The 57,671-nt window shown below is 40.7% G+C and carries 52 protein-coding genes, 3 pseudogenes and 1 riboswitch (2 of these 56 cut by a window edge); of the genes and pseudogenes, 14 read left to right on the top strand and 41 right to left on the bottom strand.

Annotation, left to right across the window (positions count from 1 at the left end):
- Window positions 1-1,968, top strand: the 3' portion of a protein-coding gene (gene pulA, locus KP78_RS04410) for a type I pullulanase (protein ID WP_052474667.1). Its footprint begins 927 nt before the window's first position; 1,968 of the gene's 2,895 nt are visible here — the last part of the coding sequence; its start codon lies beyond the left edge, outside the window; the stop codon is at window positions 1,966-1,968.
- Between the two features lie 126 nt (window positions 1,969-2,094).
- On the opposite strand, the gene KP78_RS04405 is transcribed toward pulA, so the two are convergent.
- Both KP78_RS04405 and KP78_RS04400 read right to left on the bottom strand, forming a co-directional pair.
- Window positions 2,095-3,813, bottom strand: coding sequence for an ABC transporter ATP-binding protein (locus KP78_RS04405; protein ID WP_041086637.1), 1,719 nt, complete (start codon window positions 3,811-3,813; stop codon window positions 2,095-2,097).
- Window positions 3,814-3,904: 91 nt separating this feature from the next.
- Entirely contained in the window at window positions 3,905-4,873 is a 969-nt protein-coding gene (locus KP78_RS04400) for an arsenic resistance protein (RefSeq protein ID WP_052474561.1), read from the bottom strand.
- A gap of 380 nt (window positions 4,874-5,253) precedes the next feature.
- Here KP78_RS04400 and KP78_RS04395 point away from each other — a divergent pair, with 380 nt between their 5' ends.
- A complete protein-coding gene (locus tag KP78_RS04395; protein WP_041086635.1) occupies window positions 5,254-6,714 on the top strand; it encodes an alpha-amylase in 1,461 nt (486 codons plus the stop codon).
- Between the two features lie 483 nt (window positions 6,715-7,197).
- On the opposite strand, the gene KP78_RS04390 is transcribed toward KP78_RS04395, so the two are convergent.
- From KP78_RS04390 to KP78_RS04365, 9 genes and pseudogenes are all read right to left on the bottom strand, one after another.
- On the bottom strand, window positions 7,198-8,511 hold the full coding sequence (locus KP78_RS04390) for an MFS transporter (RefSeq protein WP_052474559.1): 1,314 nt from the start codon (window positions 8,509-8,511) through the stop codon (window positions 7,198-7,200).
- A gap of 351 nt (window positions 8,512-8,862) precedes the next feature.
- Window positions 8,863-9,077 (bottom strand): annotated as a pseudogene (locus KP78_RS21160) (MFS transporter); the annotation flags it as partial.
- A 218-nt stretch (window positions 9,078-9,295) separates the two neighbouring features.
- Window positions 9,296-9,453: pseudogene (locus KP78_RS18965) on the bottom strand (ArsA-related P-loop ATPase); the annotation flags it as partial.
- Window positions 9,454-9,479: 26 nt separating this feature from the next.
- Window positions 9,480-9,758 (bottom strand): annotated as a pseudogene (gene arsD / locus KP78_RS04385) (arsenite efflux transporter metallochaperone ArsD); the annotation flags it as partial.
- A 92-nt stretch (window positions 9,759-9,850) separates the two neighbouring features.
- A complete protein-coding gene (gene arsC / locus KP78_RS04380) occupies window positions 9,851-10,270 on the bottom strand; it encodes an arsenate reductase (thioredoxin) (protein WP_041086632.1) in 420 nt (139 codons plus the stop codon).
- Between the two features lie 36 nt (window positions 10,271-10,306).
- A complete protein-coding gene (locus tag KP78_RS04375) occupies window positions 10,307-11,602 on the bottom strand; it encodes an arsenic transporter (protein WP_041086630.1) in 1,296 nt (431 codons plus the stop codon).
- A gap of 12 nt (window positions 11,603-11,614) precedes the next feature.
- Complete coding sequence (locus KP78_RS04370; protein ID WP_041086629.1) at window positions 11,615-11,965, bottom strand: ArsR/SmtB family transcription factor; 351 nt, start codon at window positions 11,963-11,965, stop codon at window positions 11,615-11,617.
- Window positions 11,966-12,100: 135 nt separating this feature from the next.
- A complete protein-coding gene (locus KP78_RS19915) occupies window positions 12,101-12,238 on the bottom strand; it encodes a hypothetical protein (RefSeq protein WP_162835571.1) in 138 nt (45 codons plus the stop codon).
- A gap of 125 nt (window positions 12,239-12,363) precedes the next feature.
- Window positions 12,364-13,716, bottom strand: coding sequence for an aspartate kinase (locus tag KP78_RS04365; RefSeq protein ID WP_041086627.1), 1,353 nt, complete (start codon window positions 13,714-13,716; stop codon window positions 12,364-12,366).
- Between the two features lie 257 nt (window positions 13,717-13,973).
- Here KP78_RS04365 and KP78_RS04360 point away from each other — a divergent pair, with 257 nt between their 5' ends.
- Window positions 13,974-14,762: an NAD-dependent epimerase/dehydratase family protein gene (locus tag KP78_RS04360; RefSeq protein WP_052474557.1), complete on the top strand. Its 789-nt coding sequence runs from the start codon at window positions 13,974-13,976 to the stop codon at window positions 14,760-14,762.
- Here the strand turns inward: KP78_RS04360 and KP78_RS04355 are convergent.
- The 4 genes from KP78_RS04355 to KP78_RS04340 all read right to left on the bottom strand — a co-directional run bounded on the left by KP78_RS04355 (window position 14,759) and on the right by KP78_RS04340 (window position 18,469).
- Window positions 14,759-15,619 (bottom strand): VOC family protein, encoded by an 861-nt coding sequence (locus tag KP78_RS04355; protein ID WP_041086625.1) that lies wholly within the window; start codon window positions 15,617-15,619, stop codon window positions 14,759-14,761. The two genes, KP78_RS04360 and KP78_RS04355, sit on opposite strands and share 4 nt — an antisense overlap.
- A gap of 239 nt (window positions 15,620-15,858) precedes the next feature.
- Window positions 15,859-17,070: a hypothetical protein gene (locus KP78_RS04350; protein ID WP_041086623.1), complete on the bottom strand. Its 1,212-nt coding sequence runs from the start codon at window positions 17,068-17,070 to the stop codon at window positions 15,859-15,861.
- Window positions 17,071-17,126: 56 nt separating this feature from the next.
- Window positions 17,127-17,357 (bottom strand): excisionase family DNA-binding protein, encoded by a 231-nt coding sequence (locus tag KP78_RS04345; protein ID WP_041086621.1) that lies wholly within the window; start codon window positions 17,355-17,357, stop codon window positions 17,127-17,129.
- Window positions 17,358-17,545: 188 nt separating this feature from the next.
- On the bottom strand, window positions 17,546-18,469 hold the full coding sequence (locus tag KP78_RS04340) for an MBL fold metallo-hydrolase (RefSeq protein ID WP_041086619.1): 924 nt from the start codon (window positions 18,467-18,469) through the stop codon (window positions 17,546-17,548).
- A gap of 596 nt (window positions 18,470-19,065) precedes the next feature.
- Here KP78_RS04340 and KP78_RS04335 point away from each other — a divergent pair.
- A complete protein-coding gene (locus KP78_RS04335; protein WP_041086617.1) occupies window positions 19,066-19,527 on the top strand; it encodes a DinB family protein in 462 nt (153 codons plus the stop codon).
- Window positions 19,528-19,570: 43 nt separating this feature from the next.
- Here KP78_RS04335 and KP78_RS04330 read toward each other — a convergent pair whose 3' ends face one another.
- From KP78_RS04330 to KP78_RS04290, 9 genes are all read right to left on the bottom strand, one after another.
- On the bottom strand, window positions 19,571-20,902 hold the full coding sequence (locus KP78_RS04330; RefSeq protein WP_041086615.1) for a (Fe-S)-binding protein: 1,332 nt from the start codon (window positions 20,900-20,902) through the stop codon (window positions 19,571-19,573).
- Between the two features lie 2 nt (window positions 20,903-20,904).
- Entirely contained in the window at window positions 20,905-22,311 is a 1,407-nt protein-coding gene (gene glcD, locus KP78_RS04325; RefSeq protein ID WP_041086613.1) for a glycolate oxidase subunit GlcD, read from the bottom strand.
- 109 nt (window positions 22,312-22,420) lie between these two features.
- A complete protein-coding gene (locus KP78_RS04320; RefSeq protein WP_041086611.1) occupies window positions 22,421-23,545 on the bottom strand; it encodes a CdaR family transcriptional regulator in 1,125 nt (374 codons plus the stop codon).
- Between the two features lie 90 nt (window positions 23,546-23,635).
- Window positions 23,636-24,208, bottom strand: coding sequence for a DJ-1/PfpI family protein (locus tag KP78_RS04315; protein ID WP_041086609.1), 573 nt, complete (start codon window positions 24,206-24,208; stop codon window positions 23,636-23,638).
- A 61-nt stretch (window positions 24,209-24,269) separates the two neighbouring features.
- Window positions 24,270-24,992 carry a metal-sulfur cluster assembly factor gene (locus KP78_RS04310; protein ID WP_235420832.1) on the bottom strand — a complete coding sequence of 241 codons (723 nt, stop codon included), beginning with the start codon at window positions 24,990-24,992 and terminating at the stop codon, window positions 24,270-24,272.
- A gap of 51 nt (window positions 24,993-25,043) precedes the next feature.
- On the bottom strand, window positions 25,044-26,075 hold the full coding sequence (locus KP78_RS04305) for an amidohydrolase family protein (RefSeq protein WP_041086608.1): 1,032 nt from the start codon (window positions 26,073-26,075) through the stop codon (window positions 25,044-25,046).
- A 431-nt stretch (window positions 26,076-26,506) separates the two neighbouring features.
- Complete coding sequence (locus KP78_RS04300; protein WP_157841440.1) at window positions 26,507-27,400, bottom strand: F510_1955 family glycosylhydrolase; 894 nt, start codon at window positions 27,398-27,400, stop codon at window positions 26,507-26,509.
- A gap of 25 nt (window positions 27,401-27,425) precedes the next feature.
- On the bottom strand, window positions 27,426-28,097 hold the full coding sequence (locus KP78_RS04295; RefSeq protein ID WP_041086606.1) for a response regulator transcription factor: 672 nt from the start codon (window positions 28,095-28,097) through the stop codon (window positions 27,426-27,428).
- On the bottom strand, window positions 28,097-29,467 hold the full coding sequence (locus KP78_RS04290) for a sensor histidine kinase (RefSeq protein ID WP_041086604.1): 1,371 nt from the start codon (window positions 29,465-29,467) through the stop codon (window positions 28,097-28,099). The genes KP78_RS04295 and KP78_RS04290 overlap by 1 nt, the downstream gene beginning before the upstream one ends.
- 149 nt (window positions 29,468-29,616) lie before the next feature.
- On the opposite strand from KP78_RS04290, the gene KP78_RS04285 reads away from it, so the two are divergent.
- Window positions 29,617-29,958 carry a four-helix bundle copper-binding protein gene (locus tag KP78_RS04285; RefSeq protein ID WP_041086602.1) on the top strand — a complete coding sequence of 114 codons (342 nt, stop codon included), beginning with the start codon at window positions 29,617-29,619 and terminating at the stop codon, window positions 29,956-29,958.
- Between the two features lie 154 nt (window positions 29,959-30,112).
- On the opposite strand, the gene thiW is transcribed toward KP78_RS04285, so the two are convergent.
- Window positions 30,113-30,622 (bottom strand): energy coupling factor transporter S component ThiW, encoded by a 510-nt coding sequence (gene thiW / locus KP78_RS04280; RefSeq protein ID WP_041086600.1) that lies wholly within the window; start codon window positions 30,620-30,622, stop codon window positions 30,113-30,115.
- Window positions 30,623-30,741: 119 nt separating this feature from the next.
- Here thiW and KP78_RS04275 point away from each other — a divergent pair, with 119 nt between their 5' ends.
- Window positions 30,742-31,401 (top strand): HAD family hydrolase, encoded by a 660-nt coding sequence (locus KP78_RS04275; protein WP_041086598.1) that lies wholly within the window; start codon window positions 30,742-30,744, stop codon window positions 31,399-31,401.
- A 130-nt stretch (window positions 31,402-31,531) separates the two neighbouring features.
- On the opposite strand, the gene KP78_RS04270 is transcribed toward KP78_RS04275, so the two are convergent.
- The gene (locus KP78_RS04270) at window positions 31,532-32,737 is read right to left on the bottom strand and encodes an NAD(P)/FAD-dependent oxidoreductase (protein ID WP_041086596.1); all 1,206 of its coding nucleotides are present in this window, start codon (window positions 32,735-32,737) and stop codon (window positions 31,532-31,534) included.
- A 233-nt stretch (window positions 32,738-32,970) separates the two neighbouring features.
- On the opposite strand from KP78_RS04270, the gene KP78_RS04265 reads away from it, so the two are divergent.
- The gene (locus KP78_RS04265) at window positions 32,971-34,611 is read left to right on the top strand and encodes a sensor domain-containing diguanylate cyclase (protein WP_041086595.1); all 1,641 of its coding nucleotides are present in this window, start codon (window positions 32,971-32,973) and stop codon (window positions 34,609-34,611) included.
- Window positions 34,612-34,698: 87 nt separating this feature from the next.
- On the opposite strand, the gene KP78_RS04260 is transcribed toward KP78_RS04265, so the two are convergent.
- The 11 genes from KP78_RS04260 to KP78_RS04210 all read right to left on the bottom strand — a co-directional run bounded on the left by KP78_RS04260 (window position 34,699) and on the right by KP78_RS04210 (window position 46,034).
- Window positions 34,699-35,649 (bottom strand): hypothetical protein, encoded by a 951-nt coding sequence (locus KP78_RS04260; protein ID WP_041086593.1) that lies wholly within the window; start codon window positions 35,647-35,649, stop codon window positions 34,699-34,701.
- Window positions 35,650-35,844: 195 nt separating this feature from the next.
- Window positions 35,845-36,321, bottom strand: a complete 477-nt coding sequence (locus KP78_RS04255; RefSeq protein ID WP_041086591.1) for an acyl-CoA thioesterase — start codon at window positions 36,319-36,321, stop codon at window positions 35,845-35,847.
- Window positions 36,322-36,453: 132 nt separating this feature from the next.
- A riboswitch (cobalamin riboswitch) is annotated at window positions 36,454-36,637 on the bottom strand.
- 167 nt (window positions 36,638-36,804) lie between these two features.
- Complete coding sequence (locus KP78_RS04250; RefSeq protein WP_041086589.1) at window positions 36,805-37,776, bottom strand: sugar phosphate isomerase/epimerase family protein; 972 nt, start codon at window positions 37,774-37,776, stop codon at window positions 36,805-36,807.
- A 57-nt stretch (window positions 37,777-37,833) separates the two neighbouring features.
- Window positions 37,834-38,988: a Gfo/Idh/MocA family protein gene (locus KP78_RS04245; RefSeq protein ID WP_041086587.1), complete on the bottom strand. Its 1,155-nt coding sequence runs from the start codon at window positions 38,986-38,988 to the stop codon at window positions 37,834-37,836.
- Between the two features lie 18 nt (window positions 38,989-39,006).
- Window positions 39,007-39,837, bottom strand: coding sequence for a sugar phosphate isomerase/epimerase family protein (locus KP78_RS04240; protein ID WP_041086585.1), 831 nt, complete (start codon window positions 39,835-39,837; stop codon window positions 39,007-39,009).
- A gap of 42 nt (window positions 39,838-39,879) precedes the next feature.
- The gene (locus KP78_RS04235) at window positions 39,880-40,704 is read right to left on the bottom strand and encodes a carbohydrate ABC transporter permease (RefSeq protein WP_235420863.1); all 825 of its coding nucleotides are present in this window, start codon (window positions 40,702-40,704) and stop codon (window positions 39,880-39,882) included.
- Window positions 40,705-40,710: 6 nt separating this feature from the next.
- On the bottom strand, window positions 40,711-41,583 hold the full coding sequence (locus tag KP78_RS04230; RefSeq protein ID WP_041086583.1) for a carbohydrate ABC transporter permease: 873 nt from the start codon (window positions 41,581-41,583) through the stop codon (window positions 40,711-40,713).
- A 71-nt stretch (window positions 41,584-41,654) separates the two neighbouring features.
- Entirely contained in the window at window positions 41,655-43,040 is a 1,386-nt protein-coding gene (locus tag KP78_RS04225) for an ABC transporter substrate-binding protein (RefSeq protein ID WP_041086582.1), read from the bottom strand.
- A 26-nt stretch (window positions 43,041-43,066) separates the two neighbouring features.
- The gene (locus KP78_RS04220) at window positions 43,067-44,101 is read right to left on the bottom strand and encodes a zinc-dependent alcohol dehydrogenase (protein ID WP_052474547.1); all 1,035 of its coding nucleotides are present in this window, start codon (window positions 44,099-44,101) and stop codon (window positions 43,067-43,069) included.
- A gap of 12 nt (window positions 44,102-44,113) precedes the next feature.
- Entirely contained in the window at window positions 44,114-44,935 is an 822-nt protein-coding gene (locus KP78_RS04215) for a sugar phosphate isomerase/epimerase family protein (RefSeq protein WP_041086580.1), read from the bottom strand.
- A 91-nt stretch (window positions 44,936-45,026) separates the two neighbouring features.
- Window positions 45,027-46,034, bottom strand: a complete 1,008-nt coding sequence (locus KP78_RS04210; RefSeq protein WP_041087466.1) for a LacI family DNA-binding transcriptional regulator — start codon at window positions 46,032-46,034, stop codon at window positions 45,027-45,029.
- Between the two features lie 442 nt (window positions 46,035-46,476).
- Between KP78_RS04210 and KP78_RS04205 the strand changes: the two genes are divergently transcribed.
- From KP78_RS04205 to KP78_RS04190, 4 genes are all read left to right on the top strand, one after another.
- Window positions 46,477-47,193, top strand: a complete 717-nt coding sequence (locus KP78_RS04205) for an SDR family oxidoreductase (RefSeq protein WP_041086578.1) — start codon at window positions 46,477-46,479, stop codon at window positions 47,191-47,193.
- A 258-nt stretch (window positions 47,194-47,451) separates the two neighbouring features.
- Entirely contained in the window at window positions 47,452-48,348 is an 897-nt protein-coding gene (locus KP78_RS04200; RefSeq protein ID WP_041086576.1) for an aldo/keto reductase, read from the top strand.
- Window positions 48,349-48,473: 125 nt separating this feature from the next.
- Window positions 48,474-48,674: a hypothetical protein gene (locus KP78_RS04195; RefSeq protein ID WP_041086574.1), complete on the top strand. Its 201-nt coding sequence runs from the start codon at window positions 48,474-48,476 to the stop codon at window positions 48,672-48,674.
- Between the two features lie 472 nt (window positions 48,675-49,146).
- The gene (locus KP78_RS04190) at window positions 49,147-51,126 is read left to right on the top strand and encodes a methyl-accepting chemotaxis protein (protein ID WP_041086573.1); all 1,980 of its coding nucleotides are present in this window, start codon (window positions 49,147-49,149) and stop codon (window positions 51,124-51,126) included.
- 61 nt (window positions 51,127-51,187) lie between these two features.
- Here KP78_RS04190 and KP78_RS04185 read toward each other — a convergent pair whose 3' ends face one another.
- Window positions 51,188-52,369 (bottom strand): iron-containing alcohol dehydrogenase, encoded by a 1,182-nt coding sequence (locus tag KP78_RS04185; protein ID WP_041086571.1) that lies wholly within the window; start codon window positions 52,367-52,369, stop codon window positions 51,188-51,190.
- An 18-nt stretch (window positions 52,370-52,387) separates the two neighbouring features.
- Complete coding sequence (ahlS, locus tag KP78_RS04180) at window positions 52,388-53,236, bottom strand: AhlS family quorum-quenching N-acyl homoserine lactonase (RefSeq protein ID WP_041086569.1); 849 nt, start codon at window positions 53,234-53,236, stop codon at window positions 52,388-52,390.
- Between the two features lie 332 nt (window positions 53,237-53,568).
- On the opposite strand from ahlS, the gene KP78_RS04175 reads away from it, so the two are divergent.
- From KP78_RS04175 to KP78_RS04165, 3 genes are all read left to right on the top strand, one after another.
- On the top strand, window positions 53,569-54,504 hold the full coding sequence (locus KP78_RS04175) for an aldo/keto reductase (RefSeq protein WP_041086567.1): 936 nt from the start codon (window positions 53,569-53,571) through the stop codon (window positions 54,502-54,504).
- A gap of 288 nt (window positions 54,505-54,792) precedes the next feature.
- Entirely contained in the window at window positions 54,793-55,227 is a 435-nt protein-coding gene (locus tag KP78_RS04170; protein WP_041086564.1) for an Rrf2 family transcriptional regulator, read from the top strand.
- A gap of 127 nt (window positions 55,228-55,354) precedes the next feature.
- Entirely contained in the window at window positions 55,355-56,218 is an 864-nt protein-coding gene (locus tag KP78_RS04165) for an SDR family oxidoreductase (protein WP_041086562.1), read from the top strand.
- Between the two features lie 65 nt (window positions 56,219-56,283).
- Here the strand turns inward: KP78_RS04165 and KP78_RS04160 are convergent, their stop codons facing one another.
- The gene (locus KP78_RS04160) at window positions 56,284-57,201 is read right to left on the bottom strand and encodes an aminopeptidase (protein ID WP_041086560.1); all 918 of its coding nucleotides are present in this window, start codon (window positions 57,199-57,201) and stop codon (window positions 56,284-56,286) included.
- Window positions 57,194-57,671, bottom strand: the 3' portion of a protein-coding gene (locus KP78_RS04155; RefSeq protein ID WP_041086558.1) for a DMT family transporter. Its footprint extends 395 nt past the window's final position; 478 of the gene's 873 nt are visible here — the last part of the coding sequence; its start codon lies beyond the right edge, outside the window — the gene reads right to left on this strand; it ends in the stop codon at window positions 57,194-57,196. Before KP78_RS04155 ends, KP78_RS04160 begins: the two co-directional genes overlap by 8 nt.

Raw genomic sequence — 57,671 nt, 5'->3', positions numbered from 1 at the left:
ACCATTCAAACAAGATTGTTTGGAGAAGCCACCGTGCAGGTCGGAAATGTAGTCCGAACAGAAGCGTTTGATCATCGTTACTTTTACGATGGAGATGATTTGGGCAACACCTACTCTCCTGCTCAAACAGACTTCCGGGTTTGGGCTCCGACGGCCAGTGAAGCAAAGCTTGTCATTTATGACACTTGGGACGCGCAAGCAGGAACAGAGCATGTCATGACACATGCTGAAAAAGGGACATGGACCGTCTCCTTACAGGGTGATCAAGAAGGAGTTCTCTACACTTACAAGGTAAAAATAGGAGATGAATGGAGAGAAGCGGTAGATCCTTACGTTCGTGCAGTCGCAGTGAACGGGGATAAAGGAGCCGTTATTGACCTGGATAAAACGGATCCAAAAGGCTGGAACAGTGAGAAAGGTAAAAAGAACAACTTTAAATTTTCTCCTAATGCTGAGGATGCCATTATTTATGAATTGCATGTGCGCGATCTTTCCATTCACCCTGAAAGCGGAATTGAAGAAAAAGGTAAATTCCTCGGGCTAACAGAGCTGAAAACGAAAGGTCCAGATAAAGAAAAAACGGGCTTGAGCCATATTAAAGATTTGGGAGTTACACACGTTCAGTTTCTGCCAATTTATGATTATCGAACTGTGGATGAAACCAATCTGGATGTTCCACAATTCAACTGGGGCTATGACCCGAAAAACTACAATGTCCCGGAAGGCTCTTATTCTACAGATCCTTATGAACCAACAGTTAGAATTAAGGAGCTAAAACAAATGATCCAAACACTCCATAGCCAAGATTTAGGTGTGATCATGGATGTCGTTTATAATCATGTATTTTCTGTTAATGAATCCAGCTTTCATCAGCTCGTTCCAGGCTATTATTTCCGCTACAACGAGGATGGAACGTTAGCGAATGGAACCGGAGTTGGGAATGACACTGCTTCTGAACGAAAAATGATGCAGAAATTCATTATTGATTCCGTTTCATTTTGGTCAGAGGAATACAAAATGAACGGATTCCGCTTTGATTTAATGGGCATCCATGATACGGATACCATGAATGCCGTACGTGATGCACTCGATGAGATCGACCCTTCAATCATTGTTCTAGGTGAGGGCTGGGATCTTAATACACCTCTTGATGCAGAACGAAAAGCAAATCAAAAAAATGCGGAGGATATGCCGGGTATCGGACACTTTAACGATAACCTTCGTGACGGTCTAAAAGGAAGCGTTTTTGATGAACTTGACCCTGGTTTTGTGAATGGCAAGCAAGGATTAGAAACACTCATCAAGCAAGGAATTGCGGGCGGACTTGATTACGATGACCAAATTGCCACCTACCGTAAGCCTGGACAGGTTATTCAATATGCGGAAGCACATGATAATCTCACGTTATGGGATAAATTAGAGAAAACAAATCCAGATGCAAGCATGGAAGATATAAAGAAAATGCATAAGCTTGCTTCATCCATTGTGCTGACATCACAAGGTGTCTCCTTCCTCCATGCCGGTCAGGAATTTATGCGTACAAAATACGGGGACCATAACAGCTACCAATCCCCTGATGAAATTAATCAGCTAGATTGGGAGCGCAGAGCAGAATTTGACGATGAAGTAGACTATATGAAGGGACTCATTGAGCTCCGCCAGCACTACGATAGTTTTAGAATGACAACGGCTGAAGATATACAGGAGCATTTGAATTTCATTGAAGCACCTGCCAATACAGTTGCCTACACATTAGAGGAAAAGAAAAACAGAACTCTATTTATTGTGCACAATGCAAACGCTGAGAGTGTGCAAATTAATCTGCCATATAAAGGGCCATGGAAGGTCCTTGTGAATGGAGAAGAAGCTGGCAAGAAAGTGATTAATACAGAAAAAGGGAAAAGCATCCAAGTAGACGGTATCAGTACAATGGTATTGGTGAAGGATGGGAAAACGAAAGGGTTTTAAGAGAGCTTATTATAAGAAGTTTTACCCAAGTCTAAATGTGTGTTCCAAACCAAGGGCCATTTTACGGATCCATTTCCAAACAAAAAGCTTGATTGGCTGTCGACAGTCAATCAAGCTTTTCCTATGTTACGACTGCTCATATTGCACTCGATGAAGATTCGCGAAAATTCCATTCCTTTGAAGAAGCTCTTCATGCGTGCCATCCTCTGCAATACCGTCTTCTGTCACGACGACGATACGATCAGCTTTACGAATGGTTGCCAAACGGTGGGCAATGACCAGCGTAGTCCTTCCTTTTGACAGCTCAGCAATGGCTGCTTGAATAATTGATTCTGTCTCCGTATCAAGCGCTGAAGTTGCTTCATCCAGGATTAAAATCGGAGGGTTCTTCAAAAACATGCGGGCAAGCGCGATTCTCTGTTTCTGTCCGCCAGACAGTTTCAATCCCCGTTCTCCTATTTGCGTCTCATATCCAAATGGAAGTGATTCAATAAGAGATTCCAGATTTGCTCGTCTAGCCGCTTCTACAATTTCTTCTTCTGTCGCGCCAAGCTTTCCATAAGCGATATTTTCACGCAATGTCCCTGTAAAAAGGAAAACATCCTGCTGTACAATCCCAATTTGCTGTCTCAAGGATTCCTTTGTCATATCACGAATATCTATGCCGTCAATCGAGATCGCCCCTTCTGATACATCATAAAAACGAGGAATGAGCGAGCAAATGGTCGTTTTTCCAGCTCCCGAGGGACCAACAAAAGCTACGGTTTCTCCGGGGCGAATGGACAGTGAAACATTTTGCAGGACATTTTTATACTCGTCATATCCAAATGTAACATGATCAAAACGAATATCGCCTTTAAGACTTGTCACTGCCACAGCCCCTTCACGGTCATGGATATCAGGATGCTGATCAAGCAGATCCGTAAAACGCTTGAAGCCAGCCATCCCTTTTGGATACATTTCAAGCAGTGCACTGATTTTATCGATTGGCTTAAACAGTACATTTATGTAAAGCACAAACCCTACAAGCTCTCCATATGTCAGCTCGCCGGAAAAACTTAGCCAAGCACCGTAAACAAGCACGGCCAAAACAATCAGTCGGGTCATCATGTAAATACCTGAAGAACTAAACGACATCACCTTATAGGCACGTATTTTCGAACGGCGAAATAGCTTGTTGTCACGAGTAAAGCGTTCAATTTCATAGTTTTCGTTCGTGAAGGATTGAACGACACGGACACCAGACACACTGTCTTCAACGCGTGCATTGACCTCCGCAATATTTCCGTACATTTCCTTCCATGCCTTATTCATTTTGATATTACAATAGGTAATGAGCCAGATCAGAAACGGAACGACGAAAATCGCAACCAGCGCTAGCTTGACATTAATTGTAAGCATAATCCAAAACGCACCGACAAACGTCATAATGGCAATAAATATATCCTCTGGACCATGATGAGCGAACTCCCCTATGTCGAATAAATCATTTGTAATCCGACTCATTACATGCCCGGTTTTCGTATTATCAAAAAATCGAAACGACTGCTTCTGTACATGCTGAAATAGCTGCTGGCGCATATCCGTCTCAATATTGATTCCAAGCTTGTGTCCCCAGTAATTCACAACATATTGGAGTGAAGTACTAAGCATGTATAGAGCTAGCAGCCCAATGCTCACCCACGTTACTGTCTGCCAGTCGCCCCGCGGAAGCAAATCATCAATAAACCACTGAACAGCAAGCGGAAAACCGAGCTCCAATATACCGACAACTACCGCACAGCCAAAATCGATTGCAAATAACCGGCGATGCGGTGAATAATAGACCATAAACCGTCGAAGCATATGTTTTCCTTCTTTCATCCAATTTTTTCATATAAAAATGAATGCTTTTATTTTACAGGAATGAACAGAAAATGGGAGAAAAATTATCGGTTCACGAAATAATTTTATTTAAACCCTTCTTTCCCCCGAATTTTGCAATTCCAAATGATAGGAGTGATAATGCCGGAAGTTCAACAAGCGGTCCAATGATCAATACTAAAGCGATTAACGGCTCGTCCGGAAATGCGGTCAGCGCCATGGCTAGTGCTACTGGCGAGTTTCTTGCAAGTGTCGTGAGATTTAAACTTGCTGTTTGAGCCGTAGATAGACGGGTCAGCCTTCCTACCACTCTTCCAATGATTAATATAAGAATAAAAAAGAGTAGAATTGGCAGCAGAAGTTGATACAATAACTCCTTATTTTCGATCAACAACGTACCTTGAAACGCAAACATCGCCATAATCGCCAGGCACAAAAAAATAATGGGAACCGTGTTTATTCTCTGAAATATTCTTACTCGCCTTTGTTCATCCTTCAATATAAATCTATTAATTATATAAGCCGTTAATAATGGCAGTAATAATACGAAGAACATACTCTCAGCAAACACTCTCATCTCTACTCCTCCAGTAACGCCGGTAAATAAATAAAGGTAAACGGGCATCAAAAGGATTTGTAAAATAAGATTTAAGGGCAACAGACTTGTCGATAGCGCAACATCACCTCGTGCAATTCCCGTAAAAATAATGTACCAATCCGTACAGGGTGTCACCATAAGCATGATAAACCCAATCCATAATGCAGGATGATCGGCTAAAAATAACGAAGCCAGCCCCCATGCCAGGATCGGTGTAACCACAAAATTAAGCATCACAGTCAGCCCTGTGAATTTGTTGTTGGCAAACGATTTTTTAATGGCATGTAACGGCATCTGTAAAAAAGTTGCAAGCAGCATGAGCATAAGGAAAGGCATAATCACCTCTTTCGCTTTTGAGGCAACGATCTCAACTTGACCAATCAATAGTCCCGCTCCAACTGCAAGTAAAATGAGCAGTGTGTACAGTTTTTCAAATAACCCCATTTTTCTCACCTTTTCTACAAAAATATCTAGTAATCATGTCATGTTTCTTTTTATTTTGCTACTATTCTCTTATTAATCAGGGTTTAACTTTGAGAAGATATGTGAATATAGATCTTAGAGATTATCAAGTACTATAGTCTTACTAAATATAACAAATTCTTAATGTTTAGACTCTGTTAAACTTGCCTGTTGATTTTCGCTTCAGGCGTTCGCTTTCCGCGGGCGGTCCGTCGCTCCTCGGCGCTATGCGCCTGTGGGGTCGCTTTCCCGCAGGAGTCTCACGTCTTACGCTCCAATCAACATAGTCTCAAATCCAACAATTATCTTTAACAAAACCAACATTTAACACCCTTACAAAACTAATATTGGAGGAATGGTAGATGGAAAGAAACCATACCATGATGCAATTTTTCGAATGGCATGTTAAAGCAGATGGAGATCACTGGAAACGTCTGAGAGATGCAGCACCTGAACTTAAAGAAAGAGGGATTGATTCCGTATGGCTTCCACCTGTTACAAAAGGTCAATCAGGTGATGATAACGGGTATGGTGTATATGATCTTTATGATCTTGGAGAATTTGATCAAAAAGGGACAATTCGCACGAAATATGGAACAAAGGACGAGCTGCTAGAAGCGATTAAAGCCTGCCACAATGTTGGGATCAATATTTTTATTGATGTCGTGATGAATCATAAAGCCGGTGCGGACGAAACCGAAGTTTTTCAAGTCGTCGAAGTGGATGCCGAAAATCGATTAGAGGATATTTCTGATCCTCATGACATAGAAGGCTGGACAAAATTTACCTTCCCAGGACGTGGAGACAAATATTCCTCTTTTAAATGGAGCTTCGAGCACTTTAATGGTACCGACTATGATGCAAAGGAAGAAAAGGACGGCTTTTTCCGAATTGTAGGTGACAATAAAGGATGGAATGAGAATGTTGATGACGAATTCGGTAATTATGATTATTTAATGTTTGCCAATATTGATTATAAACATCCTGAGGTTAAGAATGAAATGATCAACTGGGGAAAATGGCTCGCAGACGAGCTTAACTGCAACGGCTATCGATTAGATGCTATAAAACATATTGACCATGAATTTATTACGGAATTTGCTAAGCAAGTAAGAGAACATCGCGACGGAGAATTCTATTTTGTCGGTGAGTTTTGGAACCCGGAATTAGCCGTCTGTGAGGAGTTTCTTGCTGAGACGGATTATCAGGTTGACTTGTTTGACGTCCCTCTTCATTACAAGCTGCACGAGGCATCACAGGCTGGCGAAGATTTTGATTTATCAACCATTTTTGTTGACACACTTGTCAATTCACACCCGATGAATGCCGTTACTTTTGTTGACAATCATGATTCACAGCCAAACGAGTCACTTGAGTCATGGGTTGAAGATTGGTTTAAACAAAGTGCTTATGCACTAGTCCTGCTTCGCAAGGATGGCTACCCTGTTGTCTTTTACGGAGACTACTACGGCATTGGTGGTGAAGAGCCGGTCGAAAGTAAAAAAGAAGCCATCGCTCCGCTCCTATACGCCCGCAACAATAAAGCTTACGGCGATCAGGATGATTACTTTGATCACCCAAATACAATTGGCTGGGTACGTTTTGGCGTGGAAGAAATCGAGCGCTCAGGCTGTGCTGTCGTGATCTCTAATGGAAACGAAGGAGAAAAGCGTATGTATGTTGGGAAAGAACGTGCTGGTGAGGAATGGCTCGACATGACCAACTCAAGAGAAGATAAAATTACCATTGATGACGATGGCTTTGCGACGTTTACGGTTAATGCAAAAAGTGTTTCCGTTTGGGCTTTGCCTGATGAAATGTGATATCTTAAGGGAGTGCCGTTTTATTTGGTGCTCTCTTTCTTTTTGTATAGAAAGAACCCACAATAATAAACTCTGCATTTTTAAGTAAAATGCTTTGCACAAAGTGTCTCTTGATTTCGGTTACAGGCGCTCGTTTCGCAGTTCGATCGGTAAACCTGCACCAACAAAACCAATTTTATTAACAAATGACGAAGCAAACTCTCAACCTTTACGTAAAATAGAGATTTTATGAAAATTGTTTTTTCTAAAGAAGAAACATAATAATTTGTTAACTTCTTATACCCTGTCTCCAGGACTATAACTATCAAACTTTATTTATTAGTAGTGTTTAATACAGAAGAAAAAAAAGGAAAAAACAAGTGCCAGCAAAAGGAGCGTACCTTCACGACACCTTTTGACACCACCTGTTTTGCTTTGTGTAAAGCTTTTGACCGTTTCGCTGAAGTCGGATTCATCACTGTCTATTATTATGAATAAAAAATTTTATATCAGCTCTTTACTTTGAGTCTTACGAGACCAAACAACTACTGGGATTAGTAACAGTGACAGTACAGCTCCAGAAAGTGATAAGACAGCATAACTAGAATGAGCGACTACCATTCCCGATAATACACCGCCTGATGCACCTGATAATGCAAGCAAGACATCAACCGAACCCTGTGTTTTTGCACGAACACTTGGGTGTGCTGCATCTACAATGAGAGCTGTTCCGCTTATTAAGCCAAAGTTCCAGCCAATACCAAGCAGTACTAGCGCGCAGATAAGCAGTATTATTGAATCTGCTGGCGCAAAAGCTGCCAGTATACCTGATGCCAAAAGAGTGAAACCAGAGAAAACTGTCATCACCGTGCGACCCACTTTATCTACCAGTAGACCTGTTATTAACGAGGGTAAGTACATTGCACCTATATGAAAACCTATGACTAGCCCCACTTCTCTTAAACTATGGCCATGCTGTTCCATATGAACAGGGGTCATGGTCATAATGGCAACCATGACAAATTGAGTCAATACCATAACTGTAGTGCCTACCATAACGACTTTTTTGTTTATAGCATTTTTTTTTAATTTTGATTCTTCTTGTATTGTTCCATCTTTCTCCTTGGCATTAGCTATAGCTTTAGAAACAACTAAAGGGTCTGGACGAAGAAAAATTAAGAGAACCAATCCAGCAAGAATAAAAGCGACTGCTGCTAAGATAAAAGGACCTGCCAAAGTCGGCACACCAATAGAACGCGCAAATTCTCCCATCACACCGACCAAGTTTGGACCCGCTACTGCACCAAAGGTAGTAGAAACCATGGCCATGCTCACAGCAGTTGCCCTCTGTTTAGCTGTCGCCAGATCTGTACCCGCGTATCGCGCTTGCAGATTTGCAGCGGTACCAGCTCCATAAATAAGCAGGGAAGCGAATAAAAGTAGGACGCTGTTCATTAAGGCCGCGATGATAACGCCGATCGCACCCAGTCCACCAGCAAGAAAACCAGATGCAAGTCCTGCTCTGCGTCCAAAACGCTGGGAAAGCCGGCCCACGATCAGTGCAGCCCCCGCTGATCCTAATGTGAGTAAGGCAACTGGAATTCCTGCTCCACTTTCCGTTCCTAGCATATATTGTGCGAGAAGTGCGCCTACCGTTATACCAGCTGCAAGTCCTGCTCCCCCAAAGATTTGTGAAAGCATCACAATTCTTAATGTTTTTTTATAAAGCTGCTTTTGTTTTTCTGGCGAATCAATATAGCCTTGCACCCAAACAGGCTGCTGTTTTAACTGACTTGTATCTCCTGTTTTATTGATCATCAACGGCACTTCCTAAAAAATATATTTTGAATTTCATATTTTAATTGAACCAACCTAGCAAGTTTTTAAAAGCGTCCAAGATGGTAAATGCTCTGTCAAAATATAGATTATGAATAAAAGGTATTTGTATGATGGATGTGTATAAAAATGTTAGATTTAGTGGTTCTTCTATGAAAGAATATAATCGAATGGATCCGCAAAAATATCTTTAGGAATTCCTAGTCGATTAGCTTCTTTCTTTGCTGACATATAGCCTAATCCAATTCATGTAACAATAATAAGTCTGCCCAGCTACATAAAAAAATCAGGTCAAGCCCTTGAATCGAAGTTAGCATATTTTCCCTTATTTTACTACAATTTTAATGTTGCTTTCATACGAACGGCTGTTAATACCCCTGCAGACAGTGGTAATAATGCAACGAACCGAATCTCCCAACCGACATTCAAAACGTCCCATATCACCCTGCAATTAAAGCACCAAAAGCTTACCCACTATCACGCCAGAAACGATAGACACCCCCCGATGTTGCTCTCCAATCTGGATGAGCCACATCACTAACAGAGGCTATCCTGCTTAAAATAGAAAAAGGTAATCACAGGAATATCAAATGATAAGAATTCTTCTGTAGTACCTTAAAAAGCCGATCCTGAATGATAGGATATCGGCCGTCTTATGATTAATTTTTTTAGTCATTTTTATTTTATGGATCTCTTAATAACCCTCTTCTATAACGTCTCCAGCTTCTTGATTCAAGATCCCTTCCTGTCTTGGACGCCTCCCTTTACTTGAAGCCGGATCCGTACTTACCAGTAACACTTTTTTCCCTTTATCTGCAGGAGCTACAGCTGTTGCACATGCTGACGTTGTTTTTCCTATACCGCCATTTCCCGTGAAAATAGATAAGGCGTAATTTGGAACAATCGGGGATTAAAACGCTGCATGATGCTGTCCCTCCTGCTTATTTAAACTCAGCATTCGTTGGATACTCGCCAATCTTAGCTACTTCTCCGTTCACCATGACGAGAGGTAAAGCCTCTGTTCCTTTTTCGTGAAGAAGTTGATTGACTGTTTTGTTTTTAACGAACATGCCCGGTTCGGTCCCGAGATTATATCGTTTAATATCTAACCCTTTTTTCTCGATGAAAAATACAGATGAAGCAACTCTTGTTAATTCCGGATCAACGCTTGGTCCACATACACCCGTTGGACAACATAATGCAGGATCAAAAATTTCTACCTTCGTCACGTATGCCCTTTCCTTTAAACTAAATCATTATATACTTATATACTTATTATAATAATAGTCGAGAGATGTTTCTCTCGACTATTATGTGCTTGTTACTCTCCTGTTTCAGCAAAGCGTTTAATACGCTCACCAATCTCATCACGAACGCGTTGGAAGACAGCCCATTTTTCTTCTTCTGTTCCTTCAGCTTTTGCCGGATCATCAAATCCCCAGTGATCACGTTTTACGTGAGGCGGTGTCATCGGACACTTGTCAGCAGCATCTCCACAAAGGGTCACAACGAAATCTGCATTGTTTAATATTTCTGTGTCAATAATATCTGACGTTTGATTTGAAATATCAATGCCAATCTCATTCATTGCTTTAACCGCATTTGGGTTTAAGCCGTGTGCTTCAATTCCGGCACTAAGAATTTGCCAGTCGTCACCAAGAATTTCTTTTCCCCATCCTTCCGCCATTTGACTGCGGCATGAGTTACCAGTACATAAGAAATATAATGTTTTTTTAGACATGATGTAAAACTCCTTTTCGTGTTTGAATGAATGATTTTAAATAAGCAATAACCATAAGTACAATCCTATAAGTGTAATAATCAGCGTAGGGACCGTTAAAATAATACCGATTTTAAAATAAGTACCCCAAGAAATCTTTACACCTTTTTGAGATAAAACGTGCAGCCATAGCAGTGTTGCAAGCGAACCAATTGGTGTAATTTTCGGTCCTAAGTCAGATCCAATGATATTTGCATAAATTAATGCCTCTCGAATTGTACCTGAGGTTTCTGTATCCGCAATGGCTAAAGCATTAATCATGACGGTAGGCATATTGTTCATGACGGAAGATAGAATGGCTGCAATAAAGCCCATTGAAATCGTTCCAACAAATAACCCTTGGTCTGCTGTAAATTGAATCACATCAGCCAATATACCTGTCAAACCAACGTTTCGTAATCCGTAAACGACCACGTACATCCCAATCGAGAAGAAAACGATGGCCCAAGGCGCCCCTTTTAATACTTGTTTCGTGTGAACAGCTGAGCTTCTTTGCGCCATTAGTAAAAAGAAAATGGCGATAATACTAGCTACAATGGATACCGGAATTCCAATGAACTCACTCGAGAAATAGCCGATCAGAAGCGCTGCAAGAACGATCCATGATAACCGAAACATTTTTTCATCTTTTATCGCATTACGAGGCAGCTTTAAATCCGAAACTTCATAATTTTTTGGAATGTCTTTACGGAAAAATAAAAATAATACTAAAATACTTGCGCCCAGTGAAAAGAAATTCGGTACAATCATTCGAGATGCATATTCAGCAAACCCAATACCGAAAAAGTCAGCTGACACAATGTTTACTAAGTTACTGACTACTAAGGGTAACGAAGTTGTATCAGCGATAAACCCACTCGCAATGATAAAAGGAAAAATCATTTTTTCTTCAAAATTCAAGTTTCGAACCATGGCCAGTACGATTGGCGTTAAGATCAGTGCAGCCCCATCATTTGCAAAAAAGGCTGCCACTATTGCCCCCAAGATACTTACATACACAAACATGCGTAACCCGTTTCCTTTAGCTGCTCTTGCCATATGAAGGGCAGACCATTCAAAGAATCCAATTTCATCTAATATCAAAGAAATAATGATAATAGCGATGAACGCGAGTGTCGCATTCCATACAATTCCTGTAACGTCTATTACATCCTGAAAATCAACCACACCGACTAACAACGCAAGTATTGCACCGCCAATTGCAGACCATCCAATGGATAAGTTTTTAGGCTGCCAAATAACGAAAATCAGTGTGACAAGGAAAATCAAGAATGCTAATACTCCTGATGTCATCTAATCCCCTCACTATTCACAAATAATTCTTAATCCCTGCTTCTCTAACTCAATAATTCGTTCATCCTGATTAGGAATGAACGCTAGAATTTGCTGTACCAATTCATACACATCACTGTTCTGATTTAAAGAATAAAAAATCCATTGTCCTTTTCGAGTCTCTCTTACCAAACCAACATCTTTTAGCTTGCGAAGATGCTGACTAATAGCGGATTGACTTATTTTAAATATTTCAACAAACTCACAAACACAGCATTCGTTTTTTTGTAAAAGCTTCATCATGGATAATCTTGTTTTATCCCCTAACAGCTTCAGAACCATGCCAGCTTTATCAAGTTCAACTTGAGTGGATTTCACTGTCATCTGTTATCTCACCTCGATTTGATGATATCGTAAAACTTTATTATTATTTGCTTATATACTTATCAACGTCAAATACCATATCATTATATACTTATATGGTCAACTGCTTAAACATCTTAAATTAAGTTGTTATTGTCACAACGCAAAAACCGTGCCAACCCATTCCTTCGCTTTCCGCGGACGAACGTTCGAGCCTCCTCGTGCAGAAGACCGCTGCACTGCTGGGTCTCTCTCGAACGTTTTTCCGAGGGAGTATTCGGAATGGTCCGGCACTTTATTTCCATCCTCTTCACGACTATTCAATAGAAAAATCAGGAGACAATTATCTTACTTAAGTTTGAAATTCAACACTCTGAAAAAAGACATCCTCTCAAAAAAAAGAGGATGTCTTTTCCTTATCAATCTACAAAATAAGCGTAATATAAGCACTTCACTGCCTGATCAACTGTTGCACCGTCTACACCAAACATCATGCTTACTTCAGATGATCCTTGGTTAATCATTTTAATGTTGGCTCCGGATTTTGCAAGTGCCTGTGTTGCTTTAGAGGCAATCCCCACCGTGTGCTTCATGCCTTCACCAACAACCATAATCATCGCTAAATCACGCTCAATATACACATCATCCACTAATAGCTCCTGACGAATCCGGTCAAGAACTCTCTCTTCCTTCCCATTGTATAGCTGGTGGGATCTTACAATGATTGACATATTATCGATTCCAGAAGGAGTGTGTTCATAAGAAATATGCTCGTCTTCCAAAATCTCCAAAAGACGCCGCCCAAATCCGAGCTCCCGGTTCATTAAATACTTTGTAATATTGACACTGCAAAATCCGTTATCACTGGCAATTCCTACAACAGGCTGATCATTTATTTGACGTTCCAGCACAATGCGTGTACCTGGAGCTTCAGGATGATTGGTATTTTTCACACAAACAGGAATACCTTTTTGAAAAACAGGCTGTAAGGCTTCATCATGAAAAACGGAGAACCCTGAATAAGAAAGCTCGCGCATTTCACGGTATGTCAGCTCCTTCAGCTCATGCGGCTTGTCTACCAATGTTGGATTGACGCAATAAATAGAATCTACATCCGTAAAGTTTTCATACTCAGTGGCATCCAGTCCCGCTGCAATGATGGATCCGGTAATATCCGAGCCGCCGCGAGGAAACGTCACAATATGCCCCTGGTGGGAATAGCCGAAGAATCCTGGAATCACTAATAGGCCATCCCTTTCACGCAATTTAGCAATGTTTTCGTATGCTTCAGGCAAAATTTGTGCATTTCCTGGCTCGTCTGTCACAAGCATACCTGCTTCCTTTGGAGATATATAGGCTGCCTTGTGACCAAGGGCATTGAAATACGCTGTCATCACTTTCGCATTGTTATTTTCACCACTCGCCTTTAAGGCATCCAATAAACGCTCGTAATCCCGCCTGTATAGGGAGATGGATTCTTTTATATTCCCTTCAATTTCAGTAAGAAGCTGGCGATCTAATGAAAGCTCCTCAATAACTTCTTTATATCGATTCAGGACCGCTGTCAGCGCATCCTGATCATAGCCATTCTCATTCACACTATTTGCAAGCGTGATAAGCAAGTCTGTTGTTTTGATGTCTTCTTTAAATCGTTTACCCGGCGCTGAAACGATTACAGCCTTTCTCTCAGGATCCGCCAAAACGATTTTTGCTACCTTTTCAAATTGTGTGGCACTTGCCACTGAACTGCCGCCAAACTTTACTACTTTCATACCATTAAACTCCCTTTCACTGCTGAGTGTCCGTACACAGAAAACAAATGTATTTATGAGAAAGAATTTTAATGACTAGTATACTAGAGTAATGAGTCCCTGTCATCCTCTCAACACTAATTTTCTTAATAGTTACTCAACAATTTACCAGAAAATTATATAAAATCAAACACATTTTAAATATTCCATTAGATTTAAAGATTTTTTTTCAAAAATGCGGGTAAAGAACATTATCAATACAAAAGGTGGCGATTTTAATGGGAAAAGTATTATTAACGGGGGCTGCTGGCGGGCTTGGAACCATTTTAACTAAGGCGCTGTCCGACCAGTTCGATTTAGTCTTAACAAACCGGAGTAAGAATGAGGAACTACCAGAAAATATTCCATTTATTGAAGCAGATTTAAATGATTTTGACGCTATTTTAAACATCATGGAGGAGTATGATATTGAGACGGTGCTCCACTTTGGCGGCTTACCAGTTGAACATGAATTTGAAGAAATTCTCGATGCCAATATTCGCGGAACTTATCATATATATGAAGCAGCAAGACGCACAGGTGTTAAACGAGTCGTTTATGCGAGCAGTATTCACGCGGTAGGTTTTCTTAAAGCCACAGATCGACCGTATGATATTCATTCAGAAACAAGACCTGATACGTTCTATGGATTAAGTAAGGTGTACGGTGAAAATCTTGGAAAGCTTTATGCAGATAAATTCGGTCTTGAAGTGATCAATGTACGTATTTGTGATGCGGAAGAAAAGCCTACTTCACGAGGCCAATTATATAATTGGCTGAGCTACAATGATCTGATTCAGCTCTTTCAAAAATCAATCACAGCAACAATTGACTCGGTTGTAACGATATACGGAATTTCAAACAATACTCGGTCGTTTTTTACAGTTGAGCCTGACAATCCTTTAGGCTATGCTCCCCAGGATAATGCAGAGGATTATGAAAAAGAAATCCCCGACGAGTTCGATCACGAAAATGATCGATTATACGTCGGAGGTCATGATTTTGTTAAAAAAGATGCCGTGGGTTAACGCGAAATCAGCTTAATGCAGATACCAGCAGGATCGGTAACAAAAAAGGCGCCGTCATGCTCATTTACTTCGTATTTTGCCTGACGCAATATCTCTACACGGGTAGCAAGCTCCTGTCCATCCGGAAGAACAATCGTGTACACTTTCAGTCCTGTTGCATGAGCAGATGCGGCAGGAGCCCCTATACCCGCCCAAATGTTTAAACCGATATGGTGGTGGTAGCCACCCGCCGCAATAAATAAAGCCCGGAACGATGGATAGTCTCCCACCGGTTCGAAGCCCAAGAGATGGCAATAAAACTCTCTTGCAGATTCGAGATCCTTTGTATGAAGGTGAATATGTCCGATCGTTGTCCCTTCAGGAAGCCCCTGCCACTCTTCTTCTCCAGCTTCTGCAAGTAAATCTTCAATGTTTAAAGGATCTGTTGCCATTACGTAGTTTCCGCTTTGATCTTTTTCCCATCCACTTTTTGGACGATCACGATAAATCTCGATTCCGTTGCCATCTGGGTCCGATAAGTAAAGCGCTTCACTCACTAAATGATCACTCTGCCCAATGCGAATCCCCCGCTTGCTCAAATGACGGAGCGCCAAGCTAAGTGACTTTCGATCAGGCAGCAAAATCGCATAATGATACAGACCAGCAGTAGATCTTGGCGGTAATATGATGGCATCTGGATGCTCTTCAAGCTCAATCAGCACCGTTTTTCCATCTGCAGTTAGTGCAGCATGCCCTTCTGACTGCTCAAGCACCTCAAAGCCAATCACTTCCTTGTAAAAGGTAATGGATCTTGCTAAGTTTTTAATTATTAACGTGACGGTTCCAAGTTCGGTTTGTGGATGAATTACCTGTGTCATTTTATTCCTCCTCGATCTGGAAGATTCTCAAAAACAATTGAACTTCTCATAAATGTAATCCAACGCTAATGGTTTGATCAGGGAATCATTCAGCTTCATTTACGATCACGATCGTTCAAGATGATTTTTTTCAACCATTTTTCAGAATGCAAACAATATCGTTCCGAGCCAAAATAAAAAGCGTTCCCCCACTATAAGGAACACCTCATTTTGTTTCCTCTTTGCATAAAAGCCTTCTTTTATTGAACAGTCAAATAGAACGACGAGCCATCTTCTGCGTACTCTCCTTTAATCTCACCGATCTCATCAATAAAGAGCATTCCATGATGGAAGACCGGCTTCCATTTTAAATTCACATGGAGCTCCTTCACATCTAGCATATTATTGTCAAACCGCACTAACGCAGGCTGATGAATTAAATAGTCTTTACCGTTAATGCTGATTTCAATGAAGTATTGATGTAAAACTTGATCCTCTATGCAAATCATATTTATCGGATCAAAAAAAGTGGCGCGCATATTGCCTTCTATGATTAATTGAAAACTTCCATTCTGATAAAACTCTGCAAATTTTTTATGTTTTTCAAGTTTTCCTGCTTCATAAATCAGTTCTGCTTCCGGCAAAATTGATAAATCCAACCCAATTACTTCTTTAACTTCAAGTCCAATTGCCTGCATAAAAAAATCGCTTAATGAATGATGTGAGTGCATAAATGCCACCTCCCACCCTGGGGCCATTTCCTCAAGAATCAGACATAAAAAAAGCCCCGAGCTATAGCAACTTCTACGGTGATGCAGGTTCAACCCTGAATAATCAAAAAAAGCCTCGCGATAAGGCTTTAACACCTCGAGAAGAGGACTGCTGCTAACCTGTTGATACGCCTTTACCTCCGCAAACCATGCTGGTCCTTCAAATGTCTCAACGAAAAACTCATATTCAATAACATCATCTAACAGGCCCTTTCTCTGCTCACGATAGCTCAAAAATGTTTGCAGGAGTTCACGTTTCTTGTTGGGGTCTTTTTCCATATAGGCATTATAGAGATTGGACCTTTCCTTCAATCGCAAATTTATATTTTTGAGACAAAGCGGATAGCGCACACCTTGTAGTTCATCTGGGAATCTCTTATCATTCATCATTGATTGATAGCCATGGAACAGCTCATGAACTAATATTGAATAAATATGATTCGGGCAATCATATTTATCAACATTTACAATTGCAGTTGGATAATCTTTATACAGGATCAACGTATCTCCTACAAATTGCTTCTCCCTGTCAAATGAGTAAAAGCTTTCCTGATCTGAAACAATCATTGGATGATTAAATAGATACGCCTTCTCCTCATTGTACAAACAAAAGGCAACCGGTTTAAAACCAGGCCAGATCAACTGCCATTCCGTTTGATCTATTCTTTTTAAAACCTCATTGCATGTTTCAAGGATCGTCACGACTAAGTCACCACCTTTTCTAGTTAATTAATTGGCTTCGAAGGTATCAGTGAAAATTAATCCTCATCTTTAACCTCCACACTTTCAGGGATCGGCTCATTTTTCCACTCTTCCAGCTGCATTTTTGCCTTTTCTACCTGCTTTAAATGATCGTTAAATTGATCTTTATTAATTAAATATTGCTCTCCATCATAGACAGAACGAATTCGTTTTTGCTGTACAAGCTGGGCAATGGTTGATTCAGGTAAGGATAAATATTCTGCTGTTTCTTTTATGGTTAAATACATATTCTCTTTACATCCTTCTTATGTCTTAATTTATTTTCATTATATAGGTAATTATACTCTTTTTATAATAAAACTGCACTGAATAATGCAGTTTATTCCACACGGTAAATTTTTCATGTGATCTTTGTAAGCAATCACATAGAAAGCCGCCGAGTACCTTCACTCGACAGCTCTTGGTGATCTTTAATTCACTTATTACTACGGACCGTTTCACCATGGAGCAAAACACGCAGATTGTCTGCATTAAGCCCTCTTTTTTGCCAATCCTCATATAACCGATCAAGCGCTTCCTTCGGAGTATCGTCTGCAAGCCGGAAAGAACCGTAATGCATGGGAATCATGGTATCTGCATTTGTATCAAGAAATGCTTGAATCGCTTCTTCCGGCGTCGTATGCTGTGAAGACATGAACCACTCCGGCTCATACGCTCCAATAGGCAAAAGTGCATAGCCAATTTCAAAACGCTGACCAATGTCTTGAAAACCACTAAAATAGCCGCTGTCTCCAGCAAAATAAATCGCTTTTTCATCCTTTGGCTGTAGCACCCATCCGCCCCAATGCGAACGATTCGTGTCAAAGAGCGCGCGCCTTGTCCAATGTTGGGCTGGTACAAAGGAAATTTCAATGGAAGACACCTGCTGCTTTTCCCACCAGCGAAGCTCAATCACACGCTTAAAGCCTCTTCTTTTGAGCATCCTCTTCATACCCTCCGGCACTAAAAAAAGGGGGGGGCCTGCAAGCTTATTTAACGTAGGCATATCTAAATGATCATAGTGGCCATGTGAAATAAGCACAACATCTATCTGAGGCAGCTCGCCCAAAGCAAGACCTGGCTTTGCCAGCCTTCGATCAAATCCCATTTTCTCGGCCCAAACCGGATCACACAGGATATTCACTCCATCCACTTGAAGTAAAAAGGACGCATGTCCGATCCAAGTGATCGTTGTTTCTAACCGATTTTGCTGTAAAAATGAAAGCTGCTTTTCTTCCTCTTGCGGAACCTGATACGAAAGATCCTTTTCCTTTGAAGCACGCTCCTTGCGCCAAGCAAGCAGTTCGCTAAATGTTTTTAAGGTTGAAACGTTATCAAGATTTGTATATTTTCTTCCCATCACTGCACCTTCCCATTTCTTAACATTCTTAAGCTTGTTCTAACCAATTCAACGGTTTCTTCTATATATTTGTAATAAGGCGTTCGCGAAAATGAAGAGACGTTTAGTAAAGCCTGCTCTGCATACTAAATAATAATAACCATTCATTTCGATGCCAGATTTTTCAGCTAAATATTCGATTTCGTCAAGAAGGGCACCGTTTTGTCATGATTTCCTGTACGATTGTTATTATAATGCGCTGCGATAAATAGAGCATAACCATATGATGCATCATTATCGCTAAAGAGGGCAAATGGCTCAGATTTATTGTACAGTTATTTATACGATCGGATTTCACCAGAATGGATTGTTATTACATCCTCTGTCCTTCTTTTACTTATTAGGCTATACGGACCTGGCCCATCTAGAGTGAATGAACCAAATCATTATGAGGTGAAAAAACGATTCGGATGCCGTGACGAACAGGGTAACAATCGGGTAATTTTTTTAATAGTCTTAGTATCTTAACGAGAGGACAAGTACTTCTTTTTTGTATCGTGCAACGATCTACTTTACAATAATATTGTGCTAGGTTAAGAAGGAGAGGAATACAACACATGGAAAAAATAGACGGATTTATCACCAGCTGGCTGAGCCATCGCAAAGCATTGCTTGAATTACTGAATACCGTGGACAATGAGTATTTGCATTACAAACCTTGGGATAACGCGATGTCGCTATCTGAGCTTGTACTGCATATCTCAGGTGCAATGGGAATGTTTGTAAATACGGTAAAAAGCGGCGTATTTACACCTCCTCCAGCTCCAAAGTCGTTTGAAACGGTCGAAGACCTGAGAACGATTCTTCAAGCGGAGACAGAGCAAACAATCACTGAGCTGGAATCACTTACTGAAGAACAGCTGGAGCAGCTTGTAGACTTCCATGGCACAAAAATGCCGGGAATCGCATTGCTTGAAGGTGCCAAGGACCATGAAATTCATCATAAAGGACAATTGTTCACCTATGCTCGTTTAACCGGTGCAAAAGAGCTGCCGTTTTTTGTAAGCAGCGCAAAATGAAAAGAAGGAGCGGTCCCTAACGTACAGGACAGCTCCTTCTTTTCTATAGATTTCCTTCGTTATTCACGGCCTCAAGCAATAAATCCGCTAGGTGTACAGCTCGAACACTATCCTCCATGCCTTCACGCTGTATGCCCAGCTTCATTTGCAGCAGGCAGCCAGGATTCGCCGTAACGATTGTGTGAGCATGCGTTGCTTTCACCTTGCTCATTTTATAATCAAGGATTTGCATCGACATTTCCTGCTCCGTGATGTTGTAAATCCCAGCTGAGCCGCAGCACTGATCGGCTTGTTCCATTTCTCTAAATGTTATTCCCTCAATTGCATGAATCAATCTTCTCGGTGCACCGGACGTTTTCATCACATTGCGCAAGTGGCAGGAATCCTGATACGTAATCACTTGATTTGACAGTGAAAGCTCTTTATCTATGAAATTCTGCTCTACTAAAATTTCAGAGAAATCCTTCACCTTTCTTGAAAATACTGCTGCACGTTCCTTCCACTCTGGGTCGTCTTTCAATAAATGATCATATTCAACGAGGATGGCGCCACAGCCCCCTGCATTTAAAATGATGTCATCTACTTCCAATGCTTCAAATGCTTCAATATTTTGTTTTGCCAAACGCTTAGCTGTATTTTTTTCTCCCCCATGTGCATGCAATGCACCACAGCAGCCTTGCTGCTGTGGGATTAAGATTTCACAGCCGGCCTTTTGCAAAAGCTGGATGGTCGCATTGTTTGTTTGATTAAACATCGTATCCATTAAACAGCCTGTGAAGAAGGCTACCTTTCTTACTGCTGTGCCTTCTGCTGGAAGTGAAGCTGGACGATCTTTCATTTCTTTTCTGCTAGGAACATTAGGAAGAATTTTTTCCATCTGTGCCAGGTTCCCAGGGAGCACCTTTAGCACCTGGCTCTTTTGTACAGCCTTTTGCACACCGCTTTTTTGATAGAATGATAGGAAATAATGGACCCGCTTCATTCGTTTTTTATGAGGGAACAGCTCATCAAACACAACACGTCTTAGCACGCGTACTGGCCATGTATGCTTCTTTTTCTGCTGAATAATATCACGTGCTTCCTCTAGCAAATGTCCATACTTTACACCAGATGGACAAACCGGTTCACAGGCACGGCAGCCAAGACAAAGATTTAATTGCTTTTCAACCGATTCATCAGGCTCGATGATTCCATCAACGACCCCTTTCATCAAGGCAATTCTTCCTCTTGGAGATGCGGCTTCATACTGATCCGTTTGTCCGTAGGTTGGACACGATGGTAAACAAAACCCGCATCTCATACAGTTCATGAGCTCATCGTAGTCTAATCGTTCTTTGAACCCCTGTTGAATTTCATTCTTTATTTTTTGGTTCATGATTAAAGCACCACCCTCTTACGCGTATCTTTGGCAAAGATTTTCCCAGGGTTCATAATTCCTTTCGGGTCCAAGGCATACTTGATTGCCTTCATTGCTGCTACCCCTTCTTCTCCAATCTTCCAGGCCAAATAAGGTGACTTCATTTCGCCAACGCCATGCTCGCCAGTTATTGTCCCGCCGAGCGAAATGGCTTTTTCAAATATTTCTTCAAAAGCCAGCTCTACCCGGTGCATTTCCTCTGTGTCCCGAGCATCTGTTAAGCAGGTAGGGTGCAAATTTCCGTCTCCAGCGTGACCAAATGTACAGATTCTCAAATCGTATTTTAAAGCAATTTCATTAATTGCTCGTACCATTTCACTAATTTTCGAACGCGGAACCGTCGCATCCTCAAGAATGGTTGTCGGTTTTAGTCTGGCAAGTGCCGATAGCGCAGACCGCCTTGCTGTACTTAACGCTTCTGCTTCTTCTAGAGACTGAGCAATTTTCACAGAAACAGCCTTGCCTTCTCGACAAATCGCAGAAATCACTTTAATATCGCGTTCAACTACTTCAGGCGGACCATCCTGCTCTATTAATAAGACAGCGTTTACATCTGTCGGTAAGCCTACCCTTGCAAAATCCTCCACCACTTTACATGTTGGCTGATCAAGAAATTCAAGTGTTGCAGGAATGATTTTATTGGCTATGATGGCCGAAACGGTTTTGGCTGCTGCGTCCATATCCTGAAAAAGAGCCAACAATGTTTTCTTTGTTTCAGGAATTGGGATCAGCTTTAAAATTGCTTCTGTAACCACGCCAAGTGTTCCTTCAGAACCTACAAATAAATTGTTTAAATCATATCCCGCTACATCCTTTGCCAGCTTTCCGCCCGTCCGCAAGACGTCTCCATTTGATAAAACAATCTCAAGCCCAAGGACATAATCCTTCGTCACGCCATATTTCAGCCCACGCAAGCCCCCCGAGCATTCATTGATATTGCCGCCAATGGTTGATATTTTCATTGAACTCGGATCCGGTGGATAAAATAACCCTTTTGCTTCAACGGCTTTAATCAAATCAAGCGTGATGACACCGGGCTGAACGGTAACCGTTAAATTATCTTCATCGATCTCTAAGATTTTGTTCATACGGTTGAAGGTAAGAACGATTCCACCTTCAGTCGGGCATGTGCCTGCGCTTAAATTCGTTCCAGAGCCCCTTGGTACAATGGGAACTCCTGCTTCACTGCATATTTTTAAGATTGATTGAATTTGATTTTTATTTTCAGGCATAATCACTGCATCTGGTAAGGATTGAAAGTTTGGTGTTGCATCGTAGGAATAGACAAGCTTCGCTTCATTTGAATCATTGAAGTTCTGTTTTCCTACAATCCCAATTAATTGGTCTCTTATGGATGGATCCAGCATTGAGAACTCTCCCCTCTTTCTCTTTGTATCTATTATAAAGAGAAAATAGCTGCATAACTATGGATGAAAATACAAAAGTTAGCGTTTTCATATCGTATTTTTTGTGTGATTATCTCAACTCTAAAAAGCAAAGCGCGATATAAAACAAGGTGATCCCTTCTGCTTTTTTTGGATCAATTCCTGTCAGATCCTTAATTTGTTTCAGACGATAATGCAGCGTGTTTATATGTACATGGAGGTCATCCGCTGTTTTTTTAAGTGATTGGTTATTTAAAAAATATACCTTTAGCGTTTCTAATAATTCATAATCATGACGGATGGCTAAGAGCACGCGATCCGTAAATTCATCACGTGTAGGCTGTGTCACCTCTTCCAGCACAATATCAAGAATTAGTTCCTCGTAAAAAACAATTTTATGTGATTTAACTGCTACTTTAAGTGCCTTTTCAGCCTCTTGGTAAGATCTATATACATTATGGTGTTCGATTGATTTGCCAACGCCTATTGCCAACCCAGCTTGGTACTGATTTTTAAAATACTGTTGACATCTCTCTAATTCGAAAGATAAATTTTTCAACGATGGACGATTCCCTGCATCTAAAAAAAGGATAAATCGGCCATGCCCCCAGCGTACAATAAAATCATTTTTATTCTTCGGAAATTTCTTTTCAAACCAGGAGATCATTTGCCCTTGTATATGCTGCTGTTCTTCCGTTGAAAGTGTAAGATCAAATTGAAAAAACACACATAGATAGAGAGTATCGATATGTATACCAAGAATATGCCCTCGATTAATAAATTCTTGATCTACTTTATTGGTGTAAATCCACTCATAGAAAAAAGATTCCAGCCCTCTTGTTTCCCATTCCTTTTTCTCGATATGACTGGCCTCTCTTATGATGAGCTCAGTCATTCTCCTGATGATCTCTGCAAAGGGCTCTACATCCACTGGAATCCCCGTGATTCCGATCACGCCAATCACTTCATTTTCAAATGTGATCGGCAGATTTATCCCAGGCTTTACTCCCTCAAGCTTTTCTGCTTTTTCTTTCGTAATGTACAACTTCTGCTTTGTTTTCATGACGATCGTTGCTCCTTCATGGAAGGTTCCAATCCTGCCTTCATCCGTAGAAGCAATAATGATGCCGCGTTCGTCTACGACAATAATATTTTCAGTCATAACCAGCTGTACTTCTTTTATAATTTTTTTAGAAAGTTCAGGAACAAGCTGCAAAAAGAATCACACCTCACATTAAGAGATAATAAACAAATGATAAAAAAGACTGTGAGATCATTTATCACCTCACAGTCTTTAATCATTATTTTAAGCTTTTGCTTCTTCTTTTACATTTAAAATTTTAAAGAATTCTTTCATAAATCCAGGCAGATCCGGCCAAGCATGTCCAGTTACAAGATTTCCATCTACATGCAAATGTTCTTCAATATAGATAGCCCCAGCTGCTTCAATTTCAGGACGGCATGCGATGTAAGCAGTCATTTCACGTCCTTTAATGTATTCACGAACCGGCGTAAGTACCTGCTGTCCGTGACAGATGACGCCAAGCGGCTTATCCTCTTTTAGGAAATGAGCCGTAATTTCCTGTACCTTTGGATTCATACGAATATATTCTGGCGCTCGTCCGCCAGGAATAATCAGCCCGTCAAAGTCTGCAGGGTCAATATCATCAACGGAAGCATGTGAATCAATTTTATAGCCCCACATTTCTGTGATGGTTTCCATTTCAGGAAGGAAATCATGGACAACCGTTTGAAGCTTCTTTTTTACAGGTGAAGCGATTGTACAGCTAATGTCTTCTTCCAGACAGCGATAATAAGGATAAAAAACCTCCAAAGCCTCTACAGCATCACCAGTTACAATAAGTACATTTTTAGTCATAGTTGATCACCTATCCTTTTTGAATTTATTTCAAGAATACACATGTATTCATGAATCACAGCTATCTTTTTAATGCAACAGTCTCATTCGTTGAAGGCAAATCGTAGCGGGCTTCCAGTAAGCCTCTGCAATAATGCCCATTAAACTCCATGCTTAATCTGGTCCTTCTTGCACCTAACAAATAATCATCAAAACCTTCTATACTTATCACTTCCTCTTCAGGCGTTGTAATGGCATAAGCACTTGAGTGGTTTAGGCTCTCTTTTTTCTCAAGATATCGCTCTTTAAGTGATTGCCCCTCTGCTGAAAGAGGTAGTGCTAATAAACCTTGCACCGGCATTGAGATGATCTCGCTTTTAGATATTCCTGTTTTAATCAAATGTTTGATTAGTTTTTCCTGTCTTGCATAATACGCTTTAATTTGGAACGTTCTGCGTAATTCATCAAGATCGCGGTCTTGATCAGATAACCCGCTGAACGATTCGCTAAACCGTTTTCCCTCTGAAGCTCCCTGATTGATTTCATCAGATGCACAGTGATCAACCAAATTCACTTTAACTTGATTCACCCATGGCAATTCAGACACATATTTTTGAATATCCTCTGCCATGATATAAGCGAAGTTAGGAGAGCACCAATATGTTGGCAGTCTGAAAATGACTTCAACTTCATTGTTTTGAATATTGATATGGTCAATAAAACCCAATTCCGTTAAAGGCTGATCTAATTCAGGATCGTACACTTTATCAAGCATTTCATAAACCTGTTTTTCTTTGTTTATCAAACCTGACGCACCTCCCCATGAGTGGACGAAAGTCATTCCGCTAAAGAACTTTTAGTAGGCAGCCACATTGCGTGTTGAAAGCTCGCAGTCTTTTAGCTTCTCTTTTTGTGCTTCGATATCGATGTTGTAAAGTCTAGCTGCATTTTCTCCGAGTATCTTCTTTTTCACATTCAAATCAAAAGTAACGCCCGTTTCCTGCTGAATATCTTCAGGAAGTTCAAAGTTAACAAATTTCTCAACAATCCACTTCGGTTCCCAAATTGCATAGTCACTTCCAAAAAGAATGCGATCCTCATCCATCCAGTACAGCAATTCGCTAATAATTTCAGCAAAATAGCGCGGACGTGTCTGCAAAAATGAAATGGCTACAGCCAAGCCGCCATACACATTTTTCTCTTGTGTCGCAATCCAGCAGAAATCTTCTAGTCTAGGCAATCCAACATGCTCAACGATGAAGTTTAATTCCGGAAAAGAGCTCGCTGCATCATCAATATCAGCCACATCAAATGCATCACGGTTTAAAGGTGTGACAGTAGGACCTTTATGGATATGAATATTCTTAATTCCTAGCTGCTGGCATTTCTCTAAATAGCGCTGTGCTGCTGGATCAGAAAGCTTGTAGCCTTTTGAGTTCCCAACCCAGTCTGCTGTGTAGAGTTTGACACCTTGCCAATTATATTTTTCTTTATTTTTTTCCAGTTCTTCTAAACCACGATTACCGTGCCGAGGATCAAGCGTACCATTGCAGATAAAACGATTTGGATATTGTTTAGCGATCGCTTCATTTGCATCAAAATCACCAAAGCCGTTTTTATAGAATTCATTTAAAAATACTGGCTGAAAAATCGCCATATCCGCATACCCTTTGACAATAACGTCATTGACTAAAGTTTCGGAATCATATTTTAAAAACTTTTCTTTTGGCCACAGGTACTCTTTCGGACTCAGGTTTTTATGATAATCATAAAAACAGCTGATAAACTGATCCCCGTGAATGTTCAACTGATTTTCTTTACTTCCATCCCAAAGTGCAATATGCGAGTCAATAACAAAAATCTCTTCTCCGCTTTCGGTCTTATACATTCTTTTTCCTCCTTAAAACGTAATAATGAATTTTCGCTTCTTCATGTCTAATATGCTTTATTTAGTAAACGCTTTCATTAATGTTTTTAAAGATTCACCACAACGCTGCAACCGGGATATTTTTGTGAAAATTCTAATTTTTTAAATTATAACAAGGAGGAACCTGGATTGATATATAGATTCATCTAAAATTTAATATGTATCCGCTTTCATTTTTTGTGCTATTGAACAAATATGAACAACGCTTTATATACCTTTATTCGACAGCCTTTTAATTATTCCTCTATTAAGTTCCTTCTTTTATTTATAAAACTAGTCCTCTTATTTATTACCATAGAATAAAATAAGAGGACTTTCTACTGGTATTTTTTCTATTTATTATTCATGCTGTCCAGTTTTGTAAAAAAACACAATAAACTAGCTGACGTTCTTTAATGAGACATATGCTCCCATGTCCGACCGCCATCCTTACTTTTCAGCAATACATGTTCAAATGTGATGGCCCATACCTCTTCTAGATTCGCAGGATTCGCTGAGATATAGCTGACAGCATCCTCATCTAACGCAATGGAACTGAGTTCTTGCTGAGAAGCGGAAGCTAAGTCAAACTCTTGAAAGGTAACACCCTCCTCTTTTACAAGTGAAAACAGCAATGCATCTTCTGTAAAATGAAGCGATGTAATCCCTTCTTCATCTGAGATCTGCGTAAAATTGCTGCCGTAATCCTCTGACAAAAATAGCCCCTCCGGCGAGACAAGCGCCACAACATTTGGTTCTGTTGGATGAGCGGCGATCGCGCGTAAAGATGTTGCCGCTAAACCGTTTAACGGCAGTTCATTCCAGCTATTCCCTTCATTATCTGTATAATATACTCCTGGCGTGAGCTCACTATTGGCTTCACTCAGAACGCCATAAATCACTTTGCCTTTAGCGCTGGCAGCAAGGTAATGGAAGTCTGTTTCTCCATAAAATGCGAGCTGCTCCATGCTTTCTCCAAGATCCGTGCTTTTTACAAGCCCAAGCGGATTTTCAATATCTGAGCCCGGTTCAGGATGCCCACTAGCATAAAATCCTCCTTCAATAGCTGTGAATCCCATATAATCATGTTTATTTCTTGTCGTTTCATACCATTGATTATCCGAAAACTTCACTAACCCGTCGTGAGTTGCTAATAGCAGGTCATCACCAATAAATCCCATACCATGAACATGCTCAATATGGACCTCGTCGTTTTCGGTAAAATAATTTGTTTCCTCTTCTTTTGCAGCACATGCGCCGAGCAGCAATGCACCTGTTATAAGCGCCAAGACTGGTTTCCACTTCATCATTACGTTCCTCCAACTATTTCGTTTAAACCCACTTATATCCGACTCCCCACACGGTTTGCAAATAATCATCCACTGGAAATCCACTGCTTCTCAGTTTTTCACGTATGTTTCGTATATGGGAATCAATCGTGCGGTCATCCGTGATCGAGCCATATCCCCATACGACAGATAACAGCTGCTCACGAGAAAATACGCGGTTTTGATTTTTTAATAATAAGCCAAGCAGCGAAAATTCCTTCGGTGTCAGCAATATTTTTCTCCCGGAAGATGTAAGCTCATGAGAATCCTCGTTCCAGATCAAATCACTGAATATTACCTGCTTGGTTTCAACAGAAGCAGCACGACGCACGACCGCCTGGATTCTTGCTACAAGCTCTTCTTCATCAAACGGTTTAACGATGTAATCATCGGCCCCTAAACGCAGTCCTTTTACAACCTCCTCCTTGTCCCCACGGGCGGTAAGCATAATAACCGGCACCTCAGAGAATACCCGGATTTCCTGACATGTTTCCCAGCCATCCTTTATCGGCATCATCACATCCAGCAAAACCACGTCTATTGACTGCTGCTTTATATAATCCACTGCCTTCTCTCCACATTGACACTTGATGCAGTGGAAGCCGAGCGGTGATAAATAAAGCGATAATAGATCAAGCATTCTTTCCTCATCATCAACGAGCAAAATCGTTTTCATCACAGCTCTCCTTCCAGAATCAACTCAAAAGTGGTGCCCTTTTGAAGATCACTTTGAACATTAATTTTTCCGCCCTGCGCCTCGATCAGCTCTTTAACAATTGAAAGCCCGAGACCGGTGCCGCCCATTTCACGATTTCTCGATTTATCCACTCGAAATAAACGCTCGAAAATATATGGAAGGTCTTCTTTCGGAATGCCAATCCCTTCATCTTTTATGAAAAGATGAACCTTGTCCTCTTTTACAACGGAAATCTTTACTTTTCCGCCCTGATGAGAATATTTTCGTGCATTATCCAATAAATTAAGCAGCACTTGCTCCAATCGTACTGGATCAACCACTGCCTTAATATCGCCCGAGCCGGTAATCACCAGTTCAAGCTGCTTCTTTTGAAAAGCGGGCCGAACCTTGCCTGCTACACGTTCAAGCATTGTCATTAATGGCACCTCATCCAATTGAATGGAAAACTCATGCTGATCAAGCTTGGCTAAATCCAATAAATCCTTTATCAGCTTGCTGAGCTTTTCCGTTTCTTCTTTAATAATGTCTATATACTGTTCTCTCTCTTCATCATTTATATGATTCTTTGAAACAATATCGGAATAGCCTTTTATATACGTTAACGGTGTTCTCAGTTCATGCGAGATACTCGCTAAAAACTCCCTTCGGCTCGTCTGCAGACGATGAAGATCATCTGCGAGCAATTGAATCGCTGCTGACAATTCTCCTAATTCGTCCCTGCTCGCAGCAGGAAGATCCACTGTAAAATCGCCCTTGCTAAGCCTTTTTGTGGCTTCCGTCATTTTAAGAAGCGGACGTGTAAGCGCCCTTGATAAAAAGAACATACTAATAAAAAGAAAGACAAACATAATCAAACTTGAAATAAAAAAGTGCTGGTTCAGCGCTGCAATCAATGCTTGCAGGCGACCTGTGCTTTTAAACATATACACATAGCCAACATCATTATTTTGTCTTACAAAAGGGCTAACCGATGCAATATAGGGCTGCTCTCTCCAATCAGCGGCAATGATTCCCCCATAAAGTCCCATTTCACTGATATCTCTATTCAAAATCTCTTCTATTTCATCATTCGGCTGAACAGAAGAGCTTATCACCCGTTTCTCATCATCCAGGATCATGACATCTGTGGTCGTTTTTGATTCCATCAGTACAATATGGTCCTGTGTCTCCTCATCAAAATGACTTTCAAGTACTTCACTATGGCTATTGCCTCGCTGATACAGGTTGTCCAATTCAGTCTGAACCTGTCCATCAACCATTTTCTCATGAATAACAACAAGCGAAACAAGCAGAATCACAGACATGATCGAAAAATACAACAGGCTTATTTTTATTGAGATTTTATTCACCAAGCTACCCTCTCTCTGTCTTCAGTGTAGCGAATAATTGTGCAGAAATTATGCAGAAACTATGGATCTTTTCAGGACTTTTTATGATTACGTTTAGTGTGCCGGAAGATGGGAAAATGAGCAATAAAATAGTAAAGGAGGAATGATGAATGCAGCTGCAAACACAATATGAAAAATGTATCGAAGCTTGTTTAGAATGTTTAGAGGCATGTAATTACTGTTTTAGGTCTTGTCTGGAGGAAGAAGATGTATCAATGATGACGGGGTGCATTCGCTTGGACCGTGAATGTGCAGATGCTTGCCAGCTGGCGATTACGGCAATGCAAACAAATAGTCCTCACGTAAAAGAAATTTGCCAGCTCGTCGCAACGATATGTGCTGCTTGTGCTGATGAATGTGCCAAGCATGATCACGAGCACTGCAAGCAGTGCGCAGAAGCATGCAGAAATTGTGCTGAAGCGTGTGAAGAAATGGTCGCTTCTTTAAATTAATGGCTTTGTTAAACGTGCCAGTTGATTTCCGCTTCAGGCACTCGCTCCAATCAACACCGTGCAAAAATCAACAATGGACTTTCACATAGCTAAATTATCTGGGTTAGAAAACCATAAAGAAAAGATTGTTAACCCGTCTTTTCTTTATGGTTTTTTACTTTGTATAGGCTCGTTTTGTTAAATCGCTTAGACGGTCGCTCTTCGCTAAGCGAGTCACTAAGAGAAGCCCGATCGCTGCACCCGTCACACTGCTGACGAAGAATGGAGGCAAGAAGAAAAACGCGCCAACTGAGGTCCCCATCAGGATACTTGCATATGGAACCGCAAAAAATGGTGCAATAAGGCCTGTCCCAATGACTTCACCAACCGAGGCCATATAGTACCGTTTTGTTTTACTGAAAAATAATCCCGCTAACAGTGCCCCAATCATTCCCCCCGGAAACGCGAGCAGTGACCCGGTTCCCGTTAAAATCCGTACAAGACCCGTCACAAAGGCGATGATGATAGCGGGAATCGGACCGAGCATAACCGCTGCAATCACATTTACCGCGTGCTGAATTGGATAGGCTCTTGCCACTCCTGCAGGAAACCAAACAAAGGCTGCACCTACTACTGCAATCGCTATAAACAGTGCCATTAAAGTTAATAATCGGGTGTTTTGCATGTTCTCTCTCCCCTCAAGCCATCTAAATCTTTACCTATTCTGTATGGTTCTGTAAGTATGGTAACATAAGAGAGAGATACATTGAATACAGCTCTTCACTTTTGAAAGGGGGACGTTGCTTGATTAAGTCCGTTATTTTTGATCTTGACGGGACTCTGCTTGACCGGGATAAATCTGTCATCTTTTTTCTTGAACGACAGTATGAGCGTCTTCACCCCTGGCTAAAATCCATTCCTAAAGAAAGCTATATTGCACGATTTATTGAGTTAGAGGATCATGGATATGTTTGGAAAGCTAAAGTCTATACCCAGATGGTTGATGAATTTGGCATTCAAGGCTGTACAAGCGAACTGCTGCTTCAAGACTATTTGGATCATTTTCAGGCGAGCTGCATCGCTTTTCCAGGAATGGTTTCTACTCTTCAATCGCTTAGAGAAAAAGGCTTTAAGCTCGGTATGATCACAAATGGCCTGGAAATCATGCAAACGCGTTCTATACGAGGCTTAGGAATCGAACCGTTTTTTGAGGAAATTCTCATTTCGGAAAAAGAAGGCTGTGCCAAACCCAATCCGATCATCTTTCAAAGAGCACTCGAACGGCTAAATGTAAAGACAGAAGAAGCTGTCTATGTCGGCGATCATCCGGTAAATGATATCGAAGCGGCTCAACTTGTTGGCATGAAGGCTGTTTGGAAGAAGCATTCTTTTAGCCAAAATGTAAAGGCGGATGCGGAAATTGACGAGCTGGAAGAGCTGTTTGGGATTTTAGAACGTTTTTAGTGCATAACAGAGTGCGGTTTTTTTAAAAGCAGGAGGGTACATAATAGAGTGGATGAATTAATTCAAAAAGGCGGCCACTTTTTAAGCTGGCCGCCTTTTAATTTACTTTTAATTTACAAGATACATTACTTCACCGATCCAATCGCACGATTTCCGCATCTGCGTTCTCTTTCCCCTGAATTAAATCGCTTAAAATCTGAGCTCCCAGCATACTATAGACTGTGCCATTACCGCCAAAGCCAAGACAGTAATAAATCTTTTCATTGTCGGGGTGCTGACCTATAAACGGCAAACCGTCATCTGATTCTCCGAAACTCGCTGACCACGTATGAGAAACCTCCAGCTCGTATTTGGGAAAATGCTCCTTGACCCTCTGAAGAAGCTGCTCTCCACGTTCCTTAATAATTTCTTTATTGACTGGTGCTTCCATTTTATCTTCATCCAAACCGCCTGCTATGATCCGACCATCTTCTGTCGTTCTCATATAGAAGTAAGGGCGTTTTGTTTCCCAAACGAGCGCTCGGTATGCCCAGTTCGTAAGATCAATTACAGGAGTAGTCGCGATGGCATAGGTTCGGTTAAGCTCCGCACCTAATTTTTCCGCAAACGGGATGGTTTCGTAGCCTGTTGAGTAGATGACCTTTTTTGCAGCAATCCTGCCTTTATCTGTTGAAAAATAAATATATTCTTTATCAATCCCTGCTTCTTTCACGCTTGTATTCTCATAAATTTCAACATTTCTCGTATGCACCAAGTTCATTAACCCATGGATATATTGAAAAGGATTTACATCCGCATCCCCATGGGTTAGAAGGGCGGCTGGCTTTTCGAAGGAAAAGAGTTCTTTAATTCGATCTTTTTCTAAATACTCTACTTCGAATCCATGTTTTTTTAATGCTTCGTACTCTTTTCTTAGCTTTGACACATCATTGTCATCGCTGGCATAGTAAAGACTGGGACGGCGCGCAAAATATGCTGGCATTGAAAATGTTCCAGCTGTTTTTTGGAGGTCTTCCACCGCCTGCAAGCACAGCTTATAAAAACGGACCGCCTTCTCTTCACCAAGCTCCTCTATAAATTCATGGAGCATTTTATCATTGGAATACTGTAATAGCCCTGTATTAGCTGATGAACTCCCGCCTCCAACCGTTCGTTTTTCCACGAGTACGGTTTTTAACGGGGTGTGTGACAGCGCTTCTGCACAAAGAGCTCCGGCCATGCCTCCTCCAACAATTAAAACATCACATGTAAGATCCTGTTCAAGAGCAGGATAGGATGGTACTTCATCCACTGTTTCCGGCCAATATAATTCGCCTCTATGTAAACTCAAATCCATGAAAGATCCCTCCCTGACTAGTGACAGAACTATACCCAACTTGCAGCAAAAGGTAAACCCTAGGGAGCCTATTATTCAGCTCATGCTGCAATCTTATTCTTTTTGTTTAAAGGATATTTTTTCTCAGATTGAGAATAATAGGACCCTTCGCAGTAATGTTCATCTCTGGTATAATCAGCAAGTAATTTGATTCATTTCATTTTACCTATCTCTTTTCTTGAAGGTGATCAATTATGAGAATGAATCTCAGAACCTATTGGAGTTTGATTTTTGCTGCGTTTATCATACTTTTTGCACTGCTCCTGAGTATCGGCATTACACAACTAGCCACAGATGAGTTAAAAAATGAAAAAGGAAACACTCTTTCAAGCACTGCTTTTCAAATGAGTGATAAATTAGATCGCTACATGTGGTCCCGCTATAGCGAAGTGAATATTGTAAGTAATTTAAATACAATAGACATGGCTCGCACCTCGAGCGAAACACAACAATTGCTAGACGAATTCACTGACACCATCAGCGCCTTTTCATGGGTCGGAATTACAAATACAGAAGGAATTGTTCAGGCTTCTTCTGATGGGATTTTGGAAGGAGAAGACATTTCAGAGCTCTCGTTATTTAAAGGAGCACTGGACGGAGCATTTATTGGGGATGTTCATGGGACATTATTACTGTCAAACCTTTTGCCGAATCCTACCGGCGAACCGATGAAGTTTGTTGATATCAGTACGCCTCTATATAACGAAAATAATGAATTTACAGGCGTATTTGCGACTCATTTAAGCTGGAAATGGGCAGAAGAAGTACAAAACTCTATTCTTAATTCTTTATCGAATGAAGCAAATGATCAAGTCGAGGTCTTTGTGATCAGCTCAGAAGGAAATACTGTACTTCTCGGTCCTGAGGATATGATTGGAGAAAGTATTTCACTTGAAAGCGTTGAACAGGCTCGTACTGGAAAACACGGATATATGCTCGAAACATGGCCGGACGGTGAGAATTATTTAACCGGCTATTCTTTCGGTGCTGGATACCAGGATTATCCTGGTCTAAAGTGGATCGTTTTAGTTCGTCAGCCTGAGTCCGCTGCCTTTGCGTCCGCTTTGGAATTGCGTCAGTTTATTTTAATAGCAGGAGGTATTTCTGCTATTATTTTCGCTTTGGGTGGATGGATCATAGCTGGCAGGATTTCAAAACCGCTCCATCAAATTTCCAAGACGGCTCAACGGCTAAGAAGCGGTGAAAACCTTGAAATCCCAAAATATAAAGGAATAAAGGACATTGAAGAACTATCATCCTCATTACAGGACTTAATTACTACATTAGGAAAAACAGAATCAAATCTGATCAAAATGAAAGGGATCGCTTACCACGATCATCTCACTGGACTTGCAAATCGAATTGCCCTTGAGCTGTATACAGGTCGATATATTGAGGCAGCCAAAAAAAATAATGAAACACTCACCTTTTTATATCTTGATCTAGATGGCTTTAAAAAAGTGAATGATACACTCGGTCATCGGACAGGCGACCTATTATTACAAAAGGTAGCGAATAGACTGAATACAATTGCAGATAGCGACTCATTTGTTTCCCGGATTGGGGGAGATGAATTCATCCTATTAGTCCCTTCTTCAGAAGGCGGACCTATGGACAATGCCAAAAATATTGCTGATCTCATTGTAGCCTCTTTAAATGAGCCATTCATCATTGAAGGAACACCGGTCCAGATTGGATGCAGTGTTGGAGCGGCAGTTTACCCTAAAGACGACAAAGATCCATATACGCTGATTTCTTATGCAGACCAGGCCCTATATGTATCAAAAGAAAATGGAAAAAATCAAGTTACGTTCTATCAAAAGCAGGCAAAATAGCAAGCAGTCTATCTCTTTAGACAAAATCCGGACGATGCGGAAAATATTTTCACCACATCAACCGGATTCATTTGTATAAAAAACCACTCATCCTTCAATAATTCCCCTTATCTGCTCGTTTGTTTGTATATTCTCTGCTCGCAGCTCCTTTAATTGAGATTGAAGCGCTTCGCAAATCTCTGTCACTTTTCTTGTGGCCTCCTCTAGATTTTCTTGAGAAGAAGTGATTCTCGAGTGAATGGTCCAATCAGAAAAGATATCATCAAAGAAATAATCCGCAAAGGTCAAAAACGACCCTCTTTCTACGGTAACATTTTGAGAGACCACATTCTTCACATCCTGCAGCTCTGTATCAAAACGGCGCAATTCAACCTGTGCTCTGTGAATAGCATCCTCTGATTGATCCAGACTATTGTGCTTCATCGCTGTGACGATGAACCCTCCTCCAAAAAACGTATCCCAGGTCGACATAGATTTAGCTGAATCCAAATGATCAGAAGCCTGTCTTAAAGCGCTTATGGTACGATTTCCTGCACTTAATGCTTCATCGATTTCACGAATTACTGTCTCCTGATTCGTTCTTTTTTGATAAACGACCTCTAACAGATCCCGCTCTATTTCTGTATGGGTGCGCAGCCACTCTTCTTTTTCCTTCATTAACGCTTGCCATTTTTGATCAAGGCCGATCCACTCTGCCTCACTAATTTTTTGATTAACCTGTTGACAGTCTTGCTCTATATCCTTGGCCATTTTAACAGCTTCATTCCACTTTAACTCGATTTCTGCAATCTCAGTGATTTCCTTCTCACGGATTTCATCCATTTTCCCTGACCACTTCCGATAGAGATTCATAAATGAAAATTGCTCCAAATTCTGAACATCACGCTGCTCCTTCGTTAATTTCTTTCCGAGCATATCACGTTTATTTTGCTGCTCTGCTAATTGCTCTAATAATGACGCCAGCTTTCTTTTGTATTTATCCCGCTCGTTTATTTTCAGCTGCAATTGTGCTTGTCTTTCCTGTAAATCACTCCACATTTAACATCCCTCCTTATCTGTCATTACGAATGACCAGCATGGAAGTTTCATCCAAGCATATAGAAAATCCACCGAAAATAACGATTCCTCGGTGGATTTAGATTTTATGGGCCTGCCATATACATTTATGGACCTGGACTTAGATTTGATGGACCTAAATTCAACGTTTATGCGCAAAAGCCAAATGCCTAAAAATCACCTCGGCATTTTCACCCGTTGTTTACGATATTCTCGACGGGCAGGTGCTGTTTCGAATAATAATCGCTCTTCTGCGGTTTCAGGAATAACAGCAGGAACAGGAAAAGGTTTTCCATTGTCGTCAACAGCAACCATTGTTAAGAAGGATTCTGTTGTAAGCATTTCTTCTCCCGTTAACAAATTTTTTGAGCGAACACGTACATAGACCTCCATGGAGCTTCGACCTGTTGAAGTCACAATTGCTTCAAGCTCCAGCACATCACCCACCCTGGCAGCTGACAAGAAATCAACAGAGTCTATTGAGGCTGTCACGACCACTTTATTCGCATGCTTCATTGCCGTTATTGCCGCAATTTCATCAATGTATGAAAGGACTTGCCCGCCAAAAATGGTTTGTAAATGATTGGTGTCCGGCGGCAATACAAGTCTTGTTTGAATTGTTCGTGACTGGCTCATTGGATTGGCATTTGTCATAAAAATCTCCCCTTTTCAATCTCGTAAAGTTCACAAAAAAACTCTCCCTTTTAAAAGAGAGAGCTTGTACGCAAAAAGAACCCGATCAACATCAGATTTCTTGCCTCACCACTCCTCCCTATTCCGCGTAGGTTTAAGCGCATACAATAGGCAGGTCTCCTGACTCAGATTCAACGTACTCTTTCCCTTCCCATTCATTCGAACAGTGGTATTGAAAAAGCACTCTTCTTTACAGTGGCGCGACCGTGCCGGATTTTCACCGGACTTCCCTTTTCAGACGAAGACAATCCTCGTCACCCATTGCGTGTCGACTATGAAATTTTGGTATTACTATTTTCATGCTACCGCTTTTTACATACTAGAACAACGTATGCCGGAAAATCATTAAAAAAAAAAACAGATCACAGACCCCTGAAATGGTCCATGATCTGCTTTATCCTTGCAATCGTTCACAAAAGACCAAGCATCCTAACGCTTACTCTTTTATGACCACCACATTTCTCCTGGTTTTTCCTTAAACATAATACCATTTAAAAATTCAATTGCTTTTTTCAGACCTTCATCAGTAGAAGCAAGCATATCCTCATGCTCAATGGAAACCGGCTTATCGTAACCGATTGCTCTTAACGTACTGATCATATCCTTCCAGACTTGTCCTGATTGACCGTAGCCAACTGTTCTGAATGTCCACGCACGATCCAGAATTTCACCGTAATGCTTCGTATCGAGTACGCCATTGATCTCAATATTCGATGTATCCAAATACGTATCTTTTGCATGAAAATGATGAACTAATCCTTTCCCGCCAAGATATTTTAACGCCTTTACAGGATCAATCCCTTGCCAGATTAGATGACTTGGATCAAAATTTGCCCCAATATTGCTACCCGCCCGTTTATTCAACTCAACAACGGTTTCCGGATTGTACACCACAAATCCAGGATGCATCTCCAGCGCAATTTTATTAATCCCATGGCTTGCTGCATACTCGGACTCTCTCTTCCAATACGGTACGACAACCTCGTCCCACTGCCATTTTTTAATTTCCATATACTCTGGCGGCCATGAGCAGGTTACCCAGTTTGGATTTACTGCATTCGGAGAATCACCAGGACAGCCTGAAAAGCAGTTAATCACATCTACATTCAATTCCTTAGCCAACTGAACGGTTTGACGCCATGTATTATGATGTTCTTCAGCAATTTCTTTATTAGGGTGCAGAGGATTGCCCTGACAGCTTAAACCGCTAATCGTCAGATTTCTTTCTTCAATCGCCTTCTGCAATTGCTTGATTTTCTCTGGATTCTTTAATAGCTGACCAGGGTCACAATGTGCGTTCCCTGGATAATTTCCAGTGCCTAATTCAACTGACTCAAGACCCAGCTCAACCACCTTGTCCAGCATCACTTCGAATTCGAGATCCTGATAAAGCACTGTAAAAACACCTAATCTCACAATAAAACCTCCAGTCATTAGAACGTAAACCCTCTTTAAACTAACGATCGTTTCTCTTTATATTTTGACCCAGCTTTTTGTATGATGACTCTCTAAAATGCTATCAATTAGCTTCATGATGTAATGCCCATCCTGAATAGTAGGCATAGAGGAATTCTCTTTATCCGGTTCACCATTCTTTCTCAGACGAACGTTATCATAAAATTCTGAAACTAAATTTTTTAAGCCGTCTGGCCAGCCTTCCTGATGACCGCCTGGATAATGGGCAAGCGCTGCAGCTGATTCAGATAACAAGGATGGATCCTTCACAAGCTCTTGATTCGCTTCGTCGCGTTTCCCGATCCAAAGCCTGTTTGGTTTCTCTTGATCCCATGATAGAGTTGCTTTCTCCGCGGCAATGTCGAAATGAAATTTGTTTTTTCGTCCTGCACTGACTTGTGAAACAGTGAAAACCCCTTGGATGCCATCCTCGAAATGGACAAGTACACTGCCGTAATCCTCCGTCGTGATCGCTACTTCTTCACGATTTTCATCCTGACTTTTCGAGAATGTACCTTTGTTCTTTTCAGACTTTTCCCTTACAGGATGCACAGTCTTTAAATCAGCAAACACTTCAATAATTTTCTTTCCTAAAATGTGCTGCACCGTATCGCACCAGTGTGATCCAATATCTGCGATGGCACGGGATGGTCCGTTTTTCTCCGGGTCCATCCGCCAGCTGTAATCCGTTTTATTCAAGCACCAATCTTGAAGATATCCGCCATAAACAATGTGGCAATCGCCATAAGTTTTGTTGCGCATGATGTCCTTTGCCTCAGCTACCATAGGATAAAAACGGTAATTAAAGGCGATGGTCGCAACACTTTGACTTTTTTCAGCCAATTCAGCGAGCTCTTTGGACTCCTCACTTGTCATGGCTAGAGGTTTTTCTGAAAGCAGGTGCTTTCCTGCCAGCAGTACATACCGGTTTATTGGAAAATGAAGATCATTTGGCGTACAATTGTGTATCGCTTCCACTTCCGGATCATTTATTAGTTCTAACGGATCAGCATAGGTTCGGGGAATCATGTACTCTCGAGCAAGTTCTTCAGCTTTTTCAATTGTACTGGCTGAAACAGCTACAACTTCTACACCCTTCAGTCTTCTTATAGCTTCTATATGTGCTTGAGCTGAAAAACCAGTTCCAATAATGCCAACTTTTACAGCAACCACGTTTTCCCCTCCTCCTGATTAAAGTGTCTCGACAATTTCTTTAATATGATCGATCGACTGTTTCGTAAAATCATCATAAACAGTCGATTCGCCTTCATAATTTGATACGAGATAAGGGTTTGAAATAGGAGGTAGAAACTCCATCGTGATCGATCCTTTATAGTTTAACTCTTTTAAATAAGCCATCACTGGTGCAAAATCGATTTGTCCCAGTCCAGCCGCTTCACGAGTATTATCTGCAATATGAACATGCACAAGATATTTTGAAATTTTCTTTAGGCTACCTACCATGTTTCTTTCTTCAATGCTCATATGGAATAAGTCTGCCATAATATTCACGCTGCTAATATTGATTTCGTCCGCAAGCTTTACAGCCAAGTCTAAATTCGACACAAGATACGTTTCGTAGCGGTTCAATGCTTCAATTGCAAGATTAATCCCTTTCTCCACTGCATATAATCCAGCTTCTTTAATGCTTTCAACAGCATTATTCCATTCATCCTTCTCGTTTGTTCCAGGGCTGACCTTCTCAACAAAGGTTGGAACAACAATGAGCGTCGGCGCACCTAATTCTACGGCCATATCAATACAGTCTTTTACATATTGAACTGCATTTTTTCTTGTAGAATCATCATCTGAAGATAAATCCCTTTCTGGTTTAAATATTCCACAGATTGACGTACAAACCATATCGTATTTTTCAAGTAATTCTTTTGTCTCTTGGATATTAATCGTGTAAGGCTCTCCTGCTAATTCAACTCCATCGTAGCCAAACTTCTTTAAGCGCTTTAAACTGTCTTCCAGCTCTTCATTTCCAAATATCCACTGTGTCGCACTGTATTGAAACATTCGTATTCCACTCCTTAACCCATTTATCAATGGTTTTTATCCTTAACCCTTTACTGCTCCCATTGTCAATCCGCGGATCATATGTCTTTGGACAATAATGGCGATGATTGCTACCGGAATAACAATTAACACCCCTGCTGCCGCAATTTGTCCCCATAGAATACCAACAGGTGTAGAGAATTCATTCAAACCAACTGGTGCTGTTTTTACGTTTGGACCTGATAAAATATTTGCAAACAAGAACTCATTCCAAGAAAAGATAAAAGATAGTAATCCCGCTGAAACAAGTCCAGGTCGAATGATTGGGAAAATAACTCTAAAGAAAGCTGTGAATCTGTTGCATCCATCAACAAGAGCTGATTCTTCAAGCTCTCCAGGGATATCCTTAAAGAATCCATATAGCAACAAGGTCGCGAGTGGAAGATTAAAGAATACGTGCATAAGGATGAATGCTAAGAAAGTGTCAACGAGCCCAAGATTAGCAAACAATAGGTATAACGGTAAGATGGTTACGATTGGCGGAATGATTCTTAGCGTAATCACCCACGTAATAATTTGCTTGCCGCCTGACAGCTTATATCTTGCGAACGGATAAGCAATGGTTATGCCAAGAATTAAAACGATAACGGTTGAAACAACTCCTACGATTAAGCTATTGAATAATAGTTGAAGAAAACCGCTGTCAAATAGAATAGCACGATAATTATCCAGTGTTGCAGTGAAGGACCATTGTGGAATGATCGTAAAAGCATCCGTCTGTTTTTTAAATGATGTCGCGACCATCCAATATATTGGAAAAATAAAGATAATAGTGGCTACAATAATCACAATGTGTTGTAAGATACTGCCTATATTTTTCTTAATCATTCCCACTTATTTTTCCCCACTTTCTTCAAACAAGCTAAATCGTTTCAGGAATAGCGTCAATAAGATTAGGACAATGATTAGCATTACAACAGCAATTGCTGCACCATAACCAAAGTCCAGGAATCTGAATCCTTTGTCAAAGACGATCCAGCTTAACGTCGATGTTACATTTACAGGCCCACCCTGCGTCATCATAAAAATTGAATCATATAATCTAAATGCATCGATTGTTCTTAATAACACAGCGATGATGATAACCTGTGACAGCATAGGAATCGTTACATACCTTAGTGCCTGCCATTTGGTTGCACCATCAATTTGAGCCGCTTCAAGCGGTTCATCTGAAATCCCCTGCAATCCTGCAAGTAAAATAATGATCATAAATGGAGTCCATTGCCAAATATCTGTGATAATGAGAGCCGGCAGCGCTAAAGTAGGATCAGATAGCCAGGCTGTTCTGTCAAAGCCTAATACTTCAGCAAAGTAATTGATAACTCCGTATTGCTCATTCATCATAAAACGGAACATTAGACCAACAACTGTTGGAGCCATAAAAATCGGGAGCATGATCAATGTCTGAAACATTTTCCCTGCTTTAATTTTTTGGTTTAAGATAAGAGCTAAAGCCAATCCAAGAACCAACTCAATGGAAACTGCTGAGACAACGAAAATAGCCGTTACTTTAATTGAATTCCAAAAGCTTGAATCCGCTAATAGTGTGGCATAGTTATCAAATCCTACATAAGGATTTTCAAAGTTTATTGGACTATAATCCTGAAAGCTAATCTTTAATAGAAAAATAAGAGGATATAACGCCATGAGGGCCAAAAAAACCAGCGCTGGTGCGGTAACAAGATAAGGACCCATTCTCTTCTTCATCGATAGACACACTCCTTACTTCTGTGTAAAAAAGGGAGAAAACCTGAGGCCTTCCCCCCCCTGCTGACTTTTTAGTTGTCTAACATATTGTTAACAGCTTCATCCGCTTGTTCCAAAGCTTCTTCAACCGTCATTTGTCCAACCTGTACCGCACTCAAGTATTCAGAAACAACTGATTCCCATTTTTCTTCTTGCGGGAAGAATGGTCTCGCCATAGCAGATTCCATTGCACCTTCAAGAGGCTCGTATCTTCTGAATCTTTCTGTTTCAGTGCCTTCAATCATTGCTCCAGTTAGTTCTTCATTTGTGTATGAAGCAGTACGTACTGGATCTCCTGCGCCCATCAATGCTTGCGCTACATCGTTATCTTCATTTTGAAGCCACGCAAGGAATTTAAATGCTTCTTCAGGATTTTTTGATGTTCTTGGGATAACATTCACCCATCCAGCTAAGTGAGGAGCTGATGTTTCCATTGTTGGAATTTGAGTAAACTCCCAATCCCCAACTGTTTGTGATAAGGAAGCATCATCTACCTCAAATGAGCTCCATGACCAGTGAATCGCCATGGCCAAACGGCCAGCAGATGCATCTGCTGCAACTTCCGCAAATGTATACTCATTAATCCCACCTGGAGAATATTCCAGTAAGTCAACCCATGTTTGTGTTGCTTCAACAACTTCAGGAGTTGTTAATGAAGACTCCATTTTATCCCAGTCAATTACATCTCCGCCATTGGAATAAACAAATGACAGCCATGTATGAACGTTACCAAAGCCTTTTGATCCTTGTGCAGCCCAGCCACTTAATGTTGTGCCTTCTACTTCTTTACCATGGAAAAACGCTGCAGCATCTTCAAATTGTTCCATTGTTTGCGGCGGCAGTAATTCGTAGCCGTACTCAGCTTGGAACTCAGCTTTTAATGCTTCATCGTTAAAAAGGTCTGCACGATACCAAAGCAAATGCGGGTGGATGGTTTGAGGCAAACCATATGTTGTTCCACCTTCACCGAACGAACCATTGTTGCCATCCCATTGAGCTAGCGCAAGAGCACGAGGCAAGTATCCATCAAGATCTACATTGTTTTCTGCAATTAGATCATCCAATGGCAACAATCGATCTGCCGCGGCAAACTCAGGAATCCAGTTATAATCTACGTTAAATAAATCATAATCCGCTTCTCCTGCAATTGATAAAGCCAGTCTTTGATAAATTGCGTCACGGCCTACTAACTCAACATTTACTTTAACGCCCGTTTCTTCCTCATACTCTTTCGCTAATTCCCTTGCCGCTTCACCCCATGAAGCACCTAGAAATACCGTGTTTAACGTAACCTGATCTCCGTCGCCGCCGCCTTCACTGTCAGAGCTTGAACCCTCATCGTTTGATGAGCAAGCGCTTAACACTAGTACAGATGTCAAAGCTGCTGCAATCCACTTTTTAGAAGAAAATAATTTCATAAAAAACCCACCCCCATAATTTTGTGTTATTCCACACTGACCATGATTTTTATCGTGTCTTTGTTATCTGCCGCTTCCACTAAACCTTCAACAATTTGATTCAATGGAATTCTCTTGCTAATAATGTCAGTCGGATTAATTCGTTTTGATGAGATTAATTCAATCGCTTTTACCCACGTTTCATATGTCCCTGCATAAGAGCCGACAATTGTAAGCTCTTTACTATAGATCTCAAATGGTTTGATATCCATCGTAGCATCAGCTGGTGCAGCTCCATATGCTACCAAAACACCTCCTTTTCGGACCATTTCAAATGCCTGCTTATAAGTCGGAACCGCGCCAACAACTTCAAATACAACATCGGCCCCTCTTCCACCCGTTAAATTACGAACAGCTTGTACAGGATCTGTTTCAGATGCGTCAATCACAACATCAACACCTAGATCTCTTGCTTTTTGCAGGCGTGCAGCATTCATTTCAGAAATGATTACCTTGCTTGCGCCGTTAAGCTTTGCCATCAGCGCATGTACGAGACCCATTGGACCAGCACCGATAATTGCAACGGTATCACCCATATCGACTTGTGCACGCTGCTGTCCGCGGATTACACATGCTAAAGGCTCAATGTATGCAGCTTCTTCCCACGTCATTTCTTCTGGGATTGTGTAGATATTTTTCTCTGGCGCTTTTACGTATTCCGCAAACGCTCCATTAATATGAACACCTAGCTGAGTAATATTTTCACAGAACAGCTTCTGTCCTGTTCGGCAGTAGTAGCAATTTTCACAGCTAATGTTAATATCAGCCGTTACACGATCTCCTGGTTTTACACTTGTCACAAGAGATCCAACCTTTACAACTTCACCCGCGAATTCATGACCTTGAATAAGAGGTTTTGGTGTCGGGAAATGTGCTCTGTAAATATGTGGGTCTGTACCGCAGATTCCGCATGTCTTAACCTTGATCAGCACTTCATTTCCACCGATTTCCGGAATTTCGACCTCTTCCAAACGCATATCTTCTTTTCCATATGTTACAGCAGCTTTCATTTTGTTCGTCATCATAGCTCCTCCTTAAATTTCTGCAAATAATTTTTTCAAATAATCAATGGATTCTTGCGTGTATTGATCATAAAACTCTTCATGTCTTGCTCCGCCAAATGGATCTGCAGAAGGGGGTAAAAGCTCCATTGAGATATATCCGTCATAGTTCATTTCCTTTAATGCCTTTGCAATGGGCTTAAAATCAATATGACCTCTTCCTGGAGCTGCCCGGTTGCTGTCAGCAAAGTGAACGTAAAACAGTTTATCACCGGCTAAGCGAAATGCTTCGCTAATGTCGTTTTCTTCAATGTTCATATGGTACGTATCACCCATGCAGCCTACATTAGGAAGATCAACTTTTTTCACGATATCCAATGACTGCTCCATGCGGTTCACTAAATAAGTTTCATAGCGATTCCATGGCTCCACGGTTATGCGAATGCCTTTTTCTCCTGCATACAGTCCAGCTTCTCTAATTCCTTCAACTGCCCATGAACGCTCTGTTTCCAGGTCAGTCTCTGGATGAATTTTCATATTTGCAGTTGGGGTCAGTGAAATCCCTTGAGCGCCAATTGTATGTGCAAAGTCCACACAATCCTTTACATACTGAATGGCATTTTTTCTAATGTCCGGGTTACTTGATACAAAGTCTCTTTCGGTGTTATAAATGGCACAAATTGAAGAAGCAGCGATACTATACTTATTTAATAGCTCTTTAATTCGGTCGGCATCCAAGTTCTCGTGATCCCCAACAAACTCTACTCCGTCGTAGCCGAATTTTGAGATCCTTGCAATCCCCTCCTCAATGTCCTCGCCTGCATAAACCAGTGTATTGTAAGAGTATTTAACCATGTGTAACTCCTCCTTTTATGAAATAAAAAGTGATAATTGATATTTCCCAAAAATACAAATGTAATCGTTTACATGTAATAGTAAAAAAAAATTATTTTTTCTTTTTATTGAATCCACAAGATTGACGAAGGATTAATTTATCCTCCAATACAATTTGTTTTCTATTTAACTCTTCAAAATTCATTTGTTTTAGAAGCAGCTCCATTGCCTTTTCGCCGATCTCTAACTTCGGCTGGCTTACAGTTGTTAATGACGGTTCAAAAATAGATGAAATTTTTATATCATCGAATCCTACTACCGCTATATCTTCAGGTACACGAAAAAAATTTTCTTTCGCTGCCTTTATTGCCCCAATGGCCATTTCATCATTTGCTGCGAAAACTGCTGTAGGCGGCTCCTCTAATGCACAAAGCTTATTCATTAAGTTATATCCGGCTTCATATGAATAATCGCCTTCTTGTACTAAAACAGAGTCCGTTTCCAGTTCATTCCTAAGCATAGCCTGGTGATACCCTTTCAAACGATCACGGCTAAGAATTACTTCCATTGGACCAGAAAGATGTGCAATTCTTTTATGACCTAAATTAATAAGATGCTCTGTCGCTTTTCTCGCACCGCTGATATTATCAATCGATACCGTAGGGATGCTCGATCCTTCCTTGTATTCACATGCCAGAACGACAGGAAAATCTTCTGAGAATTCTTCAATTACCTCCTGCTTCATACGTGCAGTTAGCAAGATCATCCCATCAGCTTGACGTTGACGCAGCTGATTTAAAAAATCATATTCTTTCTCTACATCATTGTTGCTATTGCCAAGAAGAACCTGATATCCATTTTCTCCAGCCTTTTGCTCAATACCTCGAAGGACTTCAGAGAAAAATTGATTTGTTACGTCGGGAACTATCACAAGAATTGATTTTGTTTCCATTTTTCTGAAAGACCTTGCTATTGTATTAGGCTGATAGTTCAATTCTTTTATTGACTCTAATACTCTCTTTCTCGTCTCTTCCCTAACATTTTCAGGACTGGAAAGAACCCTTGATACAGTAGCATTCGAAACTTCAGCTAGCTTCGCAACATCGCTCATTTTCACCATCTTTTTAATCCCTCTCGTAATCAAAAATATCTGATCAATCCTTGTAATCGTTTTCATTATAATCCTATCTATTTTTTATTTCAATAGTTTTTAGAAAATTAGAATCAATATTTTTTCGGGTTTTCTTTTTTATTAGATGTATAGCCAAATAACGCTTTTATACCAACTATTTTAGCTATACAACTTATTTTTTGAAGATTTATGTAAGCGTTACCAAAGAATTTATTGAATGCAATATTTTTACAACCATGATGATTTAACTAATAAAAACCCATTAATTCACCCGAATAAATGTAATCGATTACAAAAAATGCTTCATTCTAAACCATTGCGATTACGAAGCATTTTAAAGGAAAGATAATTCATAACGATTTATAATTAGGGAGAGCATTACAGCCATTTTCTTGGCTATAATAAAAATATTTCCAAAGGAGGATTTACTATGTCATTAAAAGGGAAACGCGTAGTCATTGTTGGAGGCACTTCCGGGATTGGGCTATCAACCGCTAAGGCATTTCAGGATGAATCGGCGCAGGTCATTATCGCAAGCCGTTCTGCTTCAAAGATTTCTAAAGCAACTCAAACATTAGGCCAGGGTGTGGAGGGCCACGAGCTTGATTTCCGCAGCGAAGAAAATGCAGCAGAATTTTTCAAGAATATTGGACAAATTGACCATTTAGTCGTTACTGCCGGAGAAGGTGCAATGGGTCTTTTTAGAGACTTGCCCGTATCAGATGCAAGAGACGCCTTTGACAGCAAGTTTTGGGGACAATATATCATCGCCCGTGCAGCCATTCCTTATTTGGATAAATCCGGATCCATCACATTGACATCCGGCGTGTACGGTTTACGTCCTCCTCATGGTGCATCTACCCTTGCCGCTATTAACTCTGCAATCGAGGGCTTAGTTCGAGGCCTTGCAGTCGAGCTTGCTCCAACCAGAGTAAATGTCGTTTCACCTGGCATCGTTGATACACCCATTTATGCGGGTATGTCTAACGAGCAAAGAAATAACATGTTTGCTGGAATTTCAGAGCAATTACCAGTTGGCCGAGTTGCAAAGCCTGAAGATATTGCCGAAACATACGTGTACTTAGCTAAAAACGGGTTTACAACCGGAACCGCTGTTCTGATTGACGGTGGAGCTCGTCTAATATAACAGATTCCTTGAAAAATGGACCGCTTGCCTGCTTAACTGGGAAAGCGGTCCTTATCATTTGAGATGAATTTTGATAAATAGCATTTGTTGGTCTGTTGGTTCGCATCCTAAATATTGTGAACAAACCAAAAACATGGATAATGAGCCCAATCGCTTTTTCATTGACATGTAATTTGGAGAATGGCTTTAACTGTTATGGAAATCCTAACTTATTGGCGATTTTTTTGCTTACTACAAACCGGAAAGGACTAATTCCAGATGAATTATTCAAATGAACAAATAACAGAGATTAATGACGCTTTAAAAAAACGTACCGTAACGTTGCCGGATGGCACTTCCCTTCCATCCTTAGGACAAGGAACCTGGTATATGGGAGAGGATTCACAAGCAAGATCAAAAGAAATAAAAGCACTTCAGTTTGGTATTGATTTAGGAATGACCCTCATTGATACGGCCGAGATGTATGGCAGCGGTGATTCTGAACGCTTAGTGGGAGAAGCCATTAAAGGTCGAAGAGATGAAGTTTTTTTAGTTTCAAAGGTGTATCCTCATAATTCTGGATTAGACAGCATTGCCATTGCGTGCGAAAACAGCCTAAAACGTTTGGGCGTCGAGCAGCTGGATTTATACCTTTTACATTGGAGAGGCGGCGTTCCATTAGAAGAAACCATTGATGGAATGGAAAAACTGAAGAGGGAAGGTAAAATTGCCAGATGGGGTGTTTCCAATTTTGATACGAGTGATATGAAAGAGTTATGGAGCACACCTAACGGAGAAAACTGCGCCATCAATCAAGTTCTCTATCATGCAGGTTCAAGGGGGATTGATTTTGATCTCGTTCCTTGGCAGCAGGAGCACAGGATGCCGATTATGGCTTACAGTCCCCTCGCTCACAACGAATCATCAAAAAAACGTCTAATCAGTGATCCAATTTTTAATGAAATTGCACAAAAATATGGTGTAAAACCGCTACAAATCGCACTCGCCTGGACCATCCGAAGCGGACAGGTTATCGCCATTCCAAAGGCTGTACAGGAGCAGCATGTTTTTGAAAATGCACAAGCAGCAACCATCGAATTGTCGGAAGAAGATTTAACTAGAATTGATCAGGCGTTTCCAAAACCAACTAGAAAAATGCCATTAGATATTTTATAGCGTTTTACCCCCTTCATAAAAATCTTGGATGTTCCTATCTGCAAAATAGGCACCCAACGGCAGCTTGGACAAACTCCTTTCTCTTCCTGTCAACATAGTGTAAAGGGAGAAAGGGGGGTATTGCTGTGGAGCATTTAACTTATACAGATTATTTTATGGGTGATGATCAATCTGTAATGATGGATGAAAGACAATTTCCATATTATTACCCATATCCGAGGCCAAGACCTAGACCATATTTTCCATACTATCCTTTTTATCAACCGCGTCCCTACTATCCACGCCCTTATCCTTGGCATGGTTATGGCGGAGTCTATTGGCAGTAAAAAATATGTTTATGAAAGAAGACCCCTTTTTTCCGGGTCTTCTTTTTTATGAATGAAGACCATCCCTTCCTGTAAATTAGACAAAAGCAACTATTATATTAAATTGTTCACTAAATGTTCTTACTGTTAACGCTTACTCCACATTAAGGAAAAGGTATCCGAAAATATGCTGAAATAACCAATTGCTCTGTCGATATAAGAAAAAGAATTCAAATGTTATAGGTATAAAGAATCAAGACATAGGTTTTCATACATATTTTTTCAATTTAAGACAAATAAACGATCATCCACTACCTCAACTTTTCAATTCTACTCTGCTTATTATCTATTAATCCCATACAGTAAAGGAGTGTTTTTCAATTAGCATCCAACAGTAAAAATTGATTCAGAATGACTGCAATAAATGATATGGCGCACGTGACATTCCATATATTACAACAAACTAATGAATACATATAGGAGGACGTAAACTGTGAATTCTGTGAAACAAAAATTTCTGCTTACTTTTCTACCCATCATTTTATTAACATTACTGGCTGCCTTTGTCATTGTGTATAGCAAATCAAACGAATTGCTCACGGATGCATTTGAAGAAGAAGCGCTTTTAATGCTTGATGGTTCCACGAATGAAATTGACAACTACTTTCTTATCCATGTTGAACGATTGAAAAATATGGTGAGTTCCTCTGATATAAAGAGTATGAATGACGAAACCCAAATGAGTTATTTACAAAGACAAATGGAAGCATACCCTGAATATTTAGCACTATTTGTGACAGATTTAAATGGAGATGGCTTTTCAACGACAGGTGCTGAGTTTAATATAGCGGATCGGGAATACTTCCAGGAGATCATGGACGGTGCAGCTTTAAGTATTTCTGACATGATCTTCAGCCGCTCAACAGGAGAGAGCTCGTTTGTTGTTGCTGTTCCAATCCAGGATAACAACGGAGAGCTACTCGGGTTAGCTGCCAGCACCTTTACCACCGATACGTTTAGTGAACTGGTATCTTCAATTGAGATTGGCGAAACAGGCTACGCCTTTGTTACACAAGGGGACGGGCTCATCATCGCCCACCCTACCCTTGATTATATTGCAGAACAAAACCTTACAGAATTTAATATTCCTGAATTAACAGAAGCTCAAAACAATGCCGAGGTTTCGAATGCTCAAACACTGCAATTTGAATTAGAGGGTGAGGGCGAGCTTTATGCCTTTTATGAAAAAATCCCTTCAACAGACTGGAATCTATTTATTTCGGTCCCTAGCGAGGAAGCAACAATGCAGCTCAGCAGCTTAAGAAATCTTGTTATGATTGCCGGTTTGGCGGCAGCTCTCTTGACCACGATCGCAATTATTCTTTTTGCTCAAAGCATCACGAGACGTTTAAAGGAATTGCGGAATGCTACTGAGAAAATTGAACAGGGCGACCTCACCGTTCGAACTGCCCTAAAAGGAAAAGATGAGATCGCCATACTGGGCCAGGATATCAATAAAATGGCTGATACGATGAACGATATGATGAACAATATTCATCACACATCGACACAATTAAACGAATCATCCAATTATTTGGTTGTAGCCAGTGATGAAACACGTGAATCATCAGAGCAAGTAGCTCAGAGCATTTCAGAAGTAGCATCAGGAAGCTCAGAAGTCGCTTCTTCTGTCACAATTGTGAATGAAGAAGTAAATGAAATTGCTCATCAAATTGATACGATTGCATCGAATACTAACGAAGTAAAGGGGCTTACACAAGCAAGCCAAAAAGCATCCGTAAATGGTGATCGGGAGGTTAATCAGGCTGTCACAAAAATGAACGAAATGAATCAGACGGTTCACGATTTATCAACACTGATTAAAAATGTAGATGGCAAATCCTCTGAAATCGGTAAAGTCGTCGATATCATTTCTCAAATCGCTGATCAAACGAACCTTCTCGCCTTAAATGCTTCCATCGAAGCAGCGCGTGCCGGTGAATCAGGTAAAGGATTTGCTGTGGTAGCAGATGAGGTGCGAAAGCTAGCGAATGAAACCACTCATTCGGTTGAACAGATCAGCCAACTAATTTCTGAAACGCAAAAGGAAAGCTCCCGTGCCGTTATTGCTGTCAATCAAGGTGTACAAACCGTTGAAGAGAGCACAAAAACATTTCAAGTAGTGGCACAGGTATTTAAAGAAATTGCCGATGATGTAGAAAAAATTAACGAGAAAACCCAAGGAATTGATGACTCCATTCATCATTTAAAACAGGTCGCTCAAAAAATCGGAGAGCAAGTGGAATCAATATCCGCTATTACCGAAGAAATTTCTGCAAGCAGTGAAGAAGTAAGCGCGACAAGCGAGGAACAATCCGCAAGCGCCGAGCTTATTTCACAAGACGCAGTGAAGCTTCAAAAGCTTTCTGAGGATCTCAATGAATTGCTAAACCATTTTAAGGCTAATAGGTAAAAACCAATCGTTGTTAAAAAGAGAGGATCAAAGAGTGTTTGTGCTCTTTGATCCTCCTTCTTCACTCCGGCTCAGTAACAGTCCCTTCAAAAGCAGAACGATAAATGTTTCGAATATCATCTTCTTTCAACGTTAACGGACTTCTTGCCAGTATCCGCTTTTGTTTCACCCCATCCTGCGTTAAGCTTTCTAAAGCAGATTCAGGAATATCAAAACCTGCCAATGTTGATGGGATTCCCACATCCTTCACCAACCGCTCAAGCTCCTCCACACACTTATACGAAGCTTCTTCCTCCGTCATGTAGCTCGAATTGCCACCTAATGCATTTAAAATATCAGACATTCTAGAAGTACAGCTTTTTCGAATATATCCCATTACATAAGGCAGCAATACAGCATTAGACTCGCCATGAGAAATATGGAATTGTCCGCCTAAAGGATAAGCTAATGCATGAACGCCTGCTACACCCGCGTTAAAAAAGGCAAGGCCCGCAAGATAGCTTCCATGACTCATATCAATACGGGCCTGTTTGTCTTCTCCATTTTCCACCGCTTTTCGCAGTGAACGGCCAATCAAACGAATCGCTTGAAGCGCCAATCCATCCGTGGCTGGGCTTGCATTGACCGAAATATAGGCTTCAACAGCATGCGTCAGTGCGTCAATTCCTGTAGCTGCTGTTACTTTTGCTGGAACCGACACCGTCAATTCCGGATCCACGATCGCCACATCCGCTAAAAGATAGTCATGCGTTACAACATCTTTTGTAGAAACTAAGGAAAGAACAGAGATGTTCGTTACCTCAGAACCAGTTCCAGACGTTGTAGGAATGAGGATTTTAGGTAATCCCTTCTTCTCTACCTGCTTTGATCCGGATAAATTTAAATAGTCCTCCACTGATCCTTCATGTACAGACAACACCGCTGCCAGCTTGGCTAAATCTAAGGCACTTCCCCCGCCGACACCAATCACCATATCAAACTGCCCTTCTCGGGTGAAGGAAACGAGCTTCTCCCCTGTTGCGAGCGGCGGTTCAGGAACGACGTCCGTATAAACCGTGACTTTGTAGTCATTCTCTTCAAGCGGTTTGGTCACACGTTCAACGAGTCCTATTTTTTCAAGCATCGGGTCGGTTACCACAAGGATTTTCTCCGGTGAATAATTTCTGACCTCAGGTATCAATTGTTCTAAGGCACCCCAGCCGGTATAGCTTAACGGAGCAAAAACCAATTTTGAAAAACTCATTGTTTCCCCTCCTCTATCTTACTCGTAATATCCTTCAGTAGATTTCCGGAATGTTTTAAATTGATCTGCATCATGCCCAAACCAAACTTGAGAATTTGTTTGATTGGCGATTCTGCGTATTTTTTCAACCGCATTGGAGTAGCCAAGAGAATCATAGATAATCCCCGGCGGCTTGATCGGCGGTCCATAGCTTTCAGCTGTATAAATGGCATCTGATGCAAGAATGATTCCGCCTGTCTCCGGTAAATTGATCTGAAGACCCAGCATTCCCCACGCATGTCCACTGCCGAAATTAAGAATGCTAATTCCCTCCGCTAATTCTATATTATCTTCGCTTCGCTTAATGGTTTTCCATTGAAGATTGTTTTTGATCCACGCATCAATATCTCCCCAAATGTATGCGCCTTCTTTTTGGTTGCGGGCATATGTTTGAAGCGCACCGTTTAGCTCATCTTCATGTACAATAATTGTTGCATTCGTGAATAGCTCCAGACAGCCTGCATGATCAAGGTGAAGATGAGAAGCAACGACATATTTGATATCTTCAGGTCGTACATTTAATTCTTCCAAACGATTATGAAGATAGCATTCCTCTCCCATATCGATTGGGAACATTTGCTGAGTTGCTTTTCCCCATCTGCCTTCTGGACCCATGGAGTTAGGATTGCAAGCAGTATCAAAAAGGATTTTACCTGCTGGATGATCAATAAGAACGGTATATACAGGAAACTCAACAAATTCAGTTTGTGCATTAGGGTTATCCTTCGTTGCAGGATTATGCATGGCAATCATCCAGTTTTTATCCATACTTAGACGACCATTGTCCATAACATAAAGCTTCGGATTATGTTTAATAATATTTGTCATTTGTTTTTTTCCTCCCTTTAAAAGCTCATTTGATCGATATCACTATCATTCTTCCCATTAAAATGAAGCGCTTACAAATTGCTGTAAAAATCCTTTTAACTGCTCTCCTGCTCCTCCCTATCTAAGTCTTGTCGTGAATTTTATCACCCTTTTAAAAATTGAACAATTTAAATGCTTCAATATATTTAAAATTTTCAATACTAGTCAATTTTATAGTTTAACACAGAGGATTTGATATTTTTTATAACAAACATCATGAGCTAATTATTTCCATATCATTTCAGTATTTTGCTAAGCTATAGAAAGATTGCAAAAGGAGATGACGTGATAACATGGCAGAACATATCCAAATTGGTAAATCAGGATTATTTGTAAACTCTATTGGTCTTGGTACGAACGCTGTTGGTGGACATAATCTTTATCCGAACCTCAGTGAAGAAACAGGAAAAGACCTCATTCGTACTGCTTTAGACAACGGCATCAATTTTTTAGATACTGCTTTTATATATGGGCCTGGCCGTTCAGAGGAACTAATCGGTGAAGTGATCAAAGAAAGAGGCAATCGTGAGGAGATCGTGATTGCTACCAAAGGTGCTCATAAATTCGTAAATGGTGAGGTTAAGCTCGATAATTCACCTGCATTTCTAAAAGAATCTGTTGAAAGCAGCTTAAAACGACTTCAAACAGATTATATCGATTTGTTTTATATTCATTTCCCGGATGAAAGCACACCAAAGGATGAAGCAGTTGGTGCTTTAAAAGAGCTTAAAGATCAAGGGAAAATCAAAAGCATCGGTGTATCCAATTTTTCAATTGAACAACTAAAAGAAGCAAACAAAGATGGCTATGTTGATGTGCTGCAGTCTGAATACAACCTATTTAAGCGTGATGCAGAAAAAGACCTGCTGCCATACACAGCAGAAAACAATCTTTCATTTATCCCCTACTTCCCGCTTGCATCAGGATTGTTAGGCGGAAAATATACGAAAGATATGACTTTTGATGATTTACGTGGCAATGATCCACTTTTCCAGGGACAAACCTTTATTCGAAATCTGGAAAAAGTTGAACAAATACGTGAAATTGCATTTACAAAAAATGTGGAGCTTGCACATCTTGTTCTTGCCTGGTACTTAACGCAGGATTCCATTGATGTACTCATTCCAGGAGCTAAAAAACCTGAACAGGTGAAAAACAACTTAAAAACATTAGACGTTCGCTTAACAGCGGATGAAATTGAAAAGATTAGTCAGATTTTCAAAGGGTAATCATAAAAATGCACCGGGGATTTTATTTCCCTGGTGCATTTTTTTAATTTGGAGAATAATAAAAGCGTTTTGGTATGGGGACGGAATTGATTTATAAGCCGTTGTGGAGATTTACAGGCCGTCGCGGAAATTTGCAGGCCGTGCTCTGACATTTACAGGCCGTCACGAGAATTTACTGACCGTCATCACTCATTTACAAACCATCACAGCAATTTACAAAACAAAATCAAATTCGTTGACATTCAGTCCCGTTAGAACTATATTGGTTACATCGAGAGGATGAAACGTATGAAAAAAATTAGCAGCCGTTTTTCCATGGCCGTTCATATTCTGTCTCTGATTGCATTAAGTCCGTCATCGTCCACCTCTGATGTAATAGCCGGCAGTGTTCAGACGAATCCGGTGATTATTCGCAGAATTATTGGTCAGCTGAAAAAAGCTGGTTTGGTGGGAGTGCGCGCTGGCGTCGGTGGAACTTACTTACTGAAAGAGCTTGACGAAATTACCTTGCTTGATCTGTATAAAGCGGTAGAGGTTGTGGAAGATGATGAATTATTTAATTTCCATGATCACCCTAACCCTAAATGCCCGGTTGGTGCAAACATTGAATCCGTTTTTCGTACAAAAATGCTTCAAGCGCAGTCAGCTATGGAGCAAGAACTGGCTCAGGTTACGCTTGACCAGCTTGTATCCGAACTGACCGAAAAAATGGCTCATAAATAGGGCTAATTTTTTCATACTTGTTGTAACCATATTGGTTATAAGAAAGCGATTTGTTTGCTCTATAGCCTCTTTGGTTAAACTAAAACCTCTTGAAATATACTTATTTATCGAAGGGAAGGAATTATTTATGTCAATCGTAGTAACTGGTGCAACAGGCGGTTTAGGAAACGCTGTTATTCAACACCTTCTTAAAAAGGTTCCTGCAAGTGAAATTATCGCGAGTGTTCGTAATGTAGATAAAGCTTCAGACCTTGCTAATCAAGGAGTAGAGGTCCGCTACGGCGATTATCATGATTTCGAATCCATGAAAAAATCATTTGAAGGCGCTGAAAAAGTCCTTTTCATTTCAAGCCCGGATGCAGACGACACTGATCGTATCGGTCAGCACGCTACTGTTGCAAAAGCAGCTCGAGATGCAGGAGTAAAACATATTGCCTACACTGGATTTGCTTTTGGCGAGGAGTCTAATTTACCGCTTGCCCTTGTTCACATGGCTACTGAATATGCGATTCGCTCAACAAATATTCCTTATACGTTCCTGCGCAACTCTCTTTACACAGATGTATTTGTTAACCCAGGTCTTGCTGGAGCTGTGCAAAGCGGAGAGCTTGTAACAAACGCTGGAATCGGTACAATTAACGCCGTATTGCGTGATGACCTTGCGAAGGCAGCTGCTACAGTTCTTGCAGAAGAAGGTCATGAAAATAAATCCTATAACCTTGTAAATCCACAGCCATGGAGCTTCGACGATCTAGCTCACGCTCTAACCGAGGTGTCTGGCAAAGAAGTGAAGCACCGCAGCGTTTCGTTTGAAGAAGCGAAAGATTATCTAGTAAACATAGGTCTGCCAGCTCCAATCGCTGAGCTTTCTGCTTTCATTTATGATGGCGTTGCAAAAGGCGAAACTTCCAAATCATCACAAGACTTGTATAATTTAATTGGTACACCAACATCCCTTAAAGATGCAGTAAAAGCAGCATTACAGGGCTAATTTATATTGAGACAGGCCGCCAGGTTTAAGCCCGGCGGCTTGTTTTTGTATTGCTTCTAAAACTTTTATGACGTCATCCATTCTACTTCGGGATTGACTGTGACACAGTCAATATGGACATTTGTTTTAATAACTCCCCCAAATGTGTGGTTGGAACCAAAAGCGATGTGAATCGTATTATAGGCCTTTTCATCCTCTAATATATTCCCCGTTACTCTAGCCGCATGATTTGTGCCAATGCCTAATTCACAAAGGAGTCTTCCATCTCCGTCGCCAAGCAATGAAAGCAGTCTCTCTCCTGCCTTACCTGTTGCGTCCACCAGTCTTCCCTGTTCAATTACCAAGACAACTGGAGTATCCACGAGTCCAATACCGGCAATGGACCCGTTAATTTCAATTTTGCCATTCGCTGTTTTTTCAACTGGAGCAATGTAGGCTTCTCCGGAAGGAAGATTTCCAGAAGCTCCTTTTTCTTTAAAAACACCTGTGCTTGGAACACCCATTCTCTCGTGCACCGGGATCTCCAACTTATAATCTTTCCCTGTTTTAATAATGACCTTCTCAGCTTCAGACAATCTTTCTGTCATTTCCATCGTTTCTTTTTCTACCCGCTGGTAATCCGCATTAATAGCTCCATTTAAGAACATATCTTCTGTAATTCCCGGCATTGTTATCACGCTAATACCGTGAATGTTTGCGTTTTTACGTGCCACCGTATGAGTTAACGAATGCTTTGTCAGACAGAAAACAACATCATGCCTCAGCATCTTATCAGCAGCTTCAGCAGGCGGCTCTTCTCCAGACCTTGCTCGATCTTCCATTTCATAAAAAGAAGTCTTCCACTTATTTGTATTCAAGGCCTCAAGAAATTTTTTTGCTAACGAAGAGGTACTTTTATCTGTTAAAACTAGGATAAAGCTAGTTCTAGGAACATCTACATTTTTAGACATGATATTAGCTACAATTATGTGAAATTCACTCATTTGTTTGTACACTCCTCTTTTTATTCATTAGATAAACACTCGCAAAAACGAATAACAGCCCGGCGACCATTCCAAGGTTTATTTGTTCACGAAGAAAAATAATTCCTAATAAAATTGCCATAATAGGCATCAAATATGTAATAAGCAAAGCGAACATCGCCCCGCCTGACTTCACTAAATAGTAATATAAAACATTACCAAAGCCCGAGCTGACCATCCCAAGTATAATAAACAGCAAATATGGCCTCCAGTCGTTGAAACCTTTATAGCTCATTGGATCAATCGACATCATAATAATTCCGGAATAAATGGTTCCAACGAACATCGTCATAAAAGAAAGGGTAAACAACGAGCAATGCTTTAAGTATTTGGCAGTTAGTACGGCAGAAAGAGAATAGTTTAAAACTGCAAACAAAAGAAGGCCTGCAGCCCCTATATGAAATTGAACCCCTCCGCTCATCCCTGCGATC

The sequence above is a fragment of the Jeotgalibacillus soli genome, from assembly GCF_000829435.1.
Lineage (GTDB): Bacteria > Bacillota > Bacilli > Bacillales > Jeotgalibacillaceae > Jeotgalibacillus > Jeotgalibacillus soli.
This window is presented reverse-complemented; position numbering and strand designations above follow the sequence as displayed.

Bases quoted from the DNA above. Each gene is read 5' to 3' on its own strand.
- KP78_RS04395 (WP_041086635.1), top strand. From the start codon at position 5,254: ATGGAAAGAAACCATACCATGATGCAATTTTTCGAATGGCATGTTAAA.
- KP78_RS04265 (WP_041086595.1), top strand. From the start codon at position 32,971: ATGAGAATGAATCTCAGAACCTATTGGAGTTTGATTTTTGCTGCGTTT.
- KP78_RS04370 (WP_041086629.1), bottom strand. From the start codon at position 11,965: ATGACAGTGAAATCCACTCAAGTTGAACTTGATAAAGCTGGCATGGTT.
- ahlS (WP_041086569.1), bottom strand. From the start codon at position 53,236: ATGACAAATATTATTAAACATAATCCGAAGCTTTATGTTATGGACAAT.
- KP78_RS04300 (WP_157841440.1), bottom strand. From the start codon at position 27,400: ATGAAGTGGAAACCAGTCTTGGCGCTTATAACAGGTGCATTGCTGCTC.
- KP78_RS04315 (WP_041086609.1), bottom strand. From the start codon at position 24,208: ATGACTAAAAATGTACTTATTGTAACTGGTGATGCTGTAGAGGCTTTG.
- KP78_RS04220 (WP_052474547.1), bottom strand. From the start codon at position 44,101: ATGACGAACAAAATGAAAGCTGCTGTAACATATGGAAAAGAAGATATG.
- KP78_RS04345 (WP_041086621.1), bottom strand. From the start codon at position 17,357: ATGTATTTAACCATAAAAGAAACAGCAGAATATTTATCCTTACCTGAA.
- KP78_RS04185 (WP_041086571.1), bottom strand. From the start codon at position 52,369: ATGAGTTTTTCAAAATTGGTTTTTGCTCCGTTAAGCTATACCGGCTGG.
- KP78_RS04400 (WP_052474561.1), bottom strand. From the start codon at position 4,873: ATGGGGTTATTTGAAAAACTGTACACACTGCTCATTTTACTTGCAGTT.
- KP78_RS04285 (WP_041086602.1), top strand. From the start codon at position 29,617: ATGCAGCTGCAAACACAATATGAAAAATGTATCGAAGCTTGTTTAGAA.
- KP78_RS04390 (WP_052474559.1), bottom strand. From the start codon at position 8,511: ATGATCAATAAAACAGGAGATACAAGTCAGTTAAAACAGCAGCCTGTT.
- KP78_RS04205 (WP_041086578.1), top strand. From the start codon at position 46,477: ATGTCATTAAAAGGGAAACGCGTAGTCATTGTTGGAGGCACTTCCGGG.
- KP78_RS04305 (WP_041086608.1), bottom strand. From the start codon at position 26,075: ATGTATAAGACCGAAAGCGGAGAAGAGATTTTTGTTATTGACTCGCAT.
- KP78_RS04360 (WP_052474557.1), top strand. From the start codon at position 13,974: ATGGGAAAAGTATTATTAACGGGGGCTGCTGGCGGGCTTGGAACCATT.
- KP78_RS04160 (WP_041086560.1), bottom strand. From the start codon at position 57,201: ATGAGTGAATTTCACATAATTGTAGCTAATATCATGTCTAAAAATGTA.
- KP78_RS04255 (WP_041086591.1), bottom strand. From the start codon at position 36,321: ATGACAAATGCCAATCCAATGAGCCAGTCACGAACAATTCAAACAAGA.
- KP78_RS04330 (WP_041086615.1), bottom strand. From the start codon at position 20,902: ATGAACCAAAAAATAAAGAATGAAATTCAACAGGGGTTCAAAGAACGA.
- KP78_RS04405 (WP_041086637.1), bottom strand. From the start codon at position 3,813: ATGCTTCGACGGTTTATGGTCTATTATTCACCGCATCGCCGGTTATTT.
- glcD (WP_041086613.1), bottom strand. From the start codon at position 22,311: ATGCTGGATCCATCCATAAGAGACCAATTAATTGGGATTGTAGGAAAA.
- KP78_RS04200 (WP_041086576.1), top strand. From the start codon at position 47,452: ATGAATTATTCAAATGAACAAATAACAGAGATTAATGACGCTTTAAAA.
- KP78_RS04355 (WP_041086625.1), bottom strand. From the start codon at position 15,619: ATGACACAGGTAATTCATCCACAAACCGAACTTGGAACCGTCACGTTA.
- KP78_RS04375 (WP_041086630.1), bottom strand. From the start codon at position 11,602: ATGACATCAGGAGTATTAGCATTCTTGATTTTCCTTGTCACACTGATT.
- KP78_RS04170 (WP_041086564.1), top strand. From the start codon at position 54,793: ATGAAAAAAATTAGCAGCCGTTTTTCCATGGCCGTTCATATTCTGTCT.
- KP78_RS04270 (WP_041086596.1), bottom strand. From the start codon at position 32,737: ATGGATTTGAGTTTACATAGAGGCGAATTATATTGGCCGGAAACAGTG.
- KP78_RS04215 (WP_041086580.1), bottom strand. From the start codon at position 44,935: ATGGTTAAATACTCTTACAATACACTGGTTTATGCAGGCGAGGACATT.
- KP78_RS04225 (WP_041086582.1), bottom strand. From the start codon at position 43,040: ATGAAATTATTTTCTTCTAAAAAGTGGATTGCAGCAGCTTTGACATCT.
- KP78_RS04175 (WP_041086567.1), top strand. From the start codon at position 53,569: ATGGCAGAACATATCCAAATTGGTAAATCAGGATTATTTGTAAACTCT.
- KP78_RS04295 (WP_041086606.1), bottom strand. From the start codon at position 28,097: ATGAAAACGATTTTGCTCGTTGATGATGAGGAAAGAATGCTTGATCTA.
- KP78_RS04365 (WP_041086627.1), bottom strand. From the start codon at position 13,716: ATGAAAGTAGTAAAGTTTGGCGGCAGTTCAGTGGCAAGTGCCACACAA.
- KP78_RS04210 (WP_041087466.1), bottom strand. From the start codon at position 46,034: ATGGTGAAAATGAGCGATGTTGCGAAGCTAGCTGAAGTTTCGAATGCT.
- KP78_RS04165 (WP_041086562.1), top strand. From the start codon at position 55,355: ATGTCAATCGTAGTAACTGGTGCAACAGGCGGTTTAGGAAACGCTGTT.
- thiW (WP_041086600.1), bottom strand. From the start codon at position 30,622: ATGCAAAACACCCGATTATTAACTTTAATGGCACTGTTTATAGCGATT.
- KP78_RS04235 (WP_235420863.1), bottom strand. From the start codon at position 40,704: ATGATTAAGAAAAATATAGGCAGTATCTTACAACACATTGTGATTATT.
- KP78_RS04240 (WP_041086585.1), bottom strand. From the start codon at position 39,837: ATGTTTCAATACAGTGCGACACAGTGGATATTTGGAAATGAAGAGCTG.
- arsC (WP_041086632.1), bottom strand. From the start codon at position 10,270: ATGTCTAAAAAAACATTATATTTCTTATGTACTGGTAACTCATGCCGC.
- KP78_RS04230 (WP_041086583.1), bottom strand. From the start codon at position 41,583: ATGAAGAAGAGAATGGGTCCTTATCTTGTTACCGCACCAGCGCTGGTT.
- KP78_RS04335 (WP_041086617.1), top strand. From the start codon at position 19,066: ATGGAAAAAATAGACGGATTTATCACCAGCTGGCTGAGCCATCGCAAA.
- KP78_RS04340 (WP_041086619.1), bottom strand. From the start codon at position 18,469: ATGGGAAGAAAATATACAAATCTTGATAACGTTTCAACCTTAAAAACA.
- KP78_RS04260 (WP_041086593.1), bottom strand. From the start codon at position 35,649: ATGTGGAGTGATTTACAGGAAAGACAAGCACAATTGCAGCTGAAAATA.